Annotated in this window: 43 protein-coding genes and 1 pseudogene (1 of these 44 running past the window's edge); 17 read left to right on the forward strand and 27 right to left on the reverse strand. The window is 61.2% G+C overall.

Annotated elements, in window-relative coordinates; all coding sequences use genetic code 11:
• The 3 genes from GIW48_RS15775 to GIW48_RS15785 all read left to right on the forward strand — a co-directional run.
• Positions 1–249: the final stretch of a precorrin-2 C(20)-methyltransferase gene (locus tag GIW48_RS15775; RefSeq protein WP_017136755.1), read on the forward strand. Its footprint begins 483 nt before the window's first position; 249 of the gene's 732 nt are visible here — the last part of the coding sequence; its start codon lies off the left edge, out of view; the stop codon is at positions 247–249.
• Positions 249–1,886 (forward strand): precorrin-3B C(17)-methyltransferase, encoded by a 1,638-nt coding sequence (gene cobJ, locus GIW48_RS15780; protein WP_236460620.1) that lies wholly within the window; start codon positions 249–251, stop codon positions 1,884–1,886. Before GIW48_RS15775 ends, cobJ begins: the two co-directional genes overlap by 1 nt.
• 238 nt (positions 1,887–2,124) lie before the next feature.
• Positions 2,125–2,901 carry a hypothetical protein gene (locus tag GIW48_RS15785; protein WP_017136753.1) on the forward strand — a complete coding sequence of 259 codons (777 nt, stop codon included), beginning with the start codon at positions 2,125–2,127 and terminating at the stop codon, positions 2,899–2,901.
• Here the strand turns inward: GIW48_RS15785 and GIW48_RS15790 are convergent.
• From GIW48_RS15790 to GIW48_RS15850, 13 genes and pseudogenes are all read right to left on the reverse strand, one after another.
• Positions 2,898–3,494 (reverse strand): MarC family protein, encoded by a 597-nt coding sequence (locus tag GIW48_RS15790; RefSeq protein ID WP_017136752.1) that lies wholly within the window; start codon positions 3,492–3,494, stop codon positions 2,898–2,900. The genes GIW48_RS15785 and GIW48_RS15790 overlap by 4 nt on opposite strands.
• A 162-nt stretch (positions 3,495–3,656) precedes the next feature.
• On the reverse strand, positions 3,657–6,428 hold the full coding sequence (locus GIW48_RS15795; RefSeq protein WP_170040352.1) for a hybrid sensor histidine kinase/response regulator: 2,772 nt from the start codon (positions 6,426–6,428) through the stop codon (positions 3,657–3,659).
• Between the two features lie 130 nt (positions 6,429–6,558).
• Positions 6,559–7,851: a phosphoribosylamine--glycine ligase gene (purD, locus tag GIW48_RS15800; protein WP_017136750.1), complete on the reverse strand. Its 1,293-nt coding sequence runs from the start codon at positions 7,849–7,851 to the stop codon at positions 6,559–6,561.
• Positions 7,852–7,976: 125 nt separating this feature from the next.
• Positions 7,977–9,584 carry a bifunctional phosphoribosylaminoimidazolecarboxamide formyltransferase/IMP cyclohydrolase gene (gene purH / locus GIW48_RS15805; RefSeq protein WP_017136749.1) on the reverse strand — a complete coding sequence of 536 codons (1,608 nt, stop codon included), beginning with the start codon at positions 9,582–9,584 and terminating at the stop codon, positions 7,977–7,979.
• Between the two features lie 81 nt (positions 9,585–9,665).
• Positions 9,666–9,986, reverse strand: coding sequence for a DNA-binding transcriptional regulator Fis (gene fis / locus GIW48_RS15810; RefSeq protein ID WP_003221275.1), 321 nt, complete (start codon positions 9,984–9,986; stop codon positions 9,666–9,668).
• Complete coding sequence (gene dusB, locus GIW48_RS15815) at positions 9,983–10,996, reverse strand: tRNA dihydrouridine synthase DusB (protein ID WP_099548135.1); 1,014 nt, start codon at positions 10,994–10,996, stop codon at positions 9,983–9,985. Before dusB ends, fis begins: the two co-directional genes overlap by 4 nt.
• Positions 10,997–11,181: 185 nt before the next feature.
• The gene (locus GIW48_RS15820) at positions 11,182–12,417 is read right to left on the reverse strand and encodes a DUF3426 domain-containing protein (protein ID WP_236460621.1); all 1,236 of its coding nucleotides are present in this window, start codon (positions 12,415–12,417) and stop codon (positions 11,182–11,184) included.
• 30 nt (positions 12,418–12,447) lie between these two features.
• Entirely contained in the window at positions 12,448–13,326 is an 879-nt protein-coding gene (gene prmA, locus GIW48_RS15825; protein WP_017136746.1) for a 50S ribosomal protein L11 methyltransferase, read from the reverse strand.
• A gap of 214 nt (positions 13,327–13,540) precedes the next feature.
• Positions 13,541–14,902 carry an acetyl-CoA carboxylase biotin carboxylase subunit gene (gene accC, locus GIW48_RS15830; protein ID WP_017136745.1) on the reverse strand — a complete coding sequence of 454 codons (1,362 nt, stop codon included), beginning with the start codon at positions 14,900–14,902 and terminating at the stop codon, positions 13,541–13,543.
• Between the two features lie 17 nt (positions 14,903–14,919).
• Positions 14,920–15,381: an acetyl-CoA carboxylase biotin carboxyl carrier protein gene (accB, locus tag GIW48_RS15835; protein ID WP_017136744.1), complete on the reverse strand. Its 462-nt coding sequence runs from the start codon at positions 15,379–15,381 to the stop codon at positions 14,920–14,922.
• 24 nt (positions 15,382–15,405) lie between these two features.
• Entirely contained in the window at positions 15,406–15,861 is a 456-nt protein-coding gene (gene aroQ, locus GIW48_RS15840; protein ID WP_017136743.1) for a type II 3-dehydroquinate dehydratase, read from the reverse strand.
• Between the two features lie 272 nt (positions 15,862–16,133).
• Positions 16,134–16,649: pseudogene (locus tag GIW48_RS29925) on the reverse strand (methyl-accepting chemotaxis protein); the annotation flags it as partial.
• Positions 16,650–18,148: 1,499 nt separating this feature from the next.
• Entirely contained in the window at positions 18,149–19,819 is a 1,671-nt protein-coding gene (locus GIW48_RS15850) for a response regulator (RefSeq protein ID WP_017136741.1), read from the reverse strand.
• A 389-nt stretch (positions 19,820–20,208) separates the two neighbouring features.
• On the opposite strand from GIW48_RS15850, the gene GIW48_RS15855 reads away from it, so the two are divergent.
• From GIW48_RS15855 to GIW48_RS15875, 5 genes are all read left to right on the forward strand, one after another.
• Entirely contained in the window at positions 20,209–21,186 is a 978-nt protein-coding gene (locus tag GIW48_RS15855; RefSeq protein ID WP_370589438.1) for a DUF2333 family protein, read from the forward strand.
• A 2-nt stretch (positions 21,187–21,188) separates the two neighbouring features.
• Complete coding sequence (locus tag GIW48_RS15860) at positions 21,189–21,725, forward strand: NUDIX hydrolase (protein WP_170040358.1); 537 nt, start codon at positions 21,189–21,191, stop codon at positions 21,723–21,725.
• A gap of 194 nt (positions 21,726–21,919) precedes the next feature.
• Positions 21,920–22,291: a translation initiation factor Sui1 gene (locus tag GIW48_RS15865; RefSeq protein WP_012722004.1), complete on the forward strand. Its 372-nt coding sequence runs from the start codon at positions 21,920–21,922 to the stop codon at positions 22,289–22,291.
• A 212-nt stretch (positions 22,292–22,503) separates the two neighbouring features.
• Positions 22,504–24,417, forward strand: a complete 1,914-nt coding sequence (gene speA / locus GIW48_RS15870) for an arginine decarboxylase (RefSeq protein ID WP_017136738.1) — start codon at positions 22,504–22,506, stop codon at positions 24,415–24,417.
• Between the two features lie 181 nt (positions 24,418–24,598).
• Complete coding sequence (locus GIW48_RS15875; protein ID WP_236460622.1) at positions 24,599–25,462, forward strand: alpha/beta hydrolase; 864 nt, start codon at positions 24,599–24,601, stop codon at positions 25,460–25,462.
• An 8-nt stretch (positions 25,463–25,470) separates the two neighbouring features.
• On the opposite strand, the gene GIW48_RS15880 is transcribed toward GIW48_RS15875, so the two are convergent.
• The 4 genes from GIW48_RS15880 to GIW48_RS15895 all read right to left on the reverse strand — a co-directional run bounded on the left by GIW48_RS15880 (position 25,471) and on the right by GIW48_RS15895 (position 29,333).
• On the reverse strand, positions 25,471–25,899 hold the full coding sequence (locus GIW48_RS15880; protein WP_236460623.1) for a hypothetical protein: 429 nt from the start codon (positions 25,897–25,899) through the stop codon (positions 25,471–25,473).
• Positions 25,900–26,029: 130 nt separating this feature from the next.
• Positions 26,030–27,562, reverse strand: coding sequence for a M91 family zinc metallopeptidase (locus tag GIW48_RS15885; protein WP_186618030.1), 1,533 nt, complete (start codon positions 27,560–27,562; stop codon positions 26,030–26,032).
• A gap of 124 nt (positions 27,563–27,686) precedes the next feature.
• Positions 27,687–29,036, reverse strand: coding sequence for an MATE family efflux transporter (locus GIW48_RS15890; RefSeq protein WP_236460624.1), 1,350 nt, complete (start codon positions 29,034–29,036; stop codon positions 27,687–27,689).
• A 3-nt stretch (positions 29,037–29,039) separates the two neighbouring features.
• A complete protein-coding gene (locus tag GIW48_RS15895) occupies positions 29,040–29,333 on the reverse strand; it encodes a hypothetical protein (RefSeq protein ID WP_017136733.1) in 294 nt (97 codons plus the stop codon).
• A gap of 154 nt (positions 29,334–29,487) precedes the next feature.
• On the opposite strand from GIW48_RS15895, the gene GIW48_RS15900 reads away from it, so the two are divergent.
• From GIW48_RS15900 to GIW48_RS15920, 5 genes are all read left to right on the forward strand, one after another.
• Positions 29,488–29,796 (forward strand): MazG-like family protein, encoded by a 309-nt coding sequence (locus GIW48_RS15900; protein ID WP_017136732.1) that lies wholly within the window; start codon positions 29,488–29,490, stop codon positions 29,794–29,796.
• Positions 29,789–30,538: a methyltransferase gene (locus tag GIW48_RS15905; RefSeq protein WP_236460625.1), complete on the forward strand. Its 750-nt coding sequence runs from the start codon at positions 29,789–29,791 to the stop codon at positions 30,536–30,538. Before GIW48_RS15900 ends, GIW48_RS15905 begins: the two co-directional genes overlap by 8 nt.
• 24 nt (positions 30,539–30,562) lie before the next feature.
• Positions 30,563–31,165, forward strand: coding sequence for a DUF4136 domain-containing protein (locus GIW48_RS15910; protein ID WP_017136730.1), 603 nt, complete (start codon positions 30,563–30,565; stop codon positions 31,163–31,165).
• A 45-nt stretch (positions 31,166–31,210) separates the two neighbouring features.
• Positions 31,211–31,768: a DUF4136 domain-containing protein gene (locus GIW48_RS15915; RefSeq protein ID WP_099548144.1), complete on the forward strand. Its 558-nt coding sequence runs from the start codon at positions 31,211–31,213 to the stop codon at positions 31,766–31,768.
• Between the two features lie 418 nt (positions 31,769–32,186).
• Positions 32,187–34,163: a pilus assembly protein TadG-related protein gene (locus GIW48_RS15920; RefSeq protein ID WP_099548145.1), complete on the forward strand. Its 1,977-nt coding sequence runs from the start codon at positions 32,187–32,189 to the stop codon at positions 34,161–34,163.
• Here GIW48_RS15920 and GIW48_RS15925 read toward each other — a convergent pair.
• Both GIW48_RS15925 and GIW48_RS15930 read right to left on the reverse strand, forming a co-directional pair.
• Complete coding sequence (locus GIW48_RS15925) at positions 34,160–36,889, reverse strand: PAS domain-containing sensor histidine kinase (protein WP_236460626.1); 2,730 nt, start codon at positions 36,887–36,889, stop codon at positions 34,160–34,162. The genes GIW48_RS15920 and GIW48_RS15925 overlap by 4 nt on opposite strands.
• Positions 36,886–37,326, reverse strand: a complete 441-nt coding sequence (locus tag GIW48_RS15930) for a TadE family protein (RefSeq protein WP_236460627.1) — start codon at positions 37,324–37,326, stop codon at positions 36,886–36,888. Before GIW48_RS15930 ends, GIW48_RS15925 begins: the two co-directional genes overlap by 4 nt.
• A gap of 72 nt (positions 37,327–37,398) precedes the next feature.
• On the opposite strand from GIW48_RS15930, the gene GIW48_RS15935 reads away from it, so the two are divergent.
• Both GIW48_RS15935 and GIW48_RS15940 read left to right on the forward strand, forming a co-directional pair.
• On the forward strand, positions 37,399–37,872 hold the full coding sequence (locus GIW48_RS15935) for a prepilin peptidase (protein WP_138449923.1): 474 nt from the start codon (positions 37,399–37,401) through the stop codon (positions 37,870–37,872).
• Positions 37,873–37,998: 126 nt separating this feature from the next.
• The gene (locus GIW48_RS15940) at positions 37,999–38,781 is read left to right on the forward strand and encodes a response regulator transcription factor (protein ID WP_017136725.1); all 783 of its coding nucleotides are present in this window, start codon (positions 37,999–38,001) and stop codon (positions 38,779–38,781) included.
• Between the two features lie 188 nt (positions 38,782–38,969).
• Here the strand turns inward: GIW48_RS15940 and GIW48_RS15945 are convergent, their stop codons facing one another.
• The 8 genes from GIW48_RS15945 to cpaB are packed head-to-tail and all read right to left on the reverse strand — an operon-like array spanning position 38,970 to position 46,388.
• Positions 38,970–39,239 (reverse strand): DUF3613 domain-containing protein, encoded by a 270-nt coding sequence (locus GIW48_RS15945; protein ID WP_017136724.1) that lies wholly within the window; start codon positions 39,237–39,239, stop codon positions 38,970–38,972.
• Positions 39,240–39,241: 2 nt separating this feature from the next.
• Complete coding sequence (locus GIW48_RS15950; protein WP_236460628.1) at positions 39,242–39,964, reverse strand: tetratricopeptide repeat protein; 723 nt, start codon at positions 39,962–39,964, stop codon at positions 39,242–39,244.
• A gap of 10 nt (positions 39,965–39,974) precedes the next feature.
• A complete protein-coding gene (locus GIW48_RS15955) occupies positions 39,975–40,868 on the reverse strand; it encodes a type II secretion system F family protein (protein ID WP_099548149.1) in 894 nt (297 codons plus the stop codon).
• A 1-nt stretch (position 40,869) separates the two neighbouring features.
• A complete protein-coding gene (locus GIW48_RS15960) occupies positions 40,870–41,751 on the reverse strand; it encodes a type II secretion system F family protein (protein ID WP_026013678.1) in 882 nt (293 codons plus the stop codon).
• 19 nt (positions 41,752–41,770) lie between these two features.
• Positions 41,771–43,033 carry a CpaF family protein gene (locus GIW48_RS15965; RefSeq protein ID WP_017136720.1) on the reverse strand — a complete coding sequence of 421 codons (1,263 nt, stop codon included), beginning with the start codon at positions 43,031–43,033 and terminating at the stop codon, positions 41,771–41,773.
• Positions 43,030–44,223: a pilus assembly protein gene (locus tag GIW48_RS15970; protein ID WP_099548150.1), complete on the reverse strand. Its 1,194-nt coding sequence runs from the start codon at positions 44,221–44,223 to the stop codon at positions 43,030–43,032. The genes GIW48_RS15965 and GIW48_RS15970 overlap by 4 nt, the downstream gene beginning before the upstream one ends.
• Complete coding sequence (locus GIW48_RS15975) at positions 44,220–45,440, reverse strand: type II and III secretion system protein family protein (RefSeq protein WP_099548151.1); 1,221 nt, start codon at positions 45,438–45,440, stop codon at positions 44,220–44,222. The genes GIW48_RS15970 and GIW48_RS15975 overlap by 4 nt, the downstream gene beginning before the upstream one ends.
• 15 nt (positions 45,441–45,455) lie before the next feature.
• Positions 45,456–46,388, reverse strand: a complete 933-nt coding sequence (gene cpaB, locus GIW48_RS15980) for a Flp pilus assembly protein CpaB (protein ID WP_236460629.1) — start codon at positions 46,386–46,388, stop codon at positions 45,456–45,458.
• A gap of 331 nt (positions 46,389–46,719) precedes the next feature.
• Between cpaB and GIW48_RS15985 the strand changes: the two genes are divergently transcribed.
• Positions 46,720–46,914, forward strand: a complete 195-nt coding sequence (locus tag GIW48_RS15985) for a Flp family type IVb pilin (protein ID WP_017136716.1) — start codon at positions 46,720–46,722, stop codon at positions 46,912–46,914.
• A gap of 60 nt (positions 46,915–46,974) precedes the next feature.
• Entirely contained in the window at positions 46,975–47,382 is a 408-nt protein-coding gene (locus tag GIW48_RS15990) for a response regulator (protein ID WP_017136715.1), read from the forward strand.
• Positions 47,383–47,595: the final 213 nt, after the last annotated feature.

The raw sequence follows: 47,595 nt of genomic DNA on the forward strand, positions 1-47,595 counted from the left end.
GGCGTGTTGCCCCACGACGACCTCAAGCGTCGGTTGGCGGATGCCGATGCCGCCGTGATCATGAAGCTGGGCCGTAACTTTCCAAAGGTGCGTCAGGTGCTGCAGGAGCTCGGTTTGGCCGAACGTGCGCTGTACGTGGAACGCGCGACCATGGCCAACCAGAAGATCGTGCCGCTGGATCAAGTCGACCCAGCGTCCTCGCCGTACTTCTCGCTGATCATCGTGCCGGGTGAAAGGTGGCAAGGTTGATGCGCCCGGCGATTGTCATTCTCGGCCAAGGCAGCCTGGCGACGGCGCGCAAGATCGCGCAGGTTTACCCTGGCGCGCTGATCCACGGCTTGGCCGGGCGAGTTGAAGGGGCGGACCAGACCTACAGTGAGTTCGGCGCGACCCTGCGCCAGCTTTATCAACAAGGCACGCCACTGATTGCCCTGTGTGCCGCGGGTATCGTGATCCGCACGCTGGCGCCGCTGCTGCTGGAAAAAGGCGAAGAGCCCGCCGTGCTGGCCGTGGCTGAAGATGGCAGCGCCGTGGTGCCGTTGCTCGGCGGCCTGGGCGGTGTGAACCTGATGGCGCGCGACATTGGCGCGGCACTCGGCGTCGCCGCGGCAATCACCACCAGCGGCGAGCTGCGTTTTGGCACCTGCCTGCTCAACCCGCCAGCGGGTTATGCGTTGGCGGACCTGGAACTGGGCAAGCGGTTTGTCTCGGACCTGTTGGCCGGCGAAAGCGTGCGCATCGAAGGTGTGGCGCCGTGGCTGGATCAGGCGAATTTGCCGCAGGATCAGCACGCACGGTTGGCGATTCACGTGGGCAGTGCCGAGCGCGTGCCGGCTGCCAATGAGTTGCTGATTTATCCGAAGACGGTGTGTGTCACCTGTAAGCCAGGTGTGGATTTAGCTCTGCGCGTGCGAACGGCTTTGCATGACGCCGGTATCGCCGTGCAATCCCTGGCGTGCCTGCTGGCCAGCGACACGCAGATGGCCGAAGCCTCGTTGCAGCAAGCCGCAGTGGAATTAGGTGTGCCGTTGCGTTTTGCGCAAGTGGCGCAAGGCGCGGACATCGTGATCACAGTGGCAGAGCAACCGCTGGACCTGTCGCATGTCGGCCGTGCCCGTGGCCGCCTTGCCGTGATCGGCCTTGGCCCTGGCGCAGCCGAGTTGATGGTGCCGGCGGTGAAGGCCGAGCTGGCGCGTTGCACCGATGTGCTGGGCTACGAAACCTATGTGCGCATGGCCGGGCCGTTCCGCGACGACCAAGTGCAACACTGCACCGACAACCGCGAAGAAATGCAGCGTGCTCGCCATGCCTTCGAATTGGCCGCTCAAGGCCGTTCGGTGGTGGTGGTGTCGTCCGGTGACCCTGGCGTATTTGCCATGGCGGCGGCGGTGCTTGAGGCGTTGCACGAATCCAGTGACCAGGCCTGGCATCAGGTCGAGCTGGACATTCTGCCGGGCGTCTCAGCCTCGCTGGCTACTGCCGCCCAGGCGGGCGCGCCATTGGGGCATGACTTCTGCGTGATGTCGTTGTCGGACAACCTCAAGCCCTGGTCGATTATCGAAAAACGCCTGGACCTTGCATCCCAGGCCGACCTGGCGCTGGCGTTCTACAACCCGATCTCGCGTTCGCGGCCGTGGCAATTGGGGCGCGCCCTGGAAATCGTCGCGTTGCACCGCACGCCCGCAACACCGGTGGTGCTGGGTCGCGACATTGGCCGCCCTGGCCAGACTTTGCGCGTCACCACGTTGGGGCAGTTGACGCCTGAGCAAGTGGATATGCGCACCATGGTGCTGATCGGCTCGTCCACCACCTGCGTATTCCCCCGCGCCGGTGGCGGCGAATGGGTGTACACGCCACGCTGGTACGGCGAGAAACCCGCTTCCTGAAATCAGCCTGCGGCAGGTAAGAAGGCTCCGAGTAACGCTGGGTGAAAACCTGTTGTTACTCGGGGCTTTTTCTTTTTTTGCCGATGAAAAAAAGGAAGGTCTACCGGTATGCCTCGTTATTGCTGGTTGACGTTTTTTCGACGGGGGCGCCAAGCGATGTTTGTGGTCTGGAAAGCGCGCCAGCGGCTGGACTAGTGTGGAGACAAGCCCCATGTGGGGTGCTTGTGGAGAACTGAAAATGGAGCGACATCACAAAAGGATCATCAGTGCCAAAAGGCGCAAGTTGATTGCCGCCTACAAGCTGCCAGGGGCGCCGGGCGCCAAACGCTCGGTGTTCCTGGACGCGGAAGATGACAGCAATGCAGCCGTCGTGAACAACGGCGTGATTTCGTTTATCGAGGGCATGTCGGCGCTGAACCGTGAATACATTCGTAAAAGCTACCTGCTGGCCAGCAGTTATGTGAGTGATGTGTTGAAGGTCCAACGGGGGAGTGAGGCCTGGTATGACGAATTTATCAAGGTGATGGTCAGCCTGGGCTGGTTGCCGGTGCGCAGCGCTTTTGAGCGGGTCTCAAGCTCCGGCAAAGGGCTGACGGTGCAGGTGGCGGCGCTGAATATCATCGCCGCGCTGGCGGCGGCCTCGCTGGCAGGGCCGCTGCTGGCGGCGTTGCCGAAACTGGCGGCGGATGCGCTGCTGGCCTTGAAGCAACAGCCTGCCTCGTTTGAGCTGTTCAAGCGCAATAGCACGGTGCATCAGGGCGGTGATTTCGGCCTGGCGTCCTGTGCTGAAACGGCGGGAGAGGTGATGATGGTGCTGGTGACTTACAGCACCCACGGTGTGAGCAAACAGCTGGGCCTGCCGTTTCTGGAGTGGGACAGCTCTTCGGTCGAGGCTTTCAGCGGCCAGACTTGCCTGGTGCTCAATACCTCTGTGGTCAATGAAAAAACCATCCAGCTGATGCGCGAGAGTGCCGGCGACAAGGTGCAACTGGCAATCGCGAAGTACCGGATTTAAGGCACCAGATAACCGCGCACGCCGGTAAAGATGATCTGCGCGGCCAGCGCACACACGAACAACCCCATCAACCGACTGACAATCTGCAAGCCCTGGTCACCCAGAATGCGTTCGATACGGTTGGACAAATACAGCACCACACCGACCGTGAAGCTGGCCAGGGCAATGCTGACGATGGCCATGAACTTGTCATCCCAGTGTGGCTGGCTCACGCCCATCACCAACAGTGCGCCGATGGTGCCGGGGCCGACCGTGAGCGGGATGGTCAGCGGTACGATGGTCACGTCCTGCTGCACATTGTCGGTCTGCACCGCCGACTTGCCCTGGGCCATGCCCAGCGCCGAGATAAACAGCACGCTGCCGGCGCCGATGCGAAAGGCATCCACGGTAATGCCGAACACACTGAAAATCACCCGGCCGAACAGGTAGAGCAACACGCTCGACACCAGCGTGGCCAACGCGACCTTCCAGGCCAGCCGGCGCCGTTCTTTGCTGGAGTAACCACGGGTCAGGCTGATAAAGCAGGACAGCACAAAGAACGGGCTGTAGAGCACCAGCATTTTCAGGTAGACGCTGAATAACACGTGGAGCATGGGCGCGGCTCGCGATAGGAGAGGTTTGCGGAGTCTATCAGGCGCAACCGGGCAAATGTGGGAGCTGGCTTGCCTGCGATAGCGGTGGAGCAGACAAAGGGTGTGTGATTGACACACCGCCATCGCAGGCAAGCCAGCTCCCACGGAGGCTGCATTTCAAGGTCACGACGGGGCGTGTTCCGGCCGCTGCTGACGCTGCGCCACCCAAAACTCCACCAGTTCACGCAACTGCGACAATTCCACCGGCTTGGCCATGTGGCCATCCATGCCGGCCTGGCGTGCGCGTTCTTTATGTTCCGACAGGATATGCGCCGTCAGCGCCACCACCGGCGTGCGAATACGCTGGTGGCTGACTTCCCACGCGCGCAATTGCTGGGTGGCAGAGAAGCCATCGAGGATCGGCATTTCGCAGTCCATCAACACCAGGTCGTAACGCTGGGCTTTCATCGCCTCCAGCGCTTCCTCGCCGTTGCTGGCGGTGTCCGGGTTGAGGTTGAGCTTGCCGAGCATGCCGCGAATCACTTTGGTGGAGATACTGTTGTCTTCAGCCACCAGGATCTTGAAATCACTGGGCACGGTGACTGCTGCCGGCGCGCTGAGAGCAGGGCGCGGCGCAATTGTGCCCTTGCTGCGCTGGGTCAGTTCGTCGGCCAGGGTGGTCTTGAGTGTGTAGCCGGCCACTGGCTTGGCGAGGATGCGTTTGATCCCGCTGTTGCGCGCGATGATCTTGCTCGGCGCATTGCTGATGCCGGTGAGCATGATCAGCAGAATGTCGTGGTTCAGGCTCGGGTCTTCCTTGATCTTCGCCGCCAGTTGCATGCCGGTCATGCCGGGCATGTTCTGGTCCAGCAGCACTACGTCGAAGTAGTCGCGCAGGTGCGCTTTGGTGCGCAGCAGCGCCAGGGCTTCTTTGCCGGACGGCACGGCGCTGACGTTCAAGCCCCAGGCGGTGCATTGCTGCACCAGCACTTTGCGGCAGGTGTCGTTGTCATCGACCACCAACACCCGCGCGCCTTTGAGCGGCCCGTCGAGGTCGGACGTCGGGTGCTCCAGGCGTTCCGGGTCCAGTGGCAGGGTCAGCCACAGCGTGCTGCCCTGGTGGCTGCCGCTCTTGATGCCGAACTCGCCGTTCATCAACAGGATCAACTGGCGGGCGATGACCAGGCCCAGGTGGCCGCTCAGGCGCGTAGCCGAGAGGAAGTTCTTGCTGTGCAGTTCGCTGTGCAGCAGCGCGTCGCGTTCGGCGGCATCCATCGGCAGGCCGCTGTCTTGTACGGCGATGCGCAGGCGTGGCTTGGTGCTGCGTTCGTCCAGGGCGACCACGATCAGCACTTCGCCTTCATCGGTTTTTTGCAGGGCGTTTTCCAGCAGGCTCAACAGCGCCTGGCGCAGGCGCGTGGGGTCGCCACTGATCACGCGGGGCACCTGCGGCTGGATAAAGCTGATCAGCTCGACGTTCTGTTGTTCGGCTTTGGCGCGGAAGATACTCAAGCAGTCATCGATCAGCGCGTTGAGGTCAAATTGCACGTCGTCCAGTTCGATCTGCCCGGATTCGAGCTTGGAGATGTCGAGGATCTCGTTGATCAGCGTCAGCAGTTCATTACCGGCGCTGTGGATGGTCTGCACATAGTCACGCTGCTTCACCGACAGCGGCGTGCCGAGCAGCAACTCGGTCATGCCCAGTACGCCGTTCATGGGCGTGCGGATTTCGTGGCTGATCTTGGCCAGGAATTCGGCCTTGGCGGCGATCTCGGCATTGCTGGCCGCCAGGTCGCGGCTGAGGCTGAAGCGTGCTTCGACAATGGCGCGCTGGCGTTCGCCCAGGGCCAGGCTCATCAGCAGGCCGCTCAGGCAGATAAAGCTCAGCAGGGTCACGATCAAACCTTGCGGTGCCACCAGCGTCAGGCCCAGCAGGGCGGGCAGGATGATCAGGGTGCCGATGTTGAACACCACCATCGCCACCACAAACAAGCGCGCCGGCCGGTAGCCTTTCTGCCAATGGTAAGCCGAGATAAACAACATGCTCAAGCCTGCCAGGGCGACCAGCGCGTAGGTGATGATGTTCAGCGGCAAGGTGTTGACGAACAACAGCAGCAGGCCGCACAGCACGATCAGCAGGATGTCGGCCATCAACAGCTTGTTCAGTGGGTGCGGGCCCAAGGGCATGAAGAAGCGATAGGCAAACATCAGCCCGCACGGCGCAGTCAGCAGCAGCGCGAGGTAGGCGCCCGGGGTCTGCACCGCGTGCCAGTTCGGCAGCCACGGCCCCACCAGGTTGAGCAACAGCGCCAGGCTCAGCATCAACAGCACTTCGCAGGCCGCCAGCCACAGGCTGCTGCGCGAGCGGTGGTAGGCGAAGCGTGTGAGGTTGTGCAGGATCAGCATCAGCAGGCAGCCGAACAGCAGGCCGTAGATCAGCGTCTGGGTCTGGTCGGCGGCGGCGAGCACGGCCGGTTCCAGGGTGATGTAGGGGCGCAGTTCGTGTTCCGAGACCAGGCGCAGGTACACCTCAAGGGGCTTCTGGCTCTGGGGCATCGGCAGCATGAAATCGCTGCTGGGCAGCGGGCGTTCCGCCTGGGGCTGGCGGGTACCGGTGCTTTGCTGCTCCACCAGCATGTCGCCGTCGAGCACATACAGGTTCAGGTGCGAGAGGTCCGGGGCGAATACCCGCAGTACTTGTTCGTGCTTGCCGGGTTGCAGCTTGAAGCGTACCCACAACGCACCGTCCGGCTCCGCGGCGGTAATCCGGTCGAGTTCGATGGGGCTGAATTGATTGGTGTAGCGGGCGGAGCGGATGTCGCTCAGTTGCAGGTCGGCCTGTTCATCAAGCAATACTGCCCAACCACTGCCTTGCGCGGCGGCCTGGGCCGGGAACAAGCAGAGCAGGGTCAGAAAGCTGACTGTAAAACCTATGGCGATCCTGAGCCAGCGCACGGCGAAATCCCTTCGTAGGTTGATGCACGGGTTAACTATGCACGGGTTAACTATGCGCGGGGCGACATGGGTACGGCAAGGGCCAGAGGCCCTTACCTAGCCGAACGGATAGCTACGCAAGCGTAGCTGTTCAGTTGTTCTCGCCGCGTTCACGGGCAATGGCGCGATAGCCGATGTCTGTGCGGTAGAAGCAACCTTTCCAGTCGATTTTTGCCGCCAGTTTGTACGCCTGTTGCTGCGCGGCGTCGACACTGGCACCCATTGCGGTGGCGCACAATACACGGCCACCTGCGGTTACAACTTTGCCGTCCTTGAGCGCGGTGCCTGCATGGAACACCTTGCCTTCCAGCGTAGCAGCCGCATCCAGGCCTTCAATCACATCGCCCTTGGCGTAGTCGGCAGGGTAACCACCGGCCGCCAGTACGATGCCGACACTCGGGCGCGGGTCCCACTGTGCTTCAACCTTGTCCAGGGCCTGGGCCAATGCGGCTTCCACCAGCAGCACCAGGCTCGATTGCAGACGCAGCATCACCGGTTGGGTTTCCGGGTCGCCGAAGCGGCAGTTGAACTCGATGACTTTCGGGTTGCCGGCTTTGTCGATCATCAGGCCAGCGTAGAGGAAACCGGTGTACACATTGCCTTCGTCGGCCATGCCGCGCACGGTTGGCCAGATCACCAGGTCCATCACGCGTTTGTGCACGTCGGCGGTGACGACCGGGGCAGGGGAGTAGGCACCCATGCCACCGGTGTTCGGGCCGCTGTCGCCATCGCCAACACGTTTGTGGTCCTGGCTGGTGGCCATCGGCAACACATTTTTGCCATCGACCATCACGATGAAGCTGGCTTCTTCGCCGTCGAGGAACTCCTCGATCACCACACGCGAGCCTGCATCACCAAACGCGTTACCGGCGAGCATGTCGCGTACGGCGTCTTCGGCTTCCTGCAAGGTCATGGCGACGATCACGCCTTTACCGGCGGCCAGGCCATCGGCCTTGATCACGATCGGTGCGCCTTTTTCACGCAGGTAAGCCAGGGCCGGCTCAATCTCGGTGAAGTTCTGGTAGTCGGCCGTCGGGATCTTGTGGCGAGCCAGGAAATCCTTGGTAAAGGCTTTGGAGCCTTCCAGTTGGGCGGCACCGGCGGTTGGGCCGAAGCAGTCCAGGCCACGGCTGCGGAACAGGTCCACAACGCCGGCAACCAGCGGTACTTCCGGGCCGACGATGGTCAGGGAAACATTTTTTTCGGCAAAATCAGCAAGCTGCTCAAGGGCCAGCACGTCGATGGCGACGTTTTCGCACTTGGCTTCAATGGCGGTGCCGGCATTGCCGGGGGCGACGAAAACCTTCTGGACGCGTGGGTCCTGGGCAACTTTCCAGGCCAGGGCGTGTTCGCGGCCACCGCTGCCAATGATCAAAACATTCATTTCAAAACCCTCGTTAGGATGATCGTTCCCACGCTCTGCGTGGGAATGCCTCTACGGACGCTCTGCGTCCGAGGGACGCGGAGCGTCCCTGGCTGCGTTCCCACGCGGAGCGTGGGAACGATCAATCAGTGGCGGAAGTGGCGCATGCCGGTGAAGACCATCGCGATGCCCGCTTCATCAGCGGCCGCGATCACTTCAGCATCACGCATCGAGCCACCCGGTTGGATCACGGCGGTAACACCGGCTTTCGCGGCGTTGTCCAGGCCATCACGGAACGGGAAGAACGCGTCGGAAGCCATCACCGAACCCACGACCTGCAAGCCTGCGTGTTCTGCCTTGATCGCGGCGATACGCGCCGAGTTCACGCGGCTCATCTGGCCGGCGCCGACACCGATGGTCTGGCGGTTCTTGGCGTAGACGATGGCGTTGGACTTAACGTACTTGGCGACTTTCCAGGCGAAGATCAGGTCGTTGATCTCTTGCTCGGTCGGGGCGCGTTTGGTCACGACCTTCAAGTCTTGGCTGCCGATCATGCCGATGTCGCGGCTCTGTACCAGCAAGCCGCCATTGACGCGCTTGTAGTCCCAGGCAGCGGCGCGGTCTGCTGACCACTCGCCGCAGGCCAGCAGGCGCACGTTGGCTTTGGCGGCGACGATGGCGCGAGCTTCTTCACTGACGGATGGGGCAATGATCACTTCAACGAACTGGCGCTCGACGATCGCCTTGGCGGTCTCGGCGTCCAGCTCACGGTTGAAGGCAATGATGCCGCCAAACGCGGATTCAGTGTCAGTGGCGTAGGCCAGTTCGTAGGCCTGGCGAATGCCGCCTTCAGCGTCCGGGCTCACAGCCACGCCGCACGGGTTGGCGTGCTTGACGATCACGCAGGCTGGCTTGACGAAGCTCTTCACACATTCCAGCGCGGCGTCGGTGTCGGCCACGTTGTTGTAGGACAGCTCCTTGCCTTGCAACTGGGTCGCGGTGGCGATGCCGACTTCGGCAGGCTTGGCCTCAACGTAGAACGCCGCGCTCTGGTGCGGGTTCTCGCCGTAGCGCATTTCCTGTGCCTTGATGAACTGGCTGTTGAAGGTGCGCGGGAACTGGCTGCGGCCTTCTGTGCTCAGGGTTTCAGCGGCCTGGTTCACGGTGCCCATGTAGTTGGCGATCATGCCGTCGTAGGCGGCGGTGTGTTCGAACGCCTTGAGCATCAGGTCGAAGCGCTGGGCGTAGGTCAGGCCGCCGGCTTTCAGGCTTTCCAATACTTGCGCGTAGTCGCTGGCGTTAACCACGATGGCCACGTCTTTGTGGTTCTTGGCAGCGGAGCGAACCATGGTCGGGCCGCCGATATCGATGTTCTCGATGGCGGTCGGCAGGTCGCAGCCTGGCTTGTTGATGGTGGCTTCGAACGGGTAAAGGTTAACGGCTACCAGGTCGATCGGCTTGATGCCGTGTTCGCTCATGATGGCGTCATCGATACCGCGACGACCGAGGATCCCGCCGTGGATTTTCGGGTGCAGGGTCTTGACCCGACCGTCCATCATTTCTGCGAAACCGGTGTAGTCCGCGACTTCTACTGCGGCCACGCCGTTGTCCTGCAGCAGTTTGAAGGTCCCGCCTGTGGAGAGGATTTCCACGCCAAGGGCTTCCAGCTCCCGGGCAAATTCGAGGATCCCGGTCTTGTCGGAGACACTGATCAAGGCGCGGCGGATCGGCAGGCGGGTGGTCTGGTCGGTCATTTCAATTTCCATCAAAAGCAAAGGAGTCAGCAAAAAAGGCGACCGTTTTTACGCGGGCGCCTTTCTGGTTTGATTGAATGCTTACAGCAAATCGTATTGTTTGAGCTTTTTGCGCAAGGTGCCACGGTTGAGGCCCAGCAGCTCACTGGCTTTGGTCTGGTTGCCCTTGACGTAGTTCATCACGCTTTCGAGCAACGGCGCCTCGACTTCGGAGAGCACCAGGTTGTACACGTCCGTGACGGAAGCGCCCTCAAGGTGGGCGAAATAATTGTGCAGCGCCTTCTCGACACTCCCACGAAGGGTCTGACCTTCTTCGCTCGGCGTGTTCAGGTGCTGTTTCAAATTGACGTTGTCGCTCACGGGTGCTGTTCCACTCACTAAAGTCTCGGTCATCATCGTCATGCGGCCACCCCCTCTCCATCCCCTGTTCCCAGGCTCTTGTCACGTTCGGCGAAGAACTCACGAACGGTGGCGACCTGTGCCTGCGTTTCATCCAAACGATTGAACTGAGCGCGGAATTCCTTGGCGCCCGGCAAGGTGGCGAGATACCAGCCGACATGCTTGCGAGCAATGCGTACTCCCATCACGTCTCCATAGAAGGCGTGCAGGGCGGCCAGATGCTCTAGCAGAATACGTTCCACCTCGATCAACTCCGGTGCCGGCAAGACTTCGCCGGTACGCAGAAAGTGTTCGATCTCACGAAAAATCCATGGCCGCCCCTGGGCGGCCCGGCCAATCAACAAGCCATCGGCACCGGTTGCGTGCAGCACGCGCCGGGCTTTCTCGGCTGAGTCGATATCGCCATTGGCAAAGACCGGCATCGACACCGCCTGCTTGATCGCGGCAATGGTGTCGTACTCAGCTTCACCTGTGTAAAGGTCGGCGCGGGTGCGGCCATGCACCGCCAGCGCTGTAATCCCGGCCTGTTCAGCGATCTTCGCCACTGTCAGGCCATTTTTGTTGTCCCGGTCCCAGCCGGTACGAATCTTCAGGGTGACCGGCACATCCACTGCGGCGACAACGGCCTGCAGGATCTCGGCTACCAACTGCTCATCTTTCAACAATGCGGAACCGGCGGCCTTGTTGCAGACCTTCTTGGCCGGGCAGCCCATGTTGATGTCGATGATCTGTGCGCCCAACTCCACGTTGGCTCGGGCCGCATCTGCCAGCATTTGCGCATCACCCCCGGCGATCTGCACCGAGCGGGGCTCGGGATCACCTTCGTGGATCATGCGCATCCGCGATTTGCGGGTGTTCCACAAGCTCATGTCGCTGGTGACCATTTCAGAGACTACTAGACCCGCGCCCAAACGCTTGCACAGCTGACGAAAGGGCTGGTCGGTGACGCCCGCCATCGGGGCGAGGATCAAGCCGTTTTGCAATGTGTATGGGCCGATGCGTACCGCCGACATAGGACTTCCCTGTTGTGGGGCCGGATCATTAGAGTTCGAAAAAGGGTTGGCATGATACCCGCTCTCGATGACTGGATAAAGGCTGAATTGGATAAAATCTGAACAGTTATTTCTTTATCGCCGCCGGTTTGGTTGCGCAGCGCAAAGTCAATAATTTGCCGTCAAACCTCAGAACCTGCGCCGGTTCACTCGGGCGAGTGAAAACTCAGGCTGTAATTCACCGCTTTATTGCCTGGGTCAAGGATATCCAGGGAGATGTGGATCGGTGTCTGCGATGGCATTTCGCTGACGCCGGCCAATTCGCCGCTCAGGTATTCGCCGGGTTTGAAGCGACGACTGGCGATCAGATTGCCGTTCATGTCGGCGAAACGCAGTTCCAGCAACGGAAAGGGCTGGGAAAACGTCGCCCGGTTATAGATGATCGCATCCACCACCAGCGCCCCGGCAAACTCCGGGTTGCTGCGCACCACCAGGTTGCTGCTCTTGATATGGGCGATATCGACCCGCGACGGCACCGTGCAACCCAGTGACGGGCACAGCTGCTGAAACCATGGGCGGTAGGCATCCTGGCGGGCCAGGTCGTCGAATTGATACGCGATGTACTGGCCTGCAAGGCCTGCGGCGGCGATGAGCACCAGCAGCATCCAGATCAGGCGGCGGCCCCAGCCGGACGGGCGCTTTTGGGCGTAAAGGTGCAGCGGGTCGTCTTCCAGGTCCTGGAGTACGTCATCGTGAACACTTGGCTCGGGGCGCGTGCGCTTGCGACGCGGTTGCGGGCGATCTTCGGGTTCCGGTTCGTCCAGGGCCTGGGTCAAGGGCGTGAACGGCGGGTCGATATCGTCATCTTCAACGTGGGGCGCCGAGCGTAGTGGCGGTTCATCGTCGATGTCGTCAAGGCGAAACGACATGGAGGGTTCGGTGCGCTGGCGTGTCGCAGTGGCCGGCTCTGGCTCTGGCTCTGGCTCGTCCTCGGGCGCTGGGGTGCGCTCCTCGGGCGGTTCACTGAACAGGCTGGCGGCCCACTGTTCTTCTTCGGCCTTGGCAGTGCCGCGCGTAGCGCTCAGGGCATCTTCAGGCTGGCGACGGTCAGCCGGTGCCTGACGACGCTCCAGCTTGGCCAGTTCTTCGTCCAGGTCCAGGTTGTCCAGATCCAGGTTGTCCAGGTCCAGTTCTTCGGCGTTCCACTGCTTCTGGCTGATGGCCCGTGGGGCCTCGGCGGTCGGCTCAGTGGCCTTCTCGGCAACGGCCGGCTGCTCAGGCGCAGGCACCTGGCCGCGCTGCTCCAGCAACTGGCGAGCGGCGTTGAACACTTGCAGGCACGAGCCGCAGCGCACCACGCCGCGGGCCACACTCAGTTGTGCGTGGCTGACGCGAAAACGGGCTTGGCAGTGTGGGCACTGGGTGACGAAACTGTCGGTCATGCGGCCATCCGATTCAGGCAAGCGCTCATTCTAGCGCCGACGACCACTGATGCGTACCCAGCCATCACGGTTGGCGATCGGGTCCAGTTCGAAATCCTTGGCGTAGGCAGCGGCCACGTCTTCGCCTTGCTCGGCGAGGATGCCCGACAGCGCCAGGCGCCCGCCCGGCTTGACCAGGCTCGACAGCTGCGGCGCCAACGACACCAGCGGGCCGGCGAGGATATTGGCCACCAGCACATCGGCCTGCACCTGGGGCAAATCTTCCGGCAGGTAGAGTGGGAATTTGCCTTCAGCAATGTTATTGCGCCCGGCGTTATCACGGGAAGCTTCCAGGGCTTGTACGTCGATATCGGTGCCGACCGCTTCCTTGGCGCCCAGCAGCAGCGCGGCAATCGCCAGGATCCCTGAGCCGCAGCCGAAATCCAGCACGTTGCAGTCGCTCAGGTCCTGGCCGTCCAGCCATTCCAGGCACAGCGCGGTGGTAGGGTGGGTGCCGGTGCCGAACGCCAGGCCCGGGTCCAGCAGCAAGTTGACGGCATTCGGCTCAGGCGCGGCGTGCCAGCTTGGCACGATCCACAGGCGCTGGCCGAAACGCATCGGCTGGAAGTTGTCCATCCAGCTGCGTTCCCAATCCTGGTCTTCGATCACTTCGCTGTGGTGCTCGGGCAGCGGGCTGCCGGTGAGCAGTTCCATGTGGGCCAGCACGGCGGCGGCATCGGTGCCGTCTTCGAACAGGGCCAGCAGATGGGTGTGGGACCACAGCGGCGTGGTATTGAGTTCCGGTTCGAAGATCGGCTGGTCTTCGGCGTCCATGAAGGTCACCGACACGGCGCCGACTTCGAGGAAAGCGTCTTCGTAGGTTTCGGCTTGTTCTGGGCTGATGGCGAGACGGACTTGCAGCCAAGGCATGGCGGGCACCTTTGAAAAAATGAGTGTGCGACGGCTGGGTCGCGAAAGCGCGCAAGTTTACGCGAGCGGCGAGTTTGTGGCGAGCGGGCTTATGTGGGAGCCAGCTCCCACACAAGCCAGCTCCCACACAAGCCCGCACACATGGGGGCGGCGGTGTTCTTGCGGGCCCACAAACAACAAAGCCGCCCGAAGGCGGCTTTGTTGGGTGGAGCACTTACTGGTTGGCCAGCTTGTGTTCCAGGTAGTGAATGTTCACACCACCTTCGCAGAAGCCTTCATCGCGTACCAGATCCCGATGCAGCGGGATGTTGGTCTTGATGCCGTCTACCACGATTTCGTCCAGGGCATTGCGCATACGGGCCATGGCCTCGTCGCGGGTGGCGCCCCAGGTGATCAGCTTGCCGATCAGCGAGTCGTAGTTGGACGGAACCTTGTAGCCGCTGTACAGGTGCGAATCCACACGCACGCCGTTGCCGCCCGGCGCGTGGAAATGCTTGACCAGGCCAGGGCTTGGGATAAAGGTTTTCGGGTCTTCGGCGTTGATCCGGCACTCCAGGGAGTGGCCGTGGATCTTGACGTCGTCCTGGGTGAAGGACAGCACGTTGCCGGCGGCGATGCTCAGCATCTCCTTGACGATGTCGATACCGGTGACCATCTCCGAAACCGGATGCTCTACCTGCACACGAGTGTTCATCTCGATGAAGTAGAAGCGGCCGTTCTCGTAGAGGAACTCAAAGGTACCGGCGCCACGGTAGTTGATGTCGATGCACGCCTTGACGCAGCGAGCCAGTACTTCCTGGCGCGCGGTTTCGTCCAGGCCCGGTGCCGGTGCCTCTTCCAGTACCTTCTGGTGACGACGTTGCAGCGAGCAATCGCGGTCGCCCAGGTGGATGGCGTGGCCCTGGCCGTCGGACAGTACCTGCACTTCCACGTGACGTGGGTTGGTCAGGTACTTCTCCAGGTAGACCATCGGGTTGCCGAACCAGGCAGCCGCTTCGGAGCGGGTCTGCTTGGCAGCTTCGATCAGGTCTTCTTCTTTGTGCACCACACGCATGCCGCGACCACCACCGCCACCGGCGGCCTTGATGATCACCGGGTAACCGACTTCGCGACCAATGCGCAGGGCGGTTGCCTCGTCTTCCGGCAGTGGGCCGTCGGAACCTGGAACGGTTGGCACGCCGGCTGCGATCATGGCGTCCTTGGCCGAAACCTTGTCGCCCATCAGGCGGATGGTTTCGGCTTTAGGGCCGATGAAGGCGAAGCCGGATTTTTCCACCTGTTCGGCGAAATCGGCGTTTTCCGCGAGGAAGCCGTAGCCTGGGTGGATGCCATCAGCGCCGGTCACTTCAGCGGCCGCGATGATGTTCGAGACTTTCAGGTACGAGTTCGTGGCCAGTGGCGGGCCGATGCAAATGCTTTCGTCCGCCAGTTTCACGTGCATCAATTCGGTATCGGCCGTCGAGTAAACAGCGACGGTCTTGATGCCCTCTTCCTTACAGGCGCGCAGGATACGCAGCGCGATCTCGCCGCGGTTGGCGATCAGGACTTTTTGCAGTTTCTTCGCAGGTTTCAACATCGAAGGCGCTCCGCGGTTCAAACGATGGTGAACAGCGGCTGGTCGTACTCAACCGGCTGACCGTTTTCTACCAGGATGGATTCGATGACGCCGGCTTTTTCAGCGGTGATGTGGTTCATCATTTTCATCGCTTCAACGATGCAGATGGTGTCGCCCACTTTCACGGTTGCGCCGACTTCAACGAAGGCTGGCGAGGTCGGTGCCGGGGTGCGGTAGAAAGTACCGACCATTGGCGACTTGACCACGAAGCCGTTCAGCGCAGGCGCGGCTGGGGCGGCAGGTGCAGCGGCAGCAGCCGGGGCGGCGGCAGGTGCGGCAGCCGGAGCAGGTGCTTGCATCTGTGGCGCGTAGAACTGTTGAGCCGGGGTCTTGCTGTGGCGGCTGATCCGTACGGACTCTTCGCCTTCCTTGATTTCCAGCTCGTCGATACCGGATTCTTCCAGCAGTTCGATCAGTTTCTTAACTTTACGGATATCCATGAATCATCAACTCCCAAGGGTCGGTCAGGGGCGCTTGGCCGGTTGTTCAAGTTGTTCCAGGGCGGCCTCCAGGGCCAGTCGGTAACCGCTGGCGCCAAGGCCGCAGATCACACCTACCGCTACGTCGGAGAAGTAGGAGTGATGGCGGAAAGCTTCGCGTTTGTGCACGTTCGACAAATGCACTTCGATAAATGGGATGCTCACCGCCAGCAGCGCGTCACGTAATGCAACACTTGTATGCGTAAAAGCGGCGGGATTGATCAGGATAAAGTCCACGCCTTCGCCACGCGCGGCATGGATGCGATCAATCAATTCGTACTCGGCATTGCTTTGCAGGTACAGCAAATGGTGGCCGGCTTCACGCGCCCGGCGTTCCAGATCAAGGTTGATCTGTTCCAGGGTCACCGCCCCGTAGACACCCGGTTCACGGGTACCGAGCAGGTTCAGGTTGGGTCCGTGAAGAACCAGTAAGGTCGCCATCGGCTGTTCCTTGTTATTGATGTGGGTGCGTCAGAACCCGGCGACTATGCCGCAAAGCCTTTGTGACTGTCCAGTTCTATGCAGTAGGCGGCACGATTAGCGATGATTGCGCAAAATTTGTGACTGTGAGGCTGGATTTGGTCAGTGATTGATCGTTCCCACGCTCCGCGTGGGAATGCCGCCCCGGACGCTCCGCGTCCCGCTCTAAAGTCGTGACGCGGAGCGTCACAGGATGCATGACCACGCAGAGCGTGGGCACGATCTCGATCGCATTAAACGCGAAACGCCTGCACGGCAGTGTTCAGTTGCCCACCCAGTTCCAACAGATGCTCACCCTGGCTGCGGCCTTGGCCGATTCGCAGCAGATTATCCTCGCCCAGCTGGTGAATCCGCTCGCTGTTGTCACGAATCTCACTGACGGCGCCACTCTGCTGCGCGGTCACATCGGCGATGCGCACGGCAGTGTCGGAAATGGTCTGGATCGCCCCGACGATTTCATCCAGCGCGCCGTCGGCCGCCTGGGCCTGCTGGGCGGTGGCTTCGGCGTGTTCGACCTGCGCGCGCATGCCCTGCACCGACTGATGGGCGGCGCTTTGCAGGCCGGTGATCAAACCCTGGATTTCAGCGGTGGCGCCCGCCGTGCGCTGGGCCAGGGTGCGCACTTCGTCAGCCACCACGGCAAACCCACGCCCGGCTTCCCCGGCGCGCGCAGCCTCGATGGCGGCGTTGAGGGCCAGCAGGTTGGTCTGGTCGGCAATCGAGCGAATCACGGTGAGCACGCCGCCGATGGTGGCGGATTCTTCCGCGAGTTTTTCGATCATCTGCGCATTTTGCTGCACTTCACCCACCAGTGCGTGCAAGCCGGTGAGGCTCAGGCCGATCACCCGTTGGCCCTGTTCCACGGCCAGGCCTGCACTACGGCTGGCACCGGCGGCCTGGCTGGCATCGCCGGCCACTTGCTGAATGGTGGCTTCCAGCTCGCCCAGGGAATCGCGGATCTGCGCGGTATCGCCGGCCTGACGCTCGGCCCCGTCGTGCAGGCCGCTGCTCAGCTCGGCCAGGGCGCGGCTGCTGCCGGCGACTTGTTCGGCATTTGCGCGAATGGTGCCCACCAGGTCCACCAGGTAAGCGCGCAAGCGGTTCAGCGAGGCTTCAATATCGTGCAGTTCGCGGTTGGTCTTGCCCAGCGCAATCGGCTGGCTGAAATCACCTTCGGCCCAGGTCGACAGGGCGGGCGCGAGGTTGGTCAGCACCCGCGCCAGGCGCCGTTGCAGGGTGTCGATCAGCAGGGCAATCAGCAGGATCAGGCCGATCATCACGCCTTGTAACAGGCGAACTTCGCCCTGGATCCTGGCGTGTTGGGCGCGTACCACCGGCTCCAGGCCGGAGATGGCCTGTTGCACGGCGGCGATTTTTAAATGAGTGGCGGCGGCCAGTGCGGTGCGCTGCTGGATTTGCTCGCGGGTACGCTTGAGTTCGGCGGGGTAGCGGGTCAACAGGCTGTTGAGTTCGCGCTTGAGGTCGACCCCGGTGTCCTGAACTTCGGCTTTCTCGCTGTTTTCAAGGCCCATCATGGCGGAAAAATCATCGGCGCTGGATTCACTGCTGGCCTTGACACCAAGCAATGGCAACCCCGCCAACACGTCGGCCTGAGTGCGGATACTGGCGACCTCGCGCTCCACGTCATCGGCCAACTCCGCGCGCCCGCTGCTGACCAGTTTGTCGCGGGCCAGGGACAGTTTGCCCAGGTGCTGGGACGCGGCCAGCAAGGGCGGCAGGTAGCGAGCGGCGTCTGGTGAGTTGACGCCCGTGGCGTATTGGCTCAGTTGCTCAAGGTTCGCGCCCAGCTCACGTTCGGCTTGCAGCAACAGGGCTTGCGGGTCGCCCGCCAGTTTGCCGGCGGCGAGCAGGTCGGTTTTGCTGAAGGTGTCCAGATCCACCAGGCTGGGGCGCAGGTTTTGCCCAAGTTCTGCCGGCAATTCGTCAAGGTGCTGCAACAGGTTTTCCAGGCTTTGACTGGCGCTGCTCAAACGCAGGGCATCGCCGCTGGAGAGGTAATCATCAATGTTGCGTGCGGCCTGGTTCTGAAAGGTCTGCGACAGGCCCAGGTAGCGTTCCATCAGCAGATAAGGCCGTTCCAGCGCACGTTGCGACCACCATAGCGTCGCTCCAAGGGCCAGGCACACGGCCACCAGCAGAAGGGTATTGAGATTGGTCAGCAGCTTCAGGCGCATGCGTGGTTTCAACCGACAGCAAAAGATAAGTGCCTGAAGTTATTGCGTTTCCATTACAAAGTTATGACGGATTCGGTGGATTCCGGTGAAAAGGTGGCACTTTGCTTTGATGTACGAGCGGCTTGCACGCGGTTGCGTCCTGCGTCCTTGGCGCGGTACAGCGCCTCGTCGGCCTGGGCAGCCATCATCAGGCTGTCGGAGCCGTCGCACAGCTCTACCAGCCCGGCGCTGAAGGTGCACCATAAATCCTGCGGCTGGGCCGGATAGTGAATTTCGGCAAAGCGCCCACGGATTTCGTCCAATACCTTGCAGGCCGACTCCAGGTCGGTGTCGGGCATCACGATGGCGAACTCTTCGCCGCCGTAGCGCCCGATGTAGTCGGTCTTGCGCAGGCGTTGCTTGAGAAACAGCGCCAGGCTCTTGATCACGCGGTCGCCCATGGGGTGGCCGTGGCTGTCGTTGACGCGCTTGAAGTGGTCGATGTCGAGCATCGCAAAGCTCAGTGGCTTGTTCTCGCGGCGGGCGCGGAAGCTGCAGTCTTCGAGCAATTGCAGGATATGGGTGTGGTTGTACAACCCGGTCAGGCTGTCGCGCACCATTCGCGCCTTGAGGTTACGGGCACGGGCGGCTCGGTTGCGCACGGTGGTGATCAGGTGGCGCGGCTTGATCGGCTTGGTGAGGAAGTCGTCGCCGCCTTCGCTCATGGCGTCCAGTTGTTTATCCAGGTCGTCTTCGGCCGACAGGTAGATGATCGGCACACTGACGTAACGGTCGTTGTGGCGAATCACCTTGGCCAGTTCGGTGCCGGTACAGGCAGGCATATACATGTCGAGGATGATCAGGTCCGGCTGGAAATCCGCCAGTTCGGCCATGGCCTGGATCGGTTCGATCAAGGTGCGCGTGACGATGCCGGCGCTGTTGAGCAGGCGCTCGGTGTGCAGCGCTTGTGCCCGCGAGTCATCGATGATCAGCACTTTATAAGGTTCGTACTGCGCGACGCAGGTCAGCACTTCAATCTTTTCCAAGAGGCTCGACGCTTCCAGGGTGCCGGTGAGGAACTCCTGGCCACCGGCGCGCACGGCGGCCAGGCGCGTTGGCGTGTCGGTTTCGTGCAAGCTGAAAAACAGCAGCGGCAGCTTTTGCTCGAGGCCTTCCTGGGCTTCGGCGGCCAACTTGAGGCCCAGGCCCGCCCCGCAGAAGTCCACATCCATCACAATCGCCGACGGCAGGCGCTCGGCGAGGGAGGCACGAAACGCCGGCACACTGTCCAGGGACTGGGCGCTCATGCCAAAGAATTCCAACTGCTTGGCCAGGCGTTCGGCGCGGTCGTGATCGGCCAGCATCACGTAGATGGGCTTGCGCATCGGCGGCAGTAAGGTTTGTTCCAGCTGATCACCCTGGCGCAGACCGGTGCGGGACAGGCGTTGCATCAGGCGGTTGAGTTCGGTGATGACCTGGCTGCTCAGCCGGCCGCGATTTTCGTCCACCACCTTGAGCGATTCGCCGATGTGTCGTGCCAGTTGGCCGTGTTCCGGCTGTTCGAAACGCTCGGCAAAGCGCAGCAGGCGCAGGTTGGCTTCGCTGAGTTCGGACAAATCGGTGTTCGACCATTCGCTGCGTTGCAGGCGTTGCCAGATCTCAAGAATTTGACGTGCCTGATGAATTACCCGCTGGGCAAAATGGTGCTTGAGACGCTCACGGCTGGGGTCTTCTGGCTCGGTCATATCCTGACTACTAGTGAGGGTGCATGCTGAGGTCGACTGATGGCTCTATGCTAGCACCTCTTTTCTGTTGCATGAGTGTCATACGTCAATTAAGTGCAAGTCTTGGGGATTCAGTTACCGACCCAATGGTCACGCTGCGTAAAAAGCGTGCATCCTTTATAGTCGAACGTCTCCCACCTGCCACTTTCGGTTAAAAGCCCCGCGCCGATGGGCACGATGGGGTAGGGTTGTGGTCGGAGTGTTTGACCGCACCCGGACAATTGACGTGCATGAACTCAAGTGATTGAAAGGATATCGCCATGCTGGACTGGAAAAACCGTGCAGGCAGTGCCAAAGGCCCCGCCCCTGAGCCAAAGTCGACCCAACGCGGCTACTTTCGCAACCTGCTGATGAGCAAAGCGCTGCTCAGCGTGCTGGCCTTGTACCTGTTGGTCACCGGCGGCCTGGGTTGGTACTGGAGCGAAGAGCCGGCGCTGTTCCCGGTCCAGCAAAACGCCCAGCTTGCCGCCGAGAAGGAAGGCAAGCAGATGGTGATTGGCTACACCACCGTCGAAACCCTCAAGACCGTGGTCGGCACCTTGCTGAACAAGCCTGGTGGCTACATTTCCAACGACCGTTTCCCGCCAGGCCTGTGGATGGATAACATGCCGAGCTGGGAATATGGCGTGCTGGTGCAGGTGCGTGACCTGACCCGCGCCTTGCGTAAAGACTTCGCCCGTTCACAGTCGCAGTCGGCTGAAGACGCGGATTTGGCCAAGGCTGAACCGCGCTTTAACTTCGACAACAAGAGCTGGGTGCTGCCGTCCAGCGAGTCGGAATACCAGGAAGGCATCAACTCCCTGAGCCGCTACGAGGCACGACTGTCCGACCCGAACCAGAAGGGCGCGCTGTTCTATGCCCGCGCCGACAACCTGAACAACTGGCTGGGTGATGTCGCCACGCGCCTGGGTTCGTTGTCGCAACGCCTGTCGGCCAGTGTGGGTCGGGTGAAGCTCAACACCGCACTGAAAACCGAAGCCCTGGCGCCGGGTGAAGTGCCGCAGGTCGATGAAGAAGTGGTGGAAACCCCATGGATGCAGATCGACAACGTGTTCTACGAAGCCCGTGGCCAGGCGTGGGCCTTGTCTCACCTGTTGCGCGCGATTGAAGTCGACTTCGCCGACGTGCTGGCCAAGAAAAACGCCACCGTCAGCGTGCGTCAGATCATTCGCGAGTTGGAAGCCTCGCAGGAGCCGGTGTGGAGCCCTATGATTCTTAACGGCAGTGGCTTTGGCATCCTCGCCAACCACTCGTTGGTCATGGCCAACTATATTTCCCGGGCAAACGCTGCAGTGATCGACTTGCGTCAGCTCCTCAACCAGGGGTAATGATGGACGCTTCTCAAAAGGAGGTCGCACACCGTGTGGCCTCTGATGCTGAACTGATCTGCTGGGTGGACGAGCAGGACAACCTGCTCGGCGACCTTGTCAGGTCCGACCTGCGCCAGCGCGGCCTGATCGGCCGTTGCACCTTTATCTTCCTGTTCAACTCCGCCGGTGAACTGTGTGTGCATCGACGCACCCTGAGCAAAGCCCTGTATCCCGGCTTTTGGGACACGGCGGCAGGTGGCATGGTGGCGGCGGGCGAGACCTACGCGGTTTCGGCTGCCCGTGAGCTGGAAGAGGAACTCGGCGTGGGCGGTGTGGAACTGGTCGAGCACGACCACTTCTACTTTGAGGAGGAGGGCAGCCGGCTGTGGTGCAAATCTTACTCGGCAGTCTGGGATGGCCCATTGCGCTTACAGCCCGAGGAGGTCATGGAAGCGCGGTTTCTGCCCATTGAAACGGTCCTGCAGGAAGCTCAACAAAAGCCTTACTGCCCGGATGCTCAAGAGGGCTTGCGGCGCTATCTGGCCTCACGTCGCTAAAGTTGCATAAATTGGCGCTATTTGGCTCTTAGCAAGGCGGCTTTTTGCCGTTACACTGCGCGCCTTTTCACCCGAACCGCCTTGGCGTTTCGGTAGCGCTGCCCCTGCCTGAGTGGGGCTTCGCGGTCGGTAAGCTGCCTTTTGTAACGAGAGCCGGGTTCCGATCAGTCTTTGTCCTCCCAAGAGGATTGCCGGTGGCCAAAAAAGCCGCATCCTTCGCCGCCCTTGGTGGCCTGGTATTTTCCACCGACGCAGGTCGACACTGCCCGGACTGTCGTCAGCCCGTGGATTCGTGTACCTGCAAACAGACCCTGATCCCTGAAGGCGACGGCATTGCCCGCGTACGACGCGAGAGCAAAGGCCGTGGCGGCAAGACGGTGACTACCATCACTGGCGTGCCTTTGGCTGAAGAAGCCCTGAAGGAACTGGCTACCACGCTGAAAAAGCGCTGTGGCACCGGTGGCGCGTTGAAAGACGGTGTCATCGAGATCCAGGGCGATCACGTCGAGTTGCTGTTGGCCGAGCTGATCAAGCTGGGTTACAAAGCGAAGAAATCCGGCGGCTAGCAGCCTCTGTGAAACCCACCCCGATGGCCCTTTGCTGAACGCAAACTGTCGTCTCCATGGTTTTCACAGAGCCTGTTCCTGACCGGTGTCTAAACTCTGTCCTGCGAGTGGGGTCTACCTTCCTTACAGGCAAATCGTCATTTTCATTCTTTAGACTTCGCCAGCCTTGCAAGAAGGGCGTGGTGATCTTCGACTTTATATAGGGGACTTCGATGTCCGTACGACGCACACGCAAAGACGATGGCAGCCAATGGACAGTTGCGGACAGCCGCAGTGTTTATGGGATTCGCCATTGGGGGGCCGGATATTTCGCGATCAATGATGCCGGTCGCGTTGAAGTCCGTCCGAACGGCCCGAACAGCACGCCGGTTGATCTCTACGAGCAAGTCGACGAGCTGCGCAAAAGCGGCCTGTCCTTGCCGCTGCTGGTGCGTTTCCCCGACATCCTGCAAGACCGTGTACGCCAACTGACCGGTGCGTTCGATTCGAACATCGAGCGCCTGGAATACCAGAGCAAGTACACCGCGCTGTACCCGATCAAGGTGAACCAGCAGGAAGCGGTGATCGAGAACATCATCGCCACCCAGAACGTGTCGATCGGCCTGGAAGCCGGCTCCAAGCCTGAGCTGTTGGCCGTGCTGGCCCTGGCGCCGAAGGGCGGCACCATCGTCTGCAACGGTTACAAGGACCGTGAGTTCATCCGCCTCGCGCTGATGGGCCAGAAGCTTGGTCACAATGTGTTTATCGTGATCGAGAAAGAATCCGAAGTCGGCCTGGTGATCGAAGAGGCTGCGAGCCTCAAGGTCAAGCCGCAGGTTGGCCTGCGTGTGCGTTTGTCGTCGCTGGCGTCGAGCAAATGGGCCGACACCGGTGGCGAGAAGTCCAAGTTCGGTTTGTCGGCGGCGCAATTGCTGTCGGTGGTCGAGCGCTTCCGCGCTGCCGGCCTGGACCAGGGCATCCGCCTGCTGCACTTCCACATGGGTTCGCAGATCGCCAACCTGGCCGACTACCAGCACGGGTTCAAGGAAGCCATTCGTTACTACGGCGAACTGCGCAACCTCGGCCTGCCGGTCGACCACATCGACGTGGGCGGTGGCCTGGGCGTGGACTACGACGGCACGCACTCGCGTAATGCCAGCTCGATCAACTACGACATGGACGATTACGCCGGTGTAGTGGTGGGCATGCTCAAGGAATTCTGCGACGCGCAGAGCCTGCCGCACCCGCACATCTTCTCCGAAAGCGGCCGCTCCCTGACCGCCCACCACGCCATGCTGGTGGTACAGGTCACCGACGTTGAAAAACACAACGACGACGTGCCGCAGATCGAGAACAAGGAAAGCCTGCCGGAAACCGTGCAGTGGCTGGTGGACCTGCTGGGCCCGACCGACATCGAAATGGTCACCGAGACGTATTGGCGCGCCACTCACTACATGAGCGACGTGGCTACCCAGTACGCCGACGGCAAGCTGACGCTGGCCGAAAAAGCCCTGGCCGAACAGTGTTACTTCGCCGTGTGCCGTCGCCTGCATAACTCGCTCAAAGCCCGCCAGCGCTCGCACCGCCAAGTGCTGGACGAGCTCAACGACAAGCTGGCCGACAAGTACATCTGCAACTTCTCGGTATTCCAAAGCTTGCCGGATACCTGGGCGATCGGCCAGGTGCTGCCGATTCTGCCGCTGCACCGTCTCGACGAAGAGCCGCTGCGCCGCGCCGTGCTGCAAGACCTGACCTGCGACTCCGACGGCAAGATCAAGCAATACGTCGACGAGCAGAGCATCGAGACCAGCCTGCCGGTGCATGGCTTGAACGAAGGCGAAGATTACTTGCTGGGCATCTTCCTGGTCGGCGCTTACCAGGAAATTCTCGGTGACATGCACAACCTGTTCGGTGACACCGATTCGGTGAACATCTACCAGCGTGAAGACGGTTCGGTGTACAGCGCCGGGATCGAGACTCACGACACCATCGAAGACATGCTGCGCTACGTGCACTTGTCGCCGGAGGAGTTGATGACGCACTACCGTGACAAGTGCGCCAGCGCGAAGATCAGTGCCAGCGAGCGTACGCAGTTCCTGGATGCGTTGCGTCTGGGGCTGACGCGTTCGTCCTACCTGTCCTCGTAAGTACACTGCTCCCAGGCTGACAAGGATCTCAAAGTGACAGAGATTCAGTGTGGGAGCGGGCTTGCCCGCGATGGCGGTGTATCAGTCCGCACATTCAGGGCTGACACACCGCCATCGCAGGCAAGCCAGCTCCCACATTTGGATTTTCGTTTGGTCGTACCTTCTGTGTGAGGTCTGAACGATGTCGAGCAAATGGCTGCAAGCGTTAACCCTGGCAGTCGCCGCATTCCTCTCGGCCTGCTCGCCGATCAAAGTGCTCAACGCACTGACCCCTTCCAGCACGTTCACCAAAACCTCATCGATTGCCTACGGCCCTGACCCGCGCCAGAGGCTCGATGTCTATCGCCCTGTCACCGCCTTGCCCAACGCCCCGGTCGTGGTGTTTTTCTACGGCGGCAGCTGGAACAGCGGCTCCAAGGATGATTACGGTTTCGTTGGCGAAGCCCTGGCTTCACGCGGCATTGTGGTGGTCGTCGCGGACTACCGGCTCTATCCGCAAGTGCGTTACCCCGCTTTTCTCCAGGACGGCGCCCAAGCGGTGGCCTGGACTCATCAGCACATCGCCGAATATGGCGCCGACCCCAAGCAGCTCTACCTGATGGGCCATAGCTCCGGCGCGTACAACGCCTCGATGCTGGCGCTGGATGCGCGTTGGCTCAAAGAAGTGAACCTGTCACCCTCGATGCTCAAGGGCTGGATCGGCCTGGCCGGGCCTTATGACTTCCTGCCGATTGAAAACCGCGATGTGCGCCCCGTGTTTTTCTTCCCGGACTCGCCGCCCGATTCCCAGCCCATCAACCACGTCAGTTACGACGCTCCACCAAGCCTGTTGATCGCCTCGGTGAGCGACACGCTGGTCAACCCCACGCGCAATACGGGCGGGTTGGCTAACAAGCTGCGTGAAGCGGGTGTGCCAGTCGAGGCGTTTTATTTCACCAGAACCAGCCACGCGACATTAGTGGCGTCCATTGCCAAGCCATTGCGCTGGCTGGCGCCGGTGCTGGATCGGGTCACGGCGTTTATTCGCTCCACTCCAGGCCAGTGAGGCTGGCTTTACCGGATTATCAGGGTGTACTGCGCTGAGCTCTCGGGGCTGGTTTCCTCCAGCGCTACAGACTGCAGCGTGTTTTGCGCTGAAGGGCTGACTGTCAGACTAGCGCTATTGTCCATCAGTGTTCGACCCTGGGGTGGCAGCGTCGCTCTTATGCCTTGTTGTGTCACGAAGAAGTGGAAATCCGTTTGATTCCAAACCTCCACGCCTTTCTGGATGGCGGGCTGCGCTGGGAGTGTTGACGGAGCGTCGTCCAGTTTGAGTGTCCATTCGCCCGTGTCCGGAGTGACGGGGGGAACCTGAACGGACGGCTCGGCGACGGCTTCGGCAGGGGGCTTGGCTGGTTTCTTCTTGGACGAGCGAATAGCAGCGGCGGCGATCAATGCGACCACTATCAACGCGCCGATAAGCAAGTAGGTGTTGTTACTCATGTGGGTTCTTCCTTGAGTGCAATAAGATCGCAGCCTTAAGCTGAAGGCTCTTCAGCGGCGATCTCCATTCAACGCCGGAAAGTCGGGTTTGTAACCTGTGAGAACTGACAGGTTGGCTCCCGTCTATTGATTAAACTGCGTGCGGCGCCTCATCCCATAGGTAGCGATCACGCAAGGGCACGCCCATTTCCTGGCGTAGCGCATTCTCGGTGAAGGGCGATGGATTGAGGGTGGTTGGCCGGGTGAGCGGGTTGTTGTCGTGATCGAACAGCTCCCCGTCCTCAATGGCGAGGCCGAGTGCTTGGTACTCGACGTTATTAACGAAAACCGGCTGACCGTAGCGCTCAATGGGGCTTCCATCGAGGCCAAAAGCCTGTTGGTTTCCGGGTTGGTAGGTGCCAGTGGCGCCATTGAAGGCATGGGCCAACTCGTGCTGGAGTGCAAGCATCGGTGTGGTCGACAGCTGTTGGCCGAAGTGGAAGGTTTGAAGCTCTATTTCGGCGTGAGTGGCGACTGCACCGGGCACCTCATTTTTGATGTAGCCCAATTCTGATTCGCTTTGAAACTGCGAAGATTGCCAAGCGGAAAGCGCGTCGCTGTAGGCGTTGCGGAAGTAGTAGTAACTGGCGTTCATGTCGGCAGACTCTCGCAGGGTGACGGGAGACCTTATGTCGTCCACGAAGTCGTCCATTTGCTCAAGCATCCGCTGGCCGACAGGCGAACCTCGAAGCTGGTCGAGAACGTCTTGCACGGCGTCGATGAACTCGGGTTTGCCTTCTATCTTCAGCCCTTTTCTCCCGACGTCCTTGACCTCCATAAACGTGACGTTTGAAGGCCCATTGTGATGAATCTTGTCGGACGCTTTGGCGTAAATGCGATCTTTTTTACTCGTGGAGTGAATCACGTCATGGCCTGCGCCTGCGTAAAACGTGGTCTTGCGGGCGCCCACCAGTTTATCGTCACCGCGGCCTCCATTTAAAACGTTGATGCCTGCGCCTGCATACAGCTGGTCATTGCCTTGGTCGCCGTTCAAATACACCAGTCGGTGATTGGCGCCCTTGCCTGCATGCAGCACGTCATTGCCTTTGCCACCGCTCAGCACGGCACTGCCCGTGCCTGCGCGCATCCGATCATCGCCGTCACCACCCAAGGCGATTCCGCCACCGCTACCCAGGTGAATGGAGTCGTTGCCGCTGCCGCCATTGACCCGTGCATAGCCGGCGCCGGTCTTGACCCGGTCATTGCCGTCGCCCGTGATGATCCGAACAGGTGCCTTAACGCCAGGGCCAATGACCACCGAGTCATTTCCGCCCTGGGTCTCAATATTTATCATGTGCAGGTCTGTGCTTTCGGGCATTGGGAAGGGGTAGGTTTTCCCATTGATGATGGCCGTCAATGTCCTGCTGTCATGGGCTGTGATCTTTATATTGTCTGCCTGATCGCCGGTGACGATGTGAGTCATGCTGGCTGAGTGATAGTTGCCGGCACTGTCTTGCCAGGTTTCCACTTCGCGTTTGATCAGTACATTGGCTTCGTTGAACAACGTATGTGTCTGTTGCCCAATGTCAGGCGTGGGTGCCGACGGGCTGGGCGTTTCAGGCTGGGGTGCCAATGTCGGAGCGTCGGATGCGCCGAGGGGAATGCGGGGAAGTACTGTGTTCACGCAGGCTCCTGTTTCCTTCTGGCTCGCGAGAGTGGGCCAGGCGGATCCTCTGTGGTTGTAGCCCTTGCAAAGGCTCCACGCGCAGTTGTGAGTTTTTCTTACGCTGCAAACCGGCCATTCTTTACTAACGGGCGCTGAGCCAGCGGTCCTGTTTGTTCAAACGCCAGGCAATTGCCCACAGTGTCAGGCTGCGCAGGGCCATGAACAGCAGGAAGGTGACCCACAGCCCATGATTGCCCAAGCCCTGCAAGGCCCATGCGAATGGCAGCACAATCACCACCGTCAACAGCATGCCGTTACGCATTTCCCGCGCGCGGGTTGCACCGATAAACAGGCCGTCCAGTAAATAGCTCCACACCGCAATCAACGGCAGTACGGCCAGGTAAGGCAGGTAGATATCGGCGGTTTCGCGCACGCTGGGGATATCGGTTTGCATGGCGATAAACAAGTGCCCGGCGAAGGTGAACAGCAGGGCGAACCCTAGGCTGGCGATCAATGACCAGCCACAAGCGACCACCAGCGAGCGGCGCAATGCCTGGCGATCATGGGCGCCGATGGCGTGGCCGCACAGCGCTTCGACTGCGTGGGCCAGACCGTCGAGGGCGTGGGCCGTCAACAGCAGACCATTGAGCAGCAGCGCATTGGCCGCCACGGTGGCATCGCCCAGGCGTGCGCCTTGCACCGTGATCATGAAAAACACCGACTGCAGCGCCAGGCTGCGGATAAAAATATCGCGGTTCACCGCCAACAGCGGCCGCCAGCTTTGCCACCGCTGCAAAGCGGCCCAGGCGATATGCCCGGGATACGCGCGCAGGGCTTTTTGCGTGAGGGCCAGGCCGAGCAGGGCGCCGGTCCATTCGGCGATAACGGAGGCGCGTGCTGAGCCGACCACACCCCAATCCAGACCGAGTACAAACCACAGGTTCAAGGCGATGTTGACCAGGTTGGTGGTCAGCAGGATAGCCAGTGGTGCGCGGGCATTTTGCGTGCCGAGGAACCAGCCGACCAAGGCATAGCTGGCCAGCGCGGCGGGCAGGCCGAACAAGCGGGTGTGGAAAAAATCGCGGGTCAGTTGGTTCAGCTCGGGCGAGGGCTGCATCCACTCCAGGGCCAGATGGCTCAGCGGAATGCCCACCGTGCCCAGCAGCATGGCCAGCCCCAGCGCCAGCAACAAACCTTGCAGCAGGATTTGCCTGAGCGCCGCGCCATCCCCGCGCCCGGCGGCTTGTGCGGCAAACCCGGTGGAGCCCATGCGCAGAAAGCCCATGGCCCAGGCCAGGAAGGTGTACAGGCTGGCGCCCACGGCCACAGCACCGAGTTGATGGGCATGGGGCAGGTGGCCGATGACCATGCTGTCCACCAGGGCCACCAGCGGCACCGAGATGTTCGACAAGATCATCGGCGCAGCCAATGCCCAGACGCGGCGATGGGGGCGGCGGTCGCGCCAATCGGTCAGCAGGGTGAGTGTTTTCAAGTATTAATGCACAACCCAGCTGAGCAACCACAAACCCAGCATCAACCAGATAATTCCCATAATGATCGAGGCGCGCATAAACGCACGCACCGCCGAGTACAGCAACATCAACCCGATGATGAGGGCGGCGATGCTGATGATCGAGGTGTCCATGCCCAATGTGCGCGACAGGCCTTCAATAAAGTTGCCGCCCGCGTGGGTCAAGGCGCCGAACAGCCCGCTGAGCCCGTCGACGATAAAGCGGATGACGGAACCCAGTGCCTGGCCCAACCATTCGAAAAAGCTTTCTACCTGCATGTGTGTGTCCTGATGAAGAGGTGGGCGTCGCTGAGCCTTTGGTCGTTATTACACCAAGCGAGTTCCCTTTTAGCATAGAGGTTTACGCGTTACAGGGATTCACTTGCCTTCGCTCGGCATCCGCCCGAAGCTATACACCTTCAGGAGCCCCCGCATGAACCTCGAACACCTCACCGAACGCTTGCACCGTATTCGCGATACCAACGACTGGAAGCGCTTCCACAGCCCTAAAAACCTGGCCATGGCCGCCAGTGTGGAAATGTCCGAGCTGGTGGAAATATTCCAGTGGCTGACCGAAGACCAGTCGCGCCAACTGCCGGCGGACAAACTCACCCACGCCGGGCAGGAAGTCGGCGATATCGTGCTGTACCTGCTGTTGCTGTGCAGTGAGCTGGGCCTGGACATGAACGAAGTGGTACGCGCCAAACTGGCCGACAGCGAACGGCGGTTTGCCCATGAGTGACCGTCACTTCGACCAGTTGGCCACGCGCTTTGCCGAGAAGATCTACGGTGGCGCCAAAGGCGCGATTCGCCTGGCAGTGTTGCAGGCCGACCTGACTGAAGCCTTGCCCGAGCGCCCTTTGCGCGTACTCGATATCGGCGCGGGCCTGGGGCATATGTCGCTGTGGCTGGCTGAGCGCGGCCATCAAGTGACCCTGGCCGAGCCCGCCGAGCCGATGCTTGAAGGCGCCCGTCAGCGGTTTGCCGACGCCGGGCAGACCGCGACTTTTATCCATGCGCCCTGGCAGCAATTGCTCGGCCAACTCACCGAGCCCTACGACCTGGTCCTGTGCCACGCCGTGCTCGAATGGCTGGCCGAACCTCACGCGATCCTGCCGGTGCTGCACCAGCTCACGGTGGCCGGCGGCTGGTTGTCGCTGGCGTTCTACAACCGTGATGCGCTGATTTACCGCAACCTGCTCAAAGGCCACTTCCGCAAAATGCGCAAGAACGACATGGCCGGCGAGAAGCAAAGCCTTACCCCGCAACAACCGCTCGACCCACGGGAACTGGCGGCGCAACTCGAAGGACTTTGGCAGGTCGAAAGCCAAAGCGGCGTGCGGGTGTTCCACGACTATATGCCGATGGAGTTCCAGGCTCGCGCCAATCTGCAGGACTTGTTGGAGATGGAACTCGCTCACCGTCGTCACCCAAGCTTTGCCGGACTTGGGCGTTATTTGCACTGGATCTGCCGTCCGGTTTAAGCGGCCCAGTCTGCGGAGGTCGAAATGCGTCGTCTCTGTTTGATCCTGTTATCCCTCGGCTTGGGTGCCTGTTCCACGCCCAACCCCTACGTGGCCGCCTCGGCCCCGATGCCGCCGGCTCCGGCCCAGGCAGCGAATACCTTTGATGCCAGCGCCTACCCGGCGCCGATGCGCGACTATGGCGCCTACCGCAGTTGGGGCTGGCTTAACGGCCAGTTGCCCGCGGGGACGGCCTGGGCGGATTCGGCGCAAATAGCCGAAGCGGTCAGCGGCGCTCTAGATCAGCGCGGCTTGCGCCCTTTGCATGACAGCCGCGCCCCCGACCTGCTGGTAACTGCTGACGTGCGTCTGGAAAAACGCCTGCGCCAGGTGCAGGACGACTATGGCTACGGCTACGGTGGCTATAACCGCTATGGCAATGGCTACGGCATGTACAACACGGTGCCGGTGGTACGCACCTATGAAGTGACAGTTGCGGTGGCCCGCGTGAGCCTGTTCGATGCCCGCACGCGCCAGCCGGTATGGAGCACCAGCGCCGAAACCACCAGCCAGGGTAGCCTGAGCGAACGCGCTGATGCGTTGCGCGAAGCGATGCAGAAGGCAATGAGCGCTTATCCACCCAGTTAGCAGCTATTCTCATCTCAGGCTTATTCCATTTTTTGGAGAACCCTCATGCTTCGTCGCCTTGCTGCACTCGCTGTAGTGGTCTTGTTGAGTGGCTGCCAGACCAGCCAGGTCAACCATGACTTTGATGCCAGCCGCGATTTTGGCGCGTACCGCAACTGGGCCTGGAAAGACCCGGCCCTGCAATACCGCCCGGATGATCCACGGATCAAGAGCGACCTCACCGAGCAACGCATTCGCCAGGCCGTGGGCGAGCAACTCGACCAGCGCGGCCTGCGCCCCGCCGCTGCAGGCACCAGGGCCGACCTGAATGTACAGGCCTACCTGATCGTCGAAGAGCGCCAGCAACAAGTCACCACCAACTACGGCGGCGCCTGGGGCGGCCCGTGGAATGGCTACTGGGGCGGGCCGATGTACAACGAAACGCGCAACATCACCTACAAAGTGGCGACCATCCAGATCGACCTGCTCGACGGCAAGGACGGCAAACTGGTATGGCGTGGCAGCGACGAGCAGATGATGGCCAGCACGCCGAACCCGCAGGATCGCAGTGATGCCATTCGCAGCACGGTGACCAGGATCCTCTCCAACTACCCTCCGCACTAAAGACCACCGCCAAACCCTGTGGGAGCGGGCTTGCCCGCGATAGCGGTCTGTCAGTCACCGATGCACTGACTGATCCACCGCCATCGTGGCACAGGTATCTACACAACGTTTGAAGGCAGCCAATTTCTCCTGTGGCGAGCAGGCTTGTCCTGCGTTGGGTCGCGAAGCAGCCCCAAACCCGGACGCTGAGTTCTTTCGGGAAAACTGCAGTGCCTATACTGGGGCCGCTTCGCGACCCAACGCAGGACAAGCCTGCTCGCCACAACAGTCCACTTGCCACTAACCGGTTGTATAGATATCGATGGCCATCGCGGGCAAGCCCCACATTTTTGATCTTCACCACCTCCAGCCCTTGTCTACACTCAATTGCATCCCAGGAGAGTAAGCGCTCGGCAACTCGCCGGCACAGGAGTGCTCGATGTCTCCCCGACTTGGTTCCAGGCAAGGTGGCGCAATCGGCCTGATGGCCGCCGGCGTGTTGGCGGTGGCGCTGGCCTTTACATTGTTGATGATCGACAGCGGCCGCCTGTACCTGGAGAAGCGCAAGCTGCAAGGCGTGGCAGATACGGCGGCGCTGGAAGCGGTGAGCCGCAGCGGCACGTGCCTGAGCGGGTTGAGCGCGGCAGCGTTTGCCGGGCAGAGTGTGGCGCGCAATCATTTTGTGGTGGGCAGCGGCAATACCCTGGTGACCCAATGCGGCACCGTGACCACCGGCGCGTCGGGCCGACGCATGTTCAGTGCCAACCCTGCAGTGTCATCGGCGATTCAAGTGGTGGTGAGCAAAACCGTGACCACCAGCGTGGCCGCCGGGGTTTGGGCGTTGTTCTCCGGCAATCCGGTGAGCATCAATACCGTATTGACCGCGACCGCCGTAGCGGCGGTGCCCACGCCACCTTCGGCCCAACTGACCATCAACAGCACCCTGGCCAGCGTCAACACCGCAAGTGCGAGCCTGTTGAACCCGCTGTTCAGTGGCTTGCTCGGCGGTAACGTCAACCTGACGGTCGCCGGGTGGAATGGTTTGCTCAATACCAATATCAACCTGCTCAGTTACCTCAACCAACTGGCGGTCAACCTCAACGTGGCCGCCGGTAACTACACCCAGCTGCTCAACACCAACGTCACCGCCGCGCAATTGATCCAGGCCGCGGTCACCGTACTGACCGCCAACGGCGCAACGGCGGACGTGATCACCGCCCTGGGCAGCTTGCAAGTCGCCGCGATCAACCAGGCACCGTTGACCGTCGGGCAGATTTTGCAATTGCAGACCGGCACCACCGCTGCGGCGCTGAATGCCAACTTGCAGGTGTTCCAACTGATCCAGGGCGTGGTGCAACTGTCCAACAGCAAAAGCGCGGCGGCGGCGACCTTGCCCGTGAGTGTGCTGGGGTTGGCCAACATCACCACTCAGGTCAAAGTGATCGAACCGCCACAGTTGTCAGCGATCGGCAACCCGGTGCTGGCGGCGGCCAACCCTACAGGGCCAAATAAAATTTACGTACGTACCGCCCAGGTGCGCACTGAAGTGACCGTGAGCTTGCCGGTATTAAGTGCGTTGTCGGGGCTGAACACGGCGGTAAACGACTTGTTGGGTCCACTGACGCCGGTGCTCGGCAGCCTGCTGAACCTGAACCTGGTGAGCACGATCAACTCGGCCTTGTGCTTGCTGGGCGCTGGTTGCCAGCAGGCGGATTTGCTGGTGCTACCCGGCAACCTGCCGATTAACATCGTACTGGATGCCGGGGCCGCGAGCAGTTACGTCACCGCCTACAGCTGCCCCACCGGCAACGCGGGCACCAAGAGCCTGACGGCGTACACCACCACCTCGCTGGCGTCGTTGAATGTGGGCAGTATTACCAATGCGTTTTCCACCACCTTGCCGATGACGGTAGCGCCGTTACCCCTGATCGATATTGGTACCAAGACCTGCCACAAGATACTCGGCATCGGCAGCTGTGACCCGCGCGTGCCGTTTGCCGGTGGTGGCATCGCGATCAAGGTGGTCAGTCCGATTGCGCAGAGCAATCAAACCCTGGTGTTCTCCAGTACCACGCCGTTTGCCACGCCGCCGAACGTGGGCCTTGCGCCGACCTATCAGGCTGCGGCACCCGCCACCAATGTGGTGAGCAGCCTTTCAACCACGCTCAATGGCGTGGGCATCACGGCTTACCAACCGTCCGGAGGAAGCCCGTTGGGCATTCTCGCGCCTACGGTCACAGCGCTGCTCAGTGCCGTCAGCGCGATTGTCACGCCGGTGGTGGATGGCTTGCTCGGCCCGCTGCTCAACCCGATCCTTAACAACCTGCTGAGTATGCTCGGCATCAGCCTGGTGAATGTGAACGTCGGCGCCAACCTCACCTGTGGCCAGACCGGCGAGGCTTACCTGGTGATTTAAACGTCGATGGCCCTGGGCAGTTCCACGCAGAACCGTGCGCCGTGTTCGCCGTTGCTGACGCTCAGGCGCCCGCCCATGTTCTCGACGATGCCGTAACTCACCGACAGGCCCAACCCGGTGCCCACGCCAATCGGCTTGGTGGTAAAAAACGGCTCGAAGATGCGTTCCAGCAAGCGCGGGTCGATGCCGCCGCCGTTGTCTTCGACCCAGATGCGCACGTGGCGGCTGTCGTGTTCGGTGTGCAGGGCAATCCACGGGCGCAGCTCGGGGTTCTTTTCGCGCTGGCTCAACAGCGCATCGCGGGCGTTGACCATCAGGTTGATCAGCACTTGCTCAAGCTGGTCGACGTAGCCTTTGACCTGCACCGGGATATCCGCCTGGGTCAGGCGCACTTCAACACCTTTGCCACGCAGGCCTTCACTGAGCAACGACAAGGTGCCCTCCAACGCCTGCGCCGGGTCAAAAGGTTGCTGCTCGACCTCCGAGCGGCGGCCGAACACACGCATATGGTCGACCACCCGCGCCGCACGCTGTACCTGGGCGTCGATGCGCTGGAGTTTTTCGGTCAGGTAGTCGATCTGCACGTCGCCATTGCTCAGGCGCTTGAGCACATTGACGATGGCCATGCGCATCACGTTCAGCGGCTGGTTGATCTCATGGGCCAGGCCCGTGGCCATTTCACCGAGGGTGGCCATTTTCGCGCTTTGCGTCAGTTGCTGCTGGGAGCGCCGCACTTCGGTGTTATCGCGGCCCACGGCCTGCACTTCCACAAGGGTGCCGTGCTCATCAAAGACGCCTCGGTCCGACCACACCCACCAGGCATGTTCGCGGCCGGGCAATTGCAGGCTGATTTCGGCTGTGCTCACCGGGAACTCCGGCGTCAACTGCTGTATGCGCTGCACAAACGCTTCGCGCTGTTCGGTCGACAGCCATTCACCCAGGTTGACCCCGCGCAACTGCGCAGGTAGGCACTCCAGGTAATTGGCCAGCGGCGTGTTGCCGAAGGTCAGGGTCAGGTCTGGGCGGTAGCGGCAGATCATTGCCGGGGAGTCTTCCACAAGGATGCGATAGCGCTCCTCACTGTCCTTGACCTGCTGGGCGGCCAAGGTTGCCTCGGTCACATCCAGCCACAGGCCGACCGCTTCGACCGGCACGCCCAAGTCGTCGCGCAGCAGCTTGGCTTCGTCGAGCAGCCAGTGGTAATCCCCGTGTGTGTCTTGCACGCGGTAACGGCTGCGCACGCTGCCTTCACGCAGCAATTGGCGGGTGCGCTGGAAGTACAGGTCGCGGTCGTCCGGGTGTACCCATTGCACCAGGTTGTCATGGGTGCATTCGGCCAGGGTGCGACCGAGCAAGGGCAGCAGACTGTGACTGAAAAACACCGGCTGCAGCGCGCCATTCACATAGCGCTGCACATAGATCACCGCCGGTGAGCTGGCAATCAGGTTATCCAGGCGGGCGCGGGCGGCATCGGCTTGCAACTGCTGGTTCTGGATGTCGCTGATGTCGAGCATAAAACCGACCCAGCGCCGCTGTTCACCGGCGCCCAGCACCTGGCCCTGCACGCGATACCAGGTCGGCGCGACGCTGTCGCCACGGTTGAGGCGCGCGCTGGCGAGCAAGGGTTTGCCGAGGGTTTGCAGGTCGCGTAGACGGCTGTGCAGTTCCTGGCGGTCGGCGGGGTGAATGTGGTTCAGCCACGCTTCGAGGGGTTGCCGGGTCGGGCCGTCTTCCGGGTCGAGGTTGCGCATCAATTGGGGGGCGAGCTGGATTTCGCCGCTGGCGGGCAATAACTCAAACCAGCCCGTGCCCAGCAGGCCTTGCAACGCTTCCTGGCGCTCGAGTTGTTGATGGTGACGGTGTTCGCGCAGGCGGCTGAGCAGTGGGGCGGCGAGGGCGGCGGTGAGATTCAGCCAGTCGCGGTCGTTGCTGTGCAGTTGGCCACTGTACGCGCCGCACAGCAGCCATGCGGCGATGCCTTGGCCATCGCGATAGGGCACAAGGAACCCATCGGCATTGCCGAAAATACTGTGCAAACGCGGGTGCTCGCCGCGCCCATAAGGCGCTTTCAGGCTCAGCGGCGTGGTGCCGTTGAGGCTGTCCAGGCAGGTCCCGAGGCGTTGCCCAGTGTGCCAGAACAACGGTGCATCATGGTTGGCGTACTGGCTGTAGACCCTCCAACCCTGGTCTTCCTGATCGAGCAGCGCCAGGGCCACGCAGGGGATACGCCAGCGCTGCGCCACGCTGCTTAACTGTTCGTTGAACACCTCGGGCAGGCGGCTGAGGCTGCACACGCGCAGTTGCTCACTGACGCGGCTGCTCAATTGGTGGTTCTGTTCGCGCTGCTCGGCCAATTGCCGGCCGCCGAGCAAATCACCAATGTCTACGGCATGCAGCAGCCAGCCATTGTCGTGGGGTTCAAGCGTGCCGCGGGTGTGCAGGGTTTGCCCGGCGATCCCGTGAAAATCCAGGTCGAGGCTGTGGCGCTGCCAGTCGGCGGGCACGCCTTCAACCGTTACGGCGCTATGGGCACTCAGCAGTTCTTGCAAGCGCGGCGAGTTAACCAGTGGCGGCAACTGTGGGCGCAACGTGCCGCTGAGGTCGAGCACGCGGCCTTGGCTATCCAGTTGCGCATGCAACCCGGCAGACGGCGGCGCGGGCGTGTCGATTTCCAGCGCGCCATTGCGACCGAGCAAGCGCCCGAAAAGTCTGTCCCCCGAAGTCAAAACTGCAGGCTCGACTGGGCCTGCAGAGTTGCCGGTAACTGCGGCACGGTGCCGATGCCCGGCAGGACAATAAAGGGCAGCACCGCCTGGAGGTTGGCCGACGGGTAGTTGATCTGCACCTTCAACAGCCCGCTGGTGAAGGTGGTGGTGACTTGGGTGGAAGCGTCGAATTTGTAGGCGTTGGGAATCCACCCCAAACGGTTGGCGACCGCCGTTTTGGCAGTGGCCTGTACGGCGGCGGGGTAGCCTTGCATATTCGGGTCCAGCCCTACGCTCTGGCGCACGGCTTCGGCGGTGGCCTGGTTGAACGACTGCAACAGCAGCAGCGGCAGGCTATAGCTGACCGTGCCGTAGAACACGGCAAAAAAAATCACGAACACGGCAATGAACTCGATGGCTGCCGCGCCTTTTTGCTTTTCCGGGAGGCTTGTTTTCATCACCGCGTCTACCCTGACGGCTACTACTTGATATCAGCATAGAATCAATCGGCAAAAAGGGATGTTTTTTACGTGATCCATAGTGCAGTGGTGCTGTTGTGGTTGGGGCTGTGTGCCGTGCAGGACGTTCGCCAGCGCTTGCTTGCCAATCGCCTGACGCTGGGCGCGGCGTTGTTGGCGTTGATCTACCTCGTGTGGACGGGCAACACCTGGCTCGGCGCCTCCGTCGGGCAGGGGCTGTGGGCGTTTTTCCTGGCGCTGCTGCTGACCTTGCCCGGTTACGCCCTGGGCCGCCTTGGAGCGGGGGATGTAAAGCTGCTCGCGGCCTTGGCGCTGGCCTCCAATGCCGACTATTTGCTGGGTTCATTTGTGGGGGCCGCGATCGCCAATTTGCTGTGGCTATTGGCAGCGCCAAAGCTTTGGCCGCTTATGAGTCAAGGGGTTAAAAAGCATCTGGGTTATCTGGCGCCGGACCCGTCAAGAAAACTGCCGTTTGCGCCGTTTTTACTGGTGGGGTTCGCCGCCACCTGGTTTTGGATCCATTAATCGTCTGAGGGTATTAACGCTATGTACATAGTCGGAAAGTACGTCTACGTTTAATACGTAGATGTACGGGAATATTCGTGGTGAAGGATTAGTCAAACTTTTGGCTTGCAATGCATGGAGTAGCGCGTGAACAAGCTTACCTCTGCAGTAAAAGTGCTCGTGGTCGACGATCAGCCGCTGATCGTGGAAGAGCTCTGTGAATTTCTTGAAAGCAGCGGTTTCCGCTGCGTCCCGTGTGAATCCAGCCAGCAGGCCTTGAAGCGTTTTACCGAAGACGCCGAGATTGGCCTGGTGCTGTGCGATCTGCATATGCCGGACATGGACGGCATCGAGTTGGTCCAGGCCCTGCAGAAGGTTGCGGGCAAGCAGCGCGCCTTTGAGGCGATCATGTTGACCGGCCGTGCGGACAAGCAGGATGTGATCAAGGCGCTGCGTGCGGGGATCGCGGATTACTACCAGAAGCCAATCAACCTCGATGAGCTGCTCGAAGGCTTGCAGCGCCAGGAAGCGGCGTTGGAGGAGCGCAAGAAAGAGCTGCAACTGGGGCACTTGAACCAGAAGCTGCAATTTCTTTCCGAGTCCATCAACGACCTGTACCAGGACCTCGACAAAGCACGCCGCAGCCCGCCAGGGCATGAGAATGACGAGGCGTCGGCCGAGGAGGCCGGGCCGGTGGAGATTCCGGCGATCTTCAACCAACTGTCGCCACGTCAGCTGGATGTTGCGCGGCTGGTGGGCAAGGGGCAGACCAATTATCAGATTGCCTGTGAGCTGGGCATTACCGAGAACACCGTGAAGCTGTATGTGTCCCAGGTGCTGCGCCTGACGCACATGCATAACCGCACGCAGTTGGCGCTGGCGTTGTCGCCTAACAACTCGGCGATGCGCCAGCGAGTCACCGCCCACTGAGTGGGAGCGGGCTTGCTGTGGCGAGGGAGCTTGCTCCCGTTGACTGCGCAGCAGTCTCCGGCTTTTTTGGGGGCGCTTCGCACCCCAGCGCAAGCAAGCTTGCTCGCCACAGAAAGCCCGCTTGTGTCTGAATGATCGTTCCCACGCTCTGCGTGGGAATGCCGCCCAGGACGCTCCGCGTCCTGCTATCAACTACCGCCCTGGGCTGTCCCGCCCGCCTTCTGATCGAAGTACTCCGGAATCGGGTGCTTGTAGCTTTCCAGCAAGCGTTGCGCCGCCAGGTCACGCTCGGCGGCTGAGGCTTTTTGCTGGGTGCTTGAGGCCGCTTTCCCGCTGGACTGCAAGGTCAGCCAGCTTTCGGTCACCGCCTGCTGCGGCGATGACGGGCCGGGCTCAATGGCCATGACACTGAGGGGCAGTGCCAGCACGGCGAGGCTGGTGAGATATAGCATTTTCATGATCAATTCCTCGGGGTGCTTGCGGCATCACTCATGGTAGCCACCTGGTCTTTGACCTTGGCGACGGGAACGCTGGCGCCTTTGAGTTTCTCGGCGCGGGCCTGGGCGTCGGTAACTTGTTCAGGGCTCAGGTTCATTTGGCTGGCCACCTGCGCGGCCTGCTTCCAGTTGTCCTGATAGATCATCAGGGTCACCAGATTGATCGCCGCCAGCGGGTCGCTCTGCTTGAGCTCCATGGCAGTCATGAACTCGAAGCGTGCGTCTTCCAGGCGCAGTTGGTTGAGGTACACCACGCCCAGGTCATTGCGGATTTTTTCATCCGTCGGCGCCAACCGGGCCGCGCGTTGCAAGTGCGCCATGGCTTGGCCGTTGTCGCCCTTGGCCGAGGCCAACTGGCCCAGGCCGTGTTCGCCTTCAGCCGCCATGCAGGTGCCGATCAGGCTTTGATAAAGCCCCTGCGCCTCGCTGCGCCCGAGCAGGCGATACGCCTTGGCCTGGCGCAGGCGCACCTGGGGCAGGTTGGCCGGCAGGCTCTGCAGGTTCGCCAGGCTGGCGTGCAGCTTGCCGTCGCCGGCCATTTCATCGGCCAGGTTCAGCGCCAGTTCCTGGTCCGACCCTGGTTTGGGGCAACTGCCGCCCGCTGTCAGGGCCGCCCACGGCGTTTGGCCGTTGGTGGCACAACCCCCGAGCAGCAACAGGCTCAAACCGGCTATCAAGGCTTTCATCGGGTGGTCCTCATAAGTTACTCAAGGCCCGGGAGATGCCGATGAACGCCGGCCCCCCGAGCACGATCAGCAGGGCGGGAAACAGGAACACCATCATCACCACCGACATCTTTGCCGACATCTTCGACACGAATTCCTGAATGCGCGTAAGGCGGCGGTCGTCGAGCAATTGCTTGAGCGCCAGCAGAGATTTCATTGCACCGCCGCCTTGCTGCACCAGTTGCTGGAGGATGGTGCAGGTGTCGGTGAATTCATCTACGGCCAGCATCCGCGCGGTCTTGCCCAGCTCTTCGCTCAGCTCCAGGCCGGAGTCGACACGCGTCAGGATCAGGCGCAGTTCATAAGTCAGGTCCGGCAGCAGGCGCTGCGCTTCAATGCTCAGCACGCGCAGCGCTTGTTCAACCGCCATGCCGGACTCGAACAGGATGCGCAGCAGCGGAATGAAGGTCGAGACCTCACGGGAAATGCGCTGCTGACGCGCCTTGGCGGCCCAGGCCAGGATGCGTTTGGGCAACAGGTAACCGATGCCCATACCGATTGCGGGCGCCAGCCACGGCGAGGCCGTGTGGGGAAACAGCAGCTCCTGGCCCACCAGCACCACGCCCAGCGCCACTAGCGGCGTGCCGACCTGCAGGGCGGCGAACATGGAACGTTGGCTGGCCTGGCGCCAACCGACGCGGCTGAGCAGCAGTTGGGTTTCGTTGTCCAGACTGACCGAGCGTTGCGCGATAGGGCTGTTGCCCAATTGGCGCATCAACGTATTGAGCGTGCGTTCACGGCCCATCTGGCCCTGCAAGCGCTGGGCGACAAGGCGCTGGCCGCGCCGGTGTTTGAGCAGGTTGGCCAGCACCAGCGCCAGGGCGGCCAGGAGCATTACGGCGCTGATCAGCAGTGGGATAGCCATCTCATACACTCCGCAGCATGCGCCACAAGGTGAAGCAGCCCAGCAGTTGCATGCCGAGTGCCACGAACAACAGCGTACGCCCGGTGCCGTCGTTCCACATGGTCATCAGGTATGCCGGGTTCACCACCAGGAAGTAGCCGATCATCGAGATGGGCAGGGCGCCGAGCACGTAGGCGGTCACGCGGGTTTCGCCGGTCAGGGCGCGCAACTGGCGGGCGGCCTGCTCGCGCTCGCGGATCATCTTGATCAGGTTTTCCAACAGTTCGCTGGCATTGCCGCCATAGCGATGGTTGATCTTCAAGCCCAGCGCAAACAGGCGAAACTCATCACGCTCGTAGAACTCGGCAAAGTCGTGGGTCGACTCCGGCAGGCTTACGCCCAACTGCACATTGCGCTGGATACGGCCCATGGCCTGTTGCAGCGGGTCCTCGGTGATCTCGATACCGCCCAGCACCGAGTCGGCCAGGGTGCGCCCGGCCTTGAGGCTGCGCACGGTGTGGTCGAGCAATTGCGGCAGCTGTTCGATCATGCGCTTGATGCGCCGCTGGTAGCGCCAGGCGATGTACAGGCGCAGCAGCACCGGCGGCAGCACCAGCATCACCAGCAGGCCGAGCCAGCCGGCCACCAGCAGCCCCAACGCCACGCCCAGGGCCCAGATCGCCAGCCACAGGCCCAGGCTGTCCGTGGGTTTGCCCAGGCCTGCGCGCAGAAACATCCGCTCCACGCCACTCCACTGGTTGGCTTCTTCGGTGAGCTGCGGCTGGCCCTCGGCGAGCCGGCTCAGTACCCGCTCGGTCTGGGCACGGCGCAGGCCGTTCTGAAAGGAGCGGATCGACAGGCCGATCAGGATCAAACAGATGAGTAGCAGGATGGCCCCGGTCATGGTCATGTCCCTTTCAAGGCTAAGCCGGTTCGCGGCGCAGTTTATCGCCGGCAGGGTTGACCGCCTCGCGCAAGAAGCCGAAGCCAGTGCGCCGGTCATGGCGGAACAGGGTATTGGTCACGTACACGTCTTCGCGGATACCCACCACCTCCACCACTTCGCTGACGCAACGACGCCCGTCCGGCAAACGGGTCAACTGGATCACCACATCGAGCGCCGCGCAGATCATTTGTCGCAGGGTTTTCTCCGCTACCACACGGCCGGTCAAGCCCACCAGGGTTTCCAGGCGCAGCAATGCATCGGCAGCGTTGTTGGCGTGCACGGTACTCATGGAACCGTCGTGGCCGGTGTTCATGGCGGTGAGTACATCAAGCACTTCCACGCCACGGATCTCACCAAGGATGATGCGGTCGGGGCGCATCCGCAGGGCGTTGCGAATCAGGTCGCTGGCCTTGACCTCGCCGTGGCCCTCGGCATTCGGCGGGCGGGTTTCCAGGCGCACCACGTGGGGGTGGCCCAATTGCAGCTCGGCCACGTCTTCGATGGTGACCAGGCGTTCATGGGGGTTGATCAGTTGGCTGAGAATATTGAGCAGCGTAGTTTTACCGGTGCCGGTACCGCCGCTGATCAGGATATTGCAGCGCTTGCCCACGGCTTCCTGGAAGAAGTCAAAGATGTTCTGGTCGATGGTCTGCATCGCCACCAGGTCGCTGCTTTTGAGCATGTCCTTGCGAAACTTACGAATCGACAGGCACGGCCCGTCCAGGGCAATCGGCGGGATGATCGCATTGACCCGGCTGCCATCCGGCAGGCGTGCGTCGACCATCGGCGACGATTCATCCAGGCGCCGACCCAGCGGTGCGAGGATGCGTTGCATCACGCGTTCAACGTGGTGCGAATCGATAAAGCGCAGGTCGCTTTGATGCAGCAAACCGTCACGTTCGATAAACACCCGGTGCGGGCCGTTGACCAGGATTTCGGTCACTGACGGGTCGCGCAGCAGCACTTCCAGCGGGCCGAAACCGGTCAGTTCATCGACGATCTCTTCGGCCAGGCGCTCCATCTCATAACGGGAAATCGCCAGGTGCATGCGGTTGATGTATTCGGCCACTTTGTCGATGACAAACTGCGCCAACAGCGGGCGTGAACCCTCCAGCAAGTTTTTGCCTGACTCCTCGATGGCATCGATGATGTAGCGATGCAGCACCAGCTTGAGCCCGTCGTGGTCAGTGTTGCCACCGAGGCCGCGAGCGGGGGCGCCGAAGAGTTTTTCACCGTTCATTTGCCAGCCCTCAGCAGGCGTTCAAACCAGGTGTGCGAGGGTTGCTTCATGCCTTCGGAGCGCTTTGCCAGGCGCTCGCCCAAAGCTTTGAGGTTGTGGGTCAGGGTTTCGCGTGGGGCCAGGGCGAACAGGGTTTGCCCTTGGTTCTTGGCATTCAGGCGCACCTCCGGGCTCAGCGGCAGCACCGCGATCACCTCCAGCCCATAGCTTTTGCCCAGGGCTTCGGCGTCGGGCGCGCAACCTTTGATGTAACGGTCGACCAGCAGCTTGGCGTGTTCCAGCTTCATGCCTTTTTCGCGCCACTGGTTCAGCACGCCGAGGTTGCGACGGCAGTCCAGCACACTCTGGTCGGTACACCACAACAGCTTGTCGCAATGGCTGACAAAGGTGCGCAGCGCTTCGCTGTCGGGCTGGCCGGCGAGGTTCACCACGATGTGCTGGAAGTGTTGGCGCAAGGCACTGAGCAGCATGTACAGCTCGGCCGCGCTGGTCTGTGCCAGGGGCTCGTCGTTGGGGGCGTAGGCGAGGATGCGCAGGCCGTCTTCGGCGCAGGTAAACGCGCTGTTGATCAAGGTGCTGTCCAGGCGCCTGAGGTGGCGCAAGGCATCGCCGAAATTGAACGAGCTTTCCAGCCCCAGCAACGCCAGGCTGTCACCGCGCGGCAGGCCCAGGTCGAGCAACAGGGTTTGCTGGCCGCTCTTTTGAACCACCAGCGCCAAGTGGCTGGTCAGCAATGCGCCGTCGGCATTGCTCTGGGTGCCGTAGAGCACGGTCAGGCCACCCAGTTGGGTGTTGGTGGTCACCGGCGGCAGGCGTTTGCTCAGGCGACGTACCAGCCCGGCGACTTCGCTGGAGCGTGAGCCATAGGCGACAAAATCGCGGGCGCCGGCGCGCATGGCATTGAGTACAAGCTGGTTGTCCATGCCATCGCCGAGGGCGACGATGGCGAGCATCGGCTTGGCCTCCAACGCGCCTTCGATCAGCGCGCTTTGGGCCACCACGTGTTCGCGGTCGAGGCCGATAAACACCAGGTTGGCGAAGGTCACGTCCACCAGCGCGAGCAGCTCGTCGAGGGTGCCGCTGCCGGCGCTGACCACTTGGCCAAGCGGTGCCAGCGCGCCCTGCAGCCATTCCAGGTCGGTGCTGTTGCGGGTGATTGCCAGAAACGTCTGGCTCAGGCTATCGCTCATTGAGACAACCCATTGAGTCGGTCGAAATTGCCATTTTCCAGGAAGTACAGGCGGTACCAGTTCGGGTCGTAGTTGCGCAGCTTCTCGCCGGGCAAGGACGGCAGTTGGGCGTTGGCGGCCAGCGGCTGCACCAGGTGCGGGGTGACGATCATCAGCAGCTCTTTGTCCTGGCGGTTGACCGAGGAATCACGAAAGAACGCACCGAGAATCGGGATATCGCCCAGGCCTGGAAACTTGCTGATATTGGTGGTGTTGGTGCTGCTGATCAGGCCGCTGATCACAAAACTTTCGCCGTCGGCCAGTGACACGCTGGTGTCGGTGCGGCGGATGGTCAGGGCCGGCACCTGGATGTTTTGAATGACCACGGCATTGGTGTAGTCCAGCTCGCTGACTTCGGGGGCCACCTTGAGGGAGATGCGATTGTGGTCGATCACCGTTGGCGTGAGTGTCAGGCGAATGCCGAACTCTTTGTACTCGATCGAGATGTTGTTGCTGGCGCTGCTGGGCACCGGGATCGGTACTTCGCCGCCGGCCAGGAAAGTCGCACTTTGCCCACTCATGGCTACCAGGCTTGGACGCGCCAGGGTGTAGGCAAAACCACTGCTTTCCAGGGCATTGATCAGGGCAGAAACCCGCCCGCCGCCAAAGCCGATATTAAAGTTGGTGGTGCTCACCGGCAGCTTGAACGTGTCGACGGTAGGCGAGAGCAATTTGGGGCTGCCGAGGAAAAAGTTGCTGCCGATGCCGAGGATCTTGGTGCTGGCTTCCTTGAGTTTGGAGCGGCTGACTTCGACGAAGCGGATATCGGTCTGTACCTGGCTGGGCAGCGTCGGGTCTTCTGACGGCGACAGCGACAGGCTGGTCAATGCCGAGGTAGCCTTGCCTTTGACGAACACCATGCTCTGGCGCGGCGTGTTCGAACAGGCGGTCCAGACCATCAGGCTGGTGGTGCCGGAGGCCACGCCGGTGAGCAGGAAACCGCGATCGCCATTGAGGTGTACGTCGGCAATTTTCGGGTCGCCAATGGCCAGGCGTGTGATGGCGACAGGGGATTGCAGCTCCTGTTGCAGGCCCTCGCCCACCGACAGTGCTGCGGGTAATTGGCCCAGGCTGCCGCAGTTGCCCGGGGCGGCTGCAACGAGCCCCACAGACAAGTTCGACAGCATCAGGGCACAGGCGATTTTCAGCGTGAACACCGGTGCGAAACGTCGGTTCATGCACAGCATCCTTGTTCAGTCGGGTGTTTGTTGGGTTGCTTGATTACCGCGTATCACCTCAACACCGGTGCGGCGCGCGGGGCCACCCTGGGCGACTTTTTTGGGCGCCTGGACGAAGGCCAGCTGGGTGAATTGGTAGAGGTCGCGGTTAGCGCTTTGCAGCTTGCCCGGTGCATCGCTCTCACCGGCCCAGTAGTGGCTCAGCAAGCGTTCATCGGCGCTGCGCACCGCCAGGCGCAAGGTGCCGGCCTGGGTCGCCAGCATCAGTTGGCTCAGCAGTTGTTCGGGCACCGCCAGCACCACGGTGCGCGACGGCGCATGGCGTTGGGCTTTTTCTTCGGCGGTCATTGCTGGTGGTGAAGCGGGAACGCCGTCGTTGGTCAGGCCCATTTGATCGCCGACACTGAGCAGGCGCATGGCAGGGATCACCACTTGAGCGGATTGTTCGACGTTGGCGACGTCCTGGCGCAGGTACAGCAACACGTCCACATAGTCGCCTGGGCTCAGTTGGCCGGCAGCGCCAATCACTTCATCGACGGCAACCGCGAGGGCGCGTTCGTTGGGGTGGATCATGCGGGCCAGTGGGCCACCGGGGCTGAAGCTCTCATCGTTGAGCCAGGTGCCGGCCTGCAAGGCGCGCCATGGTGTGCGGCCGATGGCCTGGTCAACACTGGTCATACTGCCCGCTGGCGCTGTGCGCAGTTTTTCGATGCTCAGGTCTGCGGCGGTCAGGGCAATAAAGGGCGGTACATCGTGGGCCAGTACCACCACCGATTGGCGGGTCTGGTCCTCGACCACGGCGACGGCGACGGCTTTTTCTACCGGTGCGGTAGGCGGTGGTGGCGGCGCCGGGGCAGGTTCGCGGCTGAGCACCAACCCCCAATAACCGGCAAACAGCGCACCGACCAAGAGCACACCGGCAAGTACCATGCTGAGACGCGTGTTCATGACGGCTCTCCTTTTCCTGTTGCACCAAAACCCGTCGATCCCAACAGGCTAATTCCGCAACTCGGCTGCTATGAACAGTGACTAACTATTTCGCTATTTGAAGGTAGTTCAGCTAGGACAAAATGCCATTACTGACAGAAATATTTCTTCGTGGCGCGCCTCGATAGCCTTGAAAACAAGGGATTCAGGCGCCAGCAAAACGACCACTACTTTGTGATTAATCAGTTCTTACAGTTGTGAGGGTGGGGTTTGTTGACAATGCTCAGGTGGCACATGGCAATTACTGTGCAGCACCGAGCTAGGGCGTCTGGTCGCCCATAGGAGTAGTACGATGATCCTCGAACTGTTGATTAAACTCCATGTTCAACTTCAGCTACTTTTTCATCGCAAAGAGGGCGCGACCGCGATTGAGTACCTCATTCTCGTGGCGATTGTAGCATTGGTGATACTGGCAGCCGGGACGACGCTGGGGCCTCAGATTACGGCCTTCTTTGCCAGAATTCAGGCGGCGATCACCGCGTTGTGAGTTTGGGACGGCCTGCTGTTGATTTCAGATGGTTTTGAGTGGTGACATCAGGTAGTGCCCATGAATGCTGCAGCTGTACCTTTCCGTCAACAAATCCTGTTGGTGGACGACGAAGAAGATGCCCTCGTAGAACTGGCGGAGTCGCTGGAGAACGAGGGCTTCGTTTGTTTTACCGCCAGCTCTGTGACTTACGCATTGCAGGAACTGACGCTGAATCCTGACATTGCCCTGGTTATCACTGACCTGCGTATGCCAGAGGAGAGTGGGATATCGTTGATCAAGCGCTTGCGTGAGCACACGGATCGTCAGCATTTGCCGGTGATTGTGATGTCTGGGCATGCGGAGATGGATGATGTGAGTGACATGCTGCGGTTGCAGGTGTTGGATTTGTTTCGCAAGCCCATTTATCTGGTGCGCTTGATTGATACGCTTAACAGTCTTTTTCCTTTGCGCAAGTCTCGGTTGTAGCGGGGGTTGTTGAGTACATATCCGTTGTTGCGGTAACGGCGGCCTATGGTTCCGCTCTTACAGCGGGTCACTTTTGGCAAACGCCCTGTACGGACCGGACACATGGTTGACGGGTGTGCGGGGACATGGTGGACACTTCTCGGCGAAGCCAGCTTCGCCGGGAGGCCATCATGCCCTGGAACACGAGAGACGCCATGAGCCTAAAACAAGAGT

It is taken from the genome of Pseudomonas sp. PA-6-3C, from assembly GCF_021605825.1.
Taxonomy (GTDB): Bacteria; Pseudomonadota; Gammaproteobacteria; order Pseudomonadales; family Pseudomonadaceae; genus Aquipseudomonas; species Aquipseudomonas edaphica.

What these genes read in the sequence shown, in the direction of transcription:
- speA (WP_017136738.1), top strand. Translation starts at nt 22,504, where the DNA reads ATGTCCGTACGACGCACACGCAAAGACGATGGCAGCCAATGGACAGTT.
- GIW48_RS15785 (WP_017136753.1), top strand. Translation starts at nt 2,125, where the DNA reads ATGGAGCGACATCACAAAAGGATCATCAGTGCCAAAAGGCGCAAGTTG.
- GIW48_RS15875 (WP_236460622.1), top strand. Translation starts at nt 24,599, where the DNA reads ATGTCGAGCAAATGGCTGCAAGCGTTAACCCTGGCAGTCGCCGCATTC.
- purD (WP_017136750.1), bottom strand. Translation starts at nt 7,851, where the DNA reads ATGAATGTTTTGATCATTGGCAGCGGTGGCCGCGAACACGCCCTGGCC.
- fis (WP_003221275.1), bottom strand. Translation starts at nt 9,986, where the DNA reads ATGACGATGATGACCGAGACTTTAGTGAGTGGAACAGCACCCGTGAGC.
- aroQ (WP_017136743.1), bottom strand. Translation starts at nt 15,861, where the DNA reads ATGGCGACCTTACTGGTTCTTCACGGACCCAACCTGAACCTGCTCGGT.
- prmA (WP_017136746.1), bottom strand. Translation starts at nt 13,326, where the DNA reads ATGCCTTGGCTGCAAGTCCGTCTCGCCATCAGCCCAGAACAAGCCGAA.
- GIW48_RS15945 (WP_017136724.1), bottom strand. Translation starts at nt 39,239, where the DNA reads ATGAAAATGCTATATCTCACCAGCCTCGCCGTGCTGGCACTGCCCCTC.
- GIW48_RS15960 (WP_026013678.1), bottom strand. Translation starts at nt 41,751, where the DNA reads ATGACCGGGGCCATCCTGCTACTCATCTGTTTGATCCTGATCGGCCTG.
- GIW48_RS15905 (WP_236460625.1), top strand. Translation starts at nt 29,789, where the DNA reads ATGAGTGACCGTCACTTCGACCAGTTGGCCACGCGCTTTGCCGAGAAG.
- GIW48_RS15970 (WP_099548150.1), bottom strand. Translation starts at nt 44,223, where the DNA reads ATGAGCGATAGCCTGAGCCAGACGTTTCTGGCAATCACCCGCAACAGC.
- GIW48_RS15860 (WP_170040358.1), top strand. Translation starts at nt 21,189, where the DNA reads ATGGACGCTTCTCAAAAGGAGGTCGCACACCGTGTGGCCTCTGATGCT.
- GIW48_RS15855 (WP_370589438.1), top strand. Translation starts at nt 20,209, where the DNA reads ATGAGCAAAGCGCTGCTCAGCGTGCTGGCCTTGTACCTGTTGGTCACC.
- GIW48_RS15965 (WP_017136720.1), bottom strand. Translation starts at nt 43,033, where the DNA reads ATGAACGGTGAAAAACTCTTCGGCGCCCCCGCTCGCGGCCTCGGTGGC.
- GIW48_RS15915 (WP_099548144.1), top strand. Translation starts at nt 31,211, where the DNA reads ATGCTTCGTCGCCTTGCTGCACTCGCTGTAGTGGTCTTGTTGAGTGGC.
- dusB (WP_099548135.1), bottom strand. Translation starts at nt 10,996, where the DNA reads ATGTCGGCGGTACGCATCGGCCCATACACATTGCAAAACGGCTTGATC.
- GIW48_RS15955 (WP_099548149.1), bottom strand. Translation starts at nt 40,868, where the DNA reads ATGGCTATCCCACTGCTGATCAGCGCCGTAATGCTCCTGGCCGCCCTG.
- cpaB (WP_236460629.1), bottom strand. Translation starts at nt 46,388, where the DNA reads ATGAACACGCGTCTCAGCATGGTACTTGCCGGTGTGCTCTTGGTCGGT.
- GIW48_RS15790 (WP_017136752.1), bottom strand. Translation starts at nt 3,494, where the DNA reads ATGCTCCACGTGTTATTCAGCGTCTACCTGAAAATGCTGGTGCTCTAC.
- GIW48_RS15950 (WP_236460628.1), bottom strand. Translation starts at nt 39,964, where the DNA reads ATGAAAGCCTTGATAGCCGGTTTGAGCCTGTTGCTGCTCGGGGGTTGT.
- purH (WP_017136749.1), bottom strand. Translation starts at nt 9,584, where the DNA reads ATGACCGACCAGACCACCCGCCTGCCGATCCGCCGCGCCTTGATCAGT.
- GIW48_RS15930 (WP_236460627.1), bottom strand. Translation starts at nt 37,326, where the DNA reads ATGAAAACAAGCCTCCCGGAAAAGCAAAAAGGCGCGGCAGCCATCGAG.
- GIW48_RS15985 (WP_017136716.1), top strand. Translation starts at nt 46,720, where the DNA reads ATGATCCTCGAACTGTTGATTAAACTCCATGTTCAACTTCAGCTACTT.
- GIW48_RS15900 (WP_017136732.1), top strand. Translation starts at nt 29,488, where the DNA reads ATGAACCTCGAACACCTCACCGAACGCTTGCACCGTATTCGCGATACC.
- GIW48_RS15990 (WP_017136715.1), top strand. Translation starts at nt 46,975, where the DNA reads ATGAATGCTGCAGCTGTACCTTTCCGTCAACAAATCCTGTTGGTGGAC.
- GIW48_RS15850 (WP_017136741.1), bottom strand. Translation starts at nt 19,819, where the DNA reads ATGACCGAGCCAGAAGACCCCAGCCGTGAGCGTCTCAAGCACCATTTT.
- accC (WP_017136745.1), bottom strand. Translation starts at nt 14,902, where the DNA reads ATGTTGAAACCTGCGAAGAAACTGCAAAAAGTCCTGATCGCCAACCGC.
- accB (WP_017136744.1), bottom strand. Translation starts at nt 15,381, where the DNA reads ATGGATATCCGTAAAGTTAAGAAACTGATCGAACTGCTGGAAGAATCC.
- cobJ (WP_236460620.1), top strand. Translation starts at nt 249, where the DNA reads ATGCGCCCGGCGATTGTCATTCTCGGCCAAGGCAGCCTGGCGACGGCG.
- GIW48_RS15975 (WP_099548151.1), bottom strand. Translation starts at nt 45,440, where the DNA reads ATGAACCGACGTTTCGCACCGGTGTTCACGCTGAAAATCGCCTGTGCC.
- GIW48_RS15880 (WP_236460623.1), bottom strand. Translation starts at nt 25,899, where the DNA reads ATGAGTAACAACACCTACTTGCTTATCGGCGCGTTGATAGTGGTCGCA.
- GIW48_RS15820 (WP_236460621.1), bottom strand. Translation starts at nt 12,417, where the DNA reads ATGACCGACAGTTTCGTCACCCAGTGCCCACACTGCCAAGCCCGTTTT.
- GIW48_RS15895 (WP_017136733.1), bottom strand. Translation starts at nt 29,333, where the DNA reads ATGCAGGTAGAAAGCTTTTTCGAATGGTTGGGCCAGGCACTGGGTTCC.
- GIW48_RS15920 (WP_099548145.1), top strand. Translation starts at nt 32,187, where the DNA reads ATGTCTCCCCGACTTGGTTCCAGGCAAGGTGGCGCAATCGGCCTGATG.
- GIW48_RS15910 (WP_017136730.1), top strand. Translation starts at nt 30,563, where the DNA reads ATGCGTCGTCTCTGTTTGATCCTGTTATCCCTCGGCTTGGGTGCCTGT.